Source organism: Levilactobacillus andaensis (assembly GCF_016861695.1).
Classification (GTDB): Bacteria; Bacillota; Bacilli; order Lactobacillales; family Lactobacillaceae; genus Levilactobacillus; species Levilactobacillus andaensis.
Genome location: NZ_BOLP01000005.1, coordinates 230,687 through 288,357 on the forward strand (window position 1 = coordinate 230,687; position 57,671 = coordinate 288,357).

Consider the following 57,671-nt stretch of genomic DNA (forward strand, 5'->3'; position numbering starts at 1 on the left):
TGACGAGAAAACTATCGTCGGCTTCATCGACCTCGCCACGACCAGCACCACCACCGCCGAAATTCAGTGTATGGGCATCAAGCGTGCCTACCACCATCAAGGTATCGGCCGCCGACTCATGGCTGAACTCATTACTAATGCCCGCCAAACCGCGACCTATCTGCAAGTCAAGACGGTCGCTCCCGGCCACTATACCACCTACGACCAAACAAACGCCTTCTGCCGTGCCATGGGCTTCGACCCATTAGAAGTCTTTCCGACACTCTGGGATGTTTGGAATCCTTGTTTGATTCTGATTCAAAAACTCTAAGTCACACCAAATTAGCGTTGCAAAACCCCAGTCGGATTTTACAACGTTAATTTTTATTGATCACTCGTTTTTACTGTAAGCCCTGAATATAAGTCTTAGTTTTATCTGTTTTTTAATTATACGTTTTTTTCCGCGACGCCTAAATTATATGCCGAGGCCTATCTTCGCTTGCCAAAAATCAGTCGCCAAGCTAAGTACAGGACTCCCCCAACCAGCGCCAACATGAGTCCAAAAACTAGCAAGTAGAAGATCGAATCAAAAAAATTTAAACCGCTGCTTAAGATGGTTACCATATCCAGTTCACCTCTACTTTCCGCAAAACAAAAAGCGGCACAAGCGCCATTCCCTAGGAACAGTGCCTATGCCGCCAAATAAGTTACTTTTTATCCAATGCCTTAACGTCGATCAAGCCCTTAAACAGGCCGTAAACGAATTCGTTCGGGTCAAATGGTCGCAGGTCTGAGATCTGTTCCCCAAGGCCGATGAACTTCACAGGGACGTGGAGTTCGTTGCGAATTGCCAAGACGATCCCCCCACGGGCCGTCCCGTCTAGCTTGGTTAAGACGATTCCGGTCACGTCCGTTGATTCCTTGAACAACTTCGCCTGTGTCAGCGCGTTTTGTCCGGTCGTGGCGTCCAACACCAATAGAACTTCGTGCGGGGCCGTTGGAATCTCACGGGTAATGATTCGCTTCATCTTTTCCAGCTCATTCATCAGGTTGACCTTATTTTGTAGCCGACCAGCGGTATCGACGAACAGGATGTCGTAATCCTCATCCTTCGCCTTTTTCACGGCGTCAAATACCACGGCCGCGGGGTCCGATTGCGGTTTCCCCGTGACAATGTCAACGTCCGCGCGCTTAGCCCAGACATCGAGTTGTTCGGTCGCCCCGGCCCGGAAGGTATCGGCCGCCGCCAACAGGACTTTTTTGCCTGCTTGATGGAACCGGTTAGCCATTTTCCCAATGGTCGTCGTCTTACCGACCCCGTTGACCCCGACAAACAGGATCACCGTGGGACCTTCAGACGCCATGTTCAAGGCCGTGCTCTCATCGTTACCAGCCGCGTCATAGATTTCGACCAGCTTCTCAACGACCACGTTCTGAACATCTTGGGACTTCTTGGCGTTTTGCAGCTTCACTTCATCACGCAACTCATCGCTGAGCTTCACGGCCATGTCGAAGCCAACGTCGGCACCAATCAAAGTTTCTTCGAGGTCATCGAAGAAGCTCTCATCGACGTGCCGGAAATTGGCCAGTAAAGCGTTCAGTCGTTGTCCAAATGTCGTCCGCGTCTTCTCTAACCCTTTGTCGTAAAGTTGTTCGTCACTGACGGGCTTTTCGGCGGGTTCAGTTGGTGCGGCCTCTGCTGGTGCAGGTTCCGTCTCGCTAGTCGTCGCAACTGGTTGTTCAGTTGGCGTTTCAGTTGCCGGCTCTGCTTCCTCACTGCTTTCAACCCCGGAGTCACTCGCTGGCGTTTCAACCGCCGCAGTTGACTCCGAAATGGGTGCTGTCTCAGACACCATCTCTGGTTCCGATTCGGACACTGTTTCAGCAACGGATTCTGACGCAACAGTCTGTTCTGGGGTAACGTCTTCTTCCGCTTCACTAGCCGGCACTTCAGTTGCTTCACTGACTACTTCTGCAGCTTCACTGGCGGGTTGCTCATCGGCAACTATTTGTGACGATTCGCTGGTAACCGCCTCGCTAGTTTCAGACTCACTAGCGACAACGGCCGCTTCACTCGTTTCGGCTTCGCTAGTCGCACTGGCTTCGCTCGCCACACTCTCGCTCGTGGCGGCCGTACTTTCTACTGGTTGCGCTTCTGATTCCGGTTTTGGTGCTTCACTCGCCGGCTTGGCGCGCCGACGGAAAATATCAAATAATCCCATTAGGATTGCTTCCTTTCCGTAGTGGTCTCGTGGTCAAGGTCAACCGCCACCATCTTCGACACCCCAGACTCCTGCATAGTCACGCCGTACAAAATGTCGGCCTGGACCATGGTTTCCTTCCGGTGGGTGATGACGATAAATTGCGTTTGGTCTTGGAATTGATGAATGTAGCGGGCGAATCGGGTCACGTTGGCCGGATCTAACGCCGCTTCCACTTCATCGAGGATACAGAATGGCACGGGTTGCACCTGTAAAATTGCAAATAATAGCGTAATCGCTGTCAGTGCCCGTTCACCACCGGAAAAGAGCCCCATGTTCTGGAACTTCTTGCCAGGTGGCTGGGCCATAATGTCAATTCCTGTCGTTAAGAGGTCATCGGGATCAGTCAAAACCAGTTCGGCCGTCCCGCCGCCAAACATCTGGCGGAACGTGGCGGTAAATTTCGCCGCAATTTGGTCAAAACTGGTCTTGAACCGGCGCTTGACCTGACCATCCAATTCGGTCATGGTCGTCGTCAACTGGTCCTTGGCCGTCAAGAGGTCATCGCGTTGTTGGGTCAAGAAATCATAGCGTTCGCGCACTTCTTTGTATTCATCGATAGCGTTCACGTTGACCGGACCAATTTCGTCCAGCCCCCGCTTTAATAATTTCAATTGGACCGCGAGTTCATCAGCTGGTAAATCACTGACGTCCTGCTCAGCGGCGGCTAAACTCAAATGATACTTTTCGGACAATTGATTCTGTTGTTGGTCGATCAAGGCTGATAGCCGCGTTTGCTTAACCTGGGCCTCTTGCAGATCGTCGTTAGCCAACTGCAAGAGCCCACTGGTCCGTTGGTTCGCCGTCTCGGCCGCCGCCAGCTCATCGTTGGCCGTGGTCAACAGGTCATTTTCAGTGGCCACTTGTTGCTCGACATCTTGGCGGGTCGCTTTGGCGTCTTTCAACTGCTGTTGCGCCTGTTCTGGCGTCAGGGACTCCTGGTTCGCCAATTGTTGCAGCTCGGCGGTCACCGCGGTCACCTGTTGCTGGTCGGCTTGAATCTGCTTTTCCAGTTGGTGCACCGTGGCGACCTGCTGTTGCCGGCGTTCCTTGGCTCCCGCCAGCCAGGTTTGTTTGGCGGTCAAAGCCGTCTGGTTCTGCGCTTGTTCGGCGGTCACCGTGGTGATCTTGGCCTGTAAATCCTTGACCTGTTGCTCGGTCGTCGCCACGTCCTGCTCGCCAGCGGTGATTTGAGCCGCAATCGATTCACCTTGCTGGTCGTCCGTGGCAACCTGGGCCTGCTTGATCTCTAGTTCGGCGGCCTTCACTTGCCGGTTGGCTTGTTCGGCTGTCGTTTGGGCATTGGCCAATTGGTCCTCTAACTGCCGACACTGTGGCTGCAAGCGATTGATGGTCGCCTGCAGGTCCTGGCTACGCGCCTCACTGTCCTGTAACCCGGCTCGTTGCTGCTTGATCTTCGTTTCCTGTGCCGTGAGTTTGGCCTTCATGGCCGCGATGGACGTTTGGAGTTGTTGCAGGTCCTGCTGTTGTCGCAAGACACTACTATGGCTTTGCCGCGACTGCCCTCCGGAAATGGCCCCACTGGCACTGACCACATCACCCGTCAGACTGACCACGCGATACCGGTGGTGAATCCGCTGACTGATGTCGACGGCTGTGTCCAGGTTAGCCGCAAAAATGGTGGTCCCCAGCAGATAATCTAGGATTGGCTGTGCCTGTTCCGTAATTTGGACCAGGTCGCTCCCCACACCCAGGAACCCAGAGAGTCCGCGCACTTGTTGCCGGGTGCTCCGATCAACTTGACGACCGCGAATCGTACTCAACGGTAAGAAGGTCGCTCGACCAGCCTTGTGTTCACGTAGATAGCTGACCGCGGCCTTCGCCGTTGTCTCGTCATCGACCACGACCTGTTGGAGTTGACCACCTAAGGCGTACTCCACCGCAGTCGTGTAGCGTTCCGGGACCTGAAGCAGTTCGGAAACCGCCCCCAGTAGTCCCCGGAAATGATCGCGTTGTTTCAAAATCGCCCGGACACCCTGGTAGAAGCCACCGTATTCGGCCGAGGCAGACTGCAGGCTCGCTGCTTGCGTTTGTGCCCGTTGATAGACCTCGAGGGCCGCCTGCCAGTTGTGTTGGGCCTGTTGGTAGGCCTTTTGTAACTGCTGATACTGACCAGCCTCGGTGTCGAGGCTCTGTTCGGCTTGATTCAGCTGGTCTTTGACCGTGGTGGTCTGGTCCGTTAGCGTGGTGACCGTTACTTGGGCCGCTTGGGCCTTGGCCTGCAAGTCAGCTAACTGTTGGGCCACCCGTTGGCCTTGTTGCTGTAAACGTTCCTGATTTTGTTGCAAATACTGGCGCTGATTCCGCAGCGTGGCGACCTGTTGTTTCTGGTCAAAATACGTCGTGCGTAAATCTTCCAGTTGTTGGCGCAGCGCCGTGACGGTCTTGGGATCCGTCGCCACCGTTAAGGTCTTGACCTCGCCCTGGGCCGTCTTCATCGCTGCCGCCAACTCGCTGGCCTGTTGTTTGGCCGTCGTTAACGCGGTTTGGTTAGCCGCAATCCGCTCATTTAGTTCGGCCAGTTGATCCTTGGCCTGGCGTTGTTGCTCGTCCAAATGGCGTTGTTGTTCGCCGGACAGGTTGACCTGCCCCTGCGCCTGTTCAACGCGTTGGGTCGCCGTCACCAATTTGGCTTGTAAAGCGTCCTTAGCGGCTAAATGATTGGCCTGCTCCTGCTTCAACCGCTGAACCGTTGCCAACTGGTCTTTTTCGGCAGCCTGATGCGTCGTGACCTGGTCGCGTTTGGCGTGCACGAGGTCATCGGCGGTCTGCTTTTCGGCCAATTCTGCCCGTAGTTGGCGCACCAGTTGGGTCCGGTCCAACAGGGCAAATTTTTCCTCCTGATCCAGGTAATCCTGGGCCAGACTGCTCTGCTTTTCCAAGGGCTCAATGCGGCCCTCGAGTTCGGCAATGATGTCTTCAACGCGATTCAAATAAGCCATCGTGTCGTCCATTTCCCGTTGCGCTTTTTCCTTGTGCTTACGGTACTTGTAGACGCCGGCGACCTCTTCGATGATATTGCGCCGGTCCTCAGGCTTGCTGTTGAAGATGGACTCCACTCGACCTTGAGAAATGATGGAAAAGGAGTCCTGACCCATCCCGGAATCCATTAAGAGTTCCGTGATGTCCTTTAACCGACAGTCCTGCCCGTTGAGCTGATAACTGCTTTCACCGCTCCGATACAGGGCGCGACTGATGGTCAGTTCGGTATAGTCACTCTTTAAATAGTGGTCACTGTTGTCCAGCGTGATGGCGACTGCCGCTCTATTCAGCGGATGTCGATCATCCGAACCCGCAAAGATCACATCGGGCATTTTACTGCCCCGCAAACTTTTGGCAGATTGTTCCCCCAGAACCCAACGGACGGCCTCAGAAATGTTACTCTTCCCGCTACCGTTAGGGCCGACGATGCCGGTCATTCCCGGCAAAAAGTCAATTCGGGTCTTATCCGCAAAGGATTTGAACCCGCTAATTTCTAATGTCTTTAACCGCATCGTTAGTCATCCTTACTCTTCTTTCAGATTCTCCAGCGCATGCCGCGCCGCGTTTTGTTCCGCGTGCTTCTTGGAATGGCCGTTGCCTTCCCCCAGTAGCTTGTCGTTCACGTAAACGGCGACCTTGAAGGCCCGGTCGTTATCTGGTCCTTCTTCATCCAATAGGCGGTAGTCGATGGTGACCGACCCGTTCTTTTGGACCAATTCTTGCAACTCGGTCTTGTGGTCAAAGAACTCATCGAAGCGGCCCTCGTCAAGCTTAGGAAAGACGACGGTCGTCACAAATGGCACCACTTTGTCCAGGCCCTGATCCATGTACAACGCCCCAATAAAGGATTCGAAGATATCACATAACAGGGAGTCACGTTGCCGCGCCTGGGCTTTTTCTTCACCCCGACCTAACCGAATGTACTGGTCGAAATGGCATTCGCGCGCAAAGCTCGCAAAACTCTGTTCGTTGACCATGGCTGCCCGGAGCCGCGTTAAGCGTCCCTGCGGCATCTTGGGGTAGCGCCGGAAGATATAGTTGGAAACGACCAACTGCATCACGGCATCCCCTAAGAATTCGATTCGTTCGTAAAACTTCAGCCCCTGATTCGGGTGTTCGTTGACGTACGAGGCTTGCGTAAACGCTTCGTCGAGTAACGACTGGTCTTTAAAGTGAATATCAAAATTTTCTGCTAACTCTTCATTTAATCCAGCAATCACGCGTAAATTCCCTCATTTCTTCATAGTCAGATTGAAAAAGCCCGGGACGAAAAGTTGCGGCCCGGACTCGCTTGGTACTTTATTTTGCTTGATTTTGGTGGGCGTCAATGTAGTCCACAACTTCACCAATGGTATTCAAATTTTCGGCATCTTCATCCGAAATTTCTGCGCCAAAGGTATCTTCCAGTTCCAAGACGAATTCCACAAAATCAATGGAATCCGCGTCCAAGTCCTGTTTAAAATTCAATTGTTCGTTGATCGCGTCTCGATCCGTTTCAAACCGGTCGGCGATAATATCGGCAATCTTGTCGAAAATTTCTGCTTTTGTCATTTATAATCCCTCGCTCACAGTATTCAATAAGTAGTCTAACCGTTTTCCGCGGCCTTGTCTAGCCAATTTATCGGTCCACGCGGTGTTACGCAAGTTGTCCGCCTGCGGCTGCCAGGGATTCCGCCTGCCATGGGGAACGCCTCCAGCCTAGGTGCGGGCTTCCGGCTCGCCTCAAAGCCACGAAGAACACGTGTCTATGAGGTCGTCCCACGATATAACCCGGGAAAGAACCCCGGCTAACATCGTCGACACGGCTGGCTCCACCCCTGGCCTCCTCCGGCTATTGACTGATGTTGACCAGGATAATTTGCTAAAACGTGAAGTTAGTTTGTCTGCTAGTCGCTATCAAGCTGGATAAATTTATTCGTATGGCTTGACGCTGACTGAGCCAAGCGCACTGAAGTTAACGTACTATTTAGGCTAAATCCCCACCATAACCCGTCAGGCAACCCTACCCAGATAACTAACAAACACATTCAATATCGAAGAAACCTGACCACAATCCATTAACCACTCGCTACAGGTAACAATCCTACGAAACTTCATCCAAGGAATGGTCACGAAAGCAGCCGGTTCTACGATTTAAACGACCATGATGGCAAAAAACAATCAGAGCCGGAGGCGGCCAGAGATGTAGCCGGCCGTGCAAATGGTGTTAACTGGCGGTTCATCAGCCAGTTTACAGCATGGGCGACTTTGAAGACACACGGTCTTAGTGTGGCTTCAAATCGAGCGAGAAGACTGGTGTTCTTCCAGTCTGAAGTGTCCCCACAGCAGGCGGAATCTCTGGCAGCCGCAGTGCGGCCATTTCAACACTATCTATCGCTTGACCCTACTTCAAAGACTCCTTCAAAGCAGCCATTTCGTCGGTGTGTTGGTCGAAGTAGCTGATCAGTTGTTCGGCACTGTGCGTTTCCAGGAGCTCGTGGATCTGAGCAATCGTGTTTTTAATGGTGCCAGCCTTAGAGGAACCGTGCGTCTTAACGACTGGAGCCTTCAAACCGAGCAAGACCGCCCCACCATACTGGGAGTAATCCATGGCACTTTGAACGTTCTTGAAGACGGGCTTTAACATGGCCGCCCCCAGCTTACCGCCGAGGCCACCGCTCATGATTTCACCCTTGATCAATTTAAGCATGGACAAGGCCGTACCTTCAATCGCCTTGAGCGTGGCGTTCCCGGTAAAGCCATCGGTCACAACGACATCAGCAACTCCACTTAACAGGTCCCGTGATTCCACGTTGCCGACGAAGTTAATGCTGTCCATTCCGGCTAGGGCATCGTGAATCGCCCGGTGATTTTGATCACCCTTATCGGCTTCGGTCCCGTTGTTAAGCAGACCCACCCGCGGATTCTTCACGTTCATGATGGATTGAGCGTAATACTGGCCCATGATGGCATACTGCACCACGTTAAATGGCTTGGTGTCGGCGTTAGCGCCCACATCCAGCATCACAAAGCTCGATTGGTCTGGCTTTTGTAATACGGGGAGCGTCGTCGTCAATCCTGGGCGGTCAATACCCTTGATGCGGCCAACAATCAATAGGCCGGCTGCCAAAACAGCCCCGGAGTTACCGGCCGACAGAAAGGCGTCTGCCTCGCCTTCGCGCACCGCCGTGGCGGCCAGCACAATGCTGGACTCCTTCTTACGGCGAATGGCGCGAACGGGTTCGTCCTCCATCGTGATGACCTCTGGTGCGGGCATCACCGTGATTCGGGTGGTGTCAGCGAGTAATGGTGTCACCTTTTCTTCTTGTCCGTACAGTAAAAATTCTAAGTCGGGGTAGGCATCCCGTGCTAATTCGACACCTTTTACGACTTCGGTGGGGGCGTAATCGCCACCCATTGCGTCAACGGCAATTTTCATCAGTCTATCTCCTCACTTAATCCATCGTAGTTGTTTGATGGGCGGTCGTCGTCAAGAAGGCGGCCAGCGCCAAGTTATCATCTTTATCTGCCCAGTTCGGTGCGGCAACCGTCTCCTTGGCCGCTTGTTGAGCGGCACTCAGGACGTTTAGGTCGGCCACCGGATCGCCGACTTTGAAATCGGGCACACCGGACTGCTTTCTTCCCAGAATATCACCTGGGCCCCGTAATTCCAAATCCTTTTGGGATAAAACGAAACCATCATTGGTACTGGTCATCGTCGTCATCCGTTCAACCGCCAGCTGGTTCTTCGGGTCTGCCACTAAAATACAAGCGGAGGCCTTCTTCCCCCGACCGACTCGACCCCGCAATTGGTGAAGCTGAGCCAGCCCAAAGTGGTCGGCGTCATAGATCATCATCAGTGTTGCATTGGGTACATCGACCCCAACTTCGATCACCGTTGTGGCCACCAGAACTTGAAATTCGTTGGCCTTAAAGGCGGCCATGATGGCGTTTTTTTCGTCATTTTTCATTCGTCCATGCAACAAACCAACCTTATACGTGGGTTCAAATTCTTCCTTGAACCGCGCATAAATGGCCTCGGCGTTCTTCATGTCGACGGCTTCGGACTCTTCGATCAGCGGGGTGACCACGTAGGCCTGCGACCCGCTGCTGAGCTCGGCCTTGACCTGCCGCAGCGTGGCGTCGACTTGGTTGCTACGAATCCAGGTTGTCCGAATCGGTTGCCGACCAGCCGGTAGTTCGTTGATGACCGACACATCCATTTCACCGTACGCGGTAATCGCTAGCGTCCGAGGAATCGGGGTCGCCGTCATCGCTAAGACATCGGGCTGCTGCCCCTTTTCACGCAGGGCTTGACGCTGGTTGACCCCGAAGCGGTGTTGTTCATCGATCACGGCAAGGCCGAGATGGTGATAGGCCACTTCCGGTTGGATCAGCGCGTGCGTTCCAATCAACAGGTTTACTTCACCGTTGGCAATCTGCGGTAAGAGTGTCTTTCGTGCCGCCGGTTTGGTCGCTCCCGTCAGTAACGCCACGTTGACCGGAAACCCATCGAACAGTTTCGCTAAATTATTGGCGTGCTGCTCGGCCAAAATTTCCGTGGGCGCCATCAATGCGGCCTGAGCCCCCGCCGTAATGGCCGCGTACATCGCGATGGCCGCGACTACCGTCTTCCCACTCCCCACATCCCCTTGCAGGAGGCGGTTCATGTGAATCGGCCGTTTCAAATCATAACAAATCTCATTGACCACCCGTTTCTGGGCAGCCGTCAACTCGTATGGTAGGGAGTCGATAAAGGCCTTCAGCTGAGGCAAATCATAGGCAAACGCCTGACCGTGTAGCGTGTGGTCCTGTTGCTTCACAATTTGTAGGCGCAGTTCAAAGACGTAAAATTCCTCAAATTTAGCCGTTCGGCGCGCTGCTTGGGCCGCCGCATCGTTAGCTGGAAAATGCATATCGTGGATCATCTGGTGGCGGTGCAATAACCGATACTGCTCACGCAAGGGTTCCGGAATCAGGTCCACAATGACCGGTGCGTAGAGGTCATAGGCCGCCTGCACCAGCTTTTTAATGGTTGCTTGCCGAATTTCCTTATTGGCTGGATAGATCGATCCCATCGCATTATCCGCGCTCGCCAGAATCTTCATCCCCGCTAAACTTTGGCGTTTGGCGTCGTAACGCCCATAAACGACGATCTCGGCACCCACCTCCAGTTGATCGCGCAACCAGGGTTGGTTAAAGAAGGTCACCGGGATAATAGTATGTTCATCGAGTAACAGCCGAAAGTTCAGCCGGTTCTTCTTGCGCCCAAAACGCGTCAAAACGGGAGCCGCCGCGACGGTCCCCTTCAGTGTGACCTTCGCCTGGTCCGTGAGCTCTTCCGGGTCCTTGGCCTGCAAGTCCTCATAGCGGAAGGGAAAGTATGTCAACAGGTCATTTACGTTGTGAATATCCAACTCACTTAAGGCCTGCACCCGCTTGGGACCGACCCCGGCCAGCATCCCCACCGAATCACTCAAACTAGCCATCACGATCACCTCCTTCTCAAAAATTTTTTAAATTAGTTTAGTTCTAAACCTGCACTGTGGATTCATCGCCTTACCGGCCGCCAGATATGGGCTGGAACGGTGCGGACACAACTTGAAGCCTCGAAAATGCCGAGTCTACAAGGTTGGTCTTCTGCTAAGCCGACGGAAAAACACCGTCACCTAAGCAGAACGACGCGCCTGAGCCCATATCTGGCGACCTCTCGGCTTACGTTAGCGTTCTGCAGCAACGTGAGTCCAATGCTTGTAGGACCAGTATGATCCTAGTTCAAGGTACACAACAACTTTATGACCACAGCCTTATATCATGGGGTAGTATGGTAGTCATACAATCTGAGCCGGAGGCAGCTAGGGATGTAGCCAGCCGTGATAATGGTGTAAACTGGCGGTTCATCAGCCAGTTTACACCATGGGCGACTTTGAAGACACACGGTCTTAGTGTGGCTTCAAAGCGAGCGAGAAGACTGGCGACTTTCCAGACTGAAGCGTCCCCACAGCAGGCGGAATCCCTAGCTGCCGCAGTGCAGGCCAGCTCACCACCAATTTACACGGATTTAACAAGTGAAGGGGCATGAGACAAAATGTCCCACACCCCTCCATGTTGTCGTTACCATTAGCTTACGCTTTAGGCAGATCGACTATTCAACCGAAATCAGGAATGGGTAAACCGGTTGGTCCCCTTCGTGAACTTCCGTTTCTAATTCATCATCTAGTGCTAAGATGGCTTGTTGCAATTGATCAGCAACTTCAGCCGTCGTGTCGGCACCATAAATAATCGTGACAATTTCACTTTCATCGTCGAGCATGGTCTTCACCATGTCAACGGCCGTCTTCAACAGGTCGGCATCGGTCACTTTGATCGTCCCATCGACGATTCCCATGAAGTTGCCTTCCTTAATGTCAAAGCCGTCTAGTTGCGTATCACGAATGGCATGCGTGACCTGACCACTCTTAACAGCAGCCAAGTTGTCTTCCATGGCAGCTTGATTGTCAGCGAGTTCGGCATCTGGGTTATACCCCAGCATGGCCGTCATCCCTTGGGAAACCGTCGTGGAATGCACGATCACAGCTGGCACGTCAGCAACCTTAGCGGCTTGTTCAGCGGCTAAGAAGATATTCTTGTTGTTTGGCAAGACGATAGCGCGCTTGGCTTGGCTCTGGTTGATAGCATCCACGATGTCTTGCGTACTTGGGTTCATGGTTTGACCACCATTGACCACGTGCGTCACACCGAGGCTCTTAAAGAGCGTAGCTAATCCATCACCAGCAGCAATCGCAATGATCGCCGTATCGGCTGGTTCTTCAGCGGTCGCAACGGCACTCGCATCTGCAACAGCCTCTTCATCATGTTCCATGATGGTTTCTTGTTGCATCCGCATGTTGTCGACCTTAACCTTCGCTAGGTCACCAAATTCTTGACCCCAGGCAATCACTTTCCCAGGATGTTCCGTGTGGACGTGGACCTTGACGATTTCTTCATCATTGACCACGAGCAAAGAATCTCCGAGGCCGGCTAAGTACTTATAGAAAGTATCGTAGTCAAAATCATGTTGAATCTGCTTCCCACGGCCAATACGGACCATGATTTCAGTACAGTAACCATACTTGATACTGTCTGGATCAAGCTTCCCTTGCACACTTTGGTGGTGGGCAGCATCGATCATTTCGTCCATTTCAGCATCGTCTGGCTTGTAGTCGCCTTCTTCGGCAACGCGGCCGTTCAGGGAGTCGTTGAAGGATTCCAGCACAAAGGTCAACCCTTGACCACCGGAGTCAACAACGCCGACCTGCTTCAAGACGGGTAAGAGATCCGGCGTCGTTGCCAAAGCGGCCTTGGCTGCTTCGTAAACGGCATCCATGACGACTAAAACATCATCGGACTTCTTAGCCGCATTTAAGCCGGCCTGAGCACCCTCGCGAACAACGGTGAGGATAGTTCCTTCAGTGGGTTTCATAACGGCCTTGTAGGCGGTCTCAGCACCAGCAGCGAAGCCATCGGCCAAATCTTGGGCAGTTAACGTGTCTTTATCCGCTAACTTTTTGGAGAAGCCCCGGAAAATTTGAGATAAAATAACTCCGGAATTTCCCCGAGCACCCATCAATAAGCCCTTAGCCAAAGCGGTTGCCAAAGTCCCAACAGCGGTACTATCGGCATCTCGTTCGTACTTGGCCCCACTTTGGAGTGACAGGCTCATGTTGGTCCCGGTATCCCCGTCTGGAACTGGGAACACGTTCAGTGAGTTAATAAAATCAGCATTTTGGTTTAGCTTTTGCGAGGCGGCTTGGACCATCTTACCAAACTCAAGATTAGTAATTTCTGTTACTTTCAACTAAGTATCCTCCTTGATTTCAGTACGTCTGGCTAATCAGCCAACACCCGCACCCCTTGAACAATGACGTTAACAGAGTTAGCAGTAACTCCCAACATTGTTTCTAGGTTATATTTGACTTTAGATTGAACGTTACGTGAAACTTCGGAAATTTTGGTTCCGTAACTAACGATCACGTAGACGTCGATAGCAACCCCATTTTCCTCTTGGCGGACAACCACGCCGCGCGCATAGTTCTCGCGACGCAAAATATCATTAACGTTGTCCCGAATCTGATTCTTGCTTGCCATGCCCACGACACCATAATTATCAGTCGCGGCGCCCCCAACAACGGTCGCAATCACTTCATTGGTAATATCAATTGTTCCGTACTGAGTCTTAATCTTTACGGCCATGGAAATAGCCTCCTTATCTGGAAATAGAATCTTAACAGAAATTAATCTTACCACAACCTACGCCAAAATAGAAATAGGAACTCCCAAATGCACGTCATGACAGTAAATGACTGTCAAGTAAATTTCCTTGAAAGAAAACATTGCGTTCCGCAAAAGAGTATGGTAAATTAGTCAGGTGAGTAAAAAGCACTGCTTTTTAAAAGTAATGAATCCATAAAGGAGGGTTTACGCCATGGCAAAGGATTTTCTCAACGGTAAGCGGACTCGCTTCGGTAACAAGCGTTCCCACGCCTTGAACTCAAGTCGTCGCGCTTGGAAGCCGAACTTACAAAAAGTTCGCATCTTGGTGGACGGTAAGCCGAAAAAAGTCTGGATTTCAGCTCGGACTTTGAAATCAGGTAAAGTAACCCGCGTCTAGTTAACGACACGGTTATAAAAGGAAAGCACAGCCAGTTTATTGGTTTGTGCCTTTTTTTTTACCCTTTTTTCGTTAACTCATCAAAACTAAAAGCAAAGTTTGGTACCCTGCGGCTTTGACCGGTCCTTTCCCCGGACAGATATCGACATCGTCTATTTTCTTATCAGATAAAAAGAGCGATTAAAAAGAGTTACAAAATTGCCCGTTTTTTTACTGCTTATTATTTTCAGAACGTACAATAGCTCTTACCCTACGTTATTTTTTACCAAAAAACTTAGCAATCCTGTTTTTTACATAGATCAACATTCAGTAGAAAAGTTTCTTCAAATTGACAATCTAATGTGAGCTTTAATACCACCAGCGGTCAGTAGCCATACAAAAACAATACAAATCAAGTCAAACCACATTGATTAGCTGACCAAAAATGACATCCAAAGTAGCCGCCAAAACTTAAGCAGCAACTGACTTTCATTCTAACGACCAAAAATTCAGTTCTAATACTATAATTTTTCTCATCTCGGAAAAACAAACGTATTAATTTTGAAAAACACAGCTGACCCTGCATAAATAGTAAGGTCAGTCATAAAAAATTTCGATTGCCTATGCTTACCTCTAAATGGAAATATAGCACTGACTAAAAATCGAGACTACACTAAATCTCTAACTATTTACATAAACAAAGTGCAATCAGAGCCGGAGGCGGCCAGGGATGCAGCCGGCCGTGCAAATGGTGTTAACTGGCGGTCCATCAGCCAGTTTACAGCATGGGCGACTTTGGAGACATGTGGTCTTCATGGCTTCAAACCGAGCGAGAAGACTGGTGATCTTCCAGGCTGAAGCGTCCCCACAGCAGGCGGAATCCCTGGCAGCCGCAGTGCGGCCATCTTTTACCAATATAATTATATTAAAAAGGAACCGCGGCCAGTGCAGCCACAGTTCCTTTTACATCTCTAAGCTTATATTGCCAAAACGTGCGACAAAAGGCAGTCAACTCCGCTTAATCCCGATAGACAAACAATCCAAAACCGGGATTAGTCGTCTATCGACGTTAATGCTCATTGACTAACCGCCTTTTGTCCCACTCTCACCTTATTCGTGCCTAGCCTCATACGTGTCTCTACTCTGAATAACACAGAGCAGACCCGTATCGAAGCGAAATTCACCAGATTCGCCGACAAATTCATTGCTAGCAAAGGAGATGGGGTACGGAATTGGTTCGTCATGTAACGTATATTTTTCGTTGGTCAGGGTCAAATGATCGATGGGCGTCAGCGGCACAAAGGCCAGATAGTTCTTATCTGGTTCCTTTTGAACCGTGTAATGCCCGGGCAGATAAAATGTAATCGTGTTTTGCTTGTCGATCAGTCGAATCCGACCCGCGTAACGTTTGTATTGGGGATCCAACACCAAGAATAAGTTGGCGAGAAAGTGATCTAGCCGACCACCCGTTGCCCCGTAAATGTCCACGTGTTCAGCGCCGTAGTCGGTCAGTGCAACCTTAACAGCCACCTGTGTGTCGGTAAAATCTTGATCGGACTTCGAGCGAATATCTTTCACGTTACGTCTTACCCGCTGCAATTCCGTTGCCTGCAAGGAATCAAAATCCCCCACTGCAGCCACCGGTTGAATATTGTGATCGATCAGTCGTAACGTCCCCCGATCAACGCCAATCCAGGGGCCAACGATTTCCTTGCCGACGAGTTCTTCCGGCCAATTGGCCTTTGGACCGCCCACTAATAGATTAAACGTTCCGCCCCGTGGCATTATTTCGTAGCTTCCTTTAACGCGTTGATGCGGGCTACTGGGTCGTCTGAGTTAAAGACGTATGATCCAGCAACGGCGACGGTAGCACCGGCGTTAGCACATTCGACAACAGTTTCATTGTTGACCCCACCATCGACTTCGATGTCAAAGGTGTAGCCCTTTTCCTTCTTGATGGCGTCCAGTTCAGCAATCTTAGCAACCGTACTGTGCAGGAACTTTTGACCACCGAAACCAGGGTTAACGGTCATCACTAAGACTTGGCCAACCATGTCCAAGACGGGCAGGATAGCTGAGACTGGTGTCCCTGGGTTGATCACAACTTCTGGCGTGGCACCGGCGTTTTGAATCATTTGTAAGGCCCGGTGAATGTGTGGCGTTGCTTCGACGTGGACACCAATGATGTCAGCGCCGGCCTTGGCAAAGTCTTCAACGTAACGTTCTGGGTTTTGGACCATCATGTGAACGTCTAAGACCATCTTCGTCACTGGACGTAAGGCCTTAACGACACCAGGGCCAAATGACAATGCAGGGACGAACGCGCCGTCCATGATGTCGATGTGTAAGACTTCGGCACCGGCCTGGTCGACCTTTTCAACGTCTGGTTGTAAATTGATGTAATCCGCACTTAAAATTGAAGGCGCTACTTTAATCATAAAATCTATTCCTCATTTCTTTTTATTATAAATTGGTTTTTGGTTCTTTAACAACGTGACTAACTGCAGGTAGTTGTCATAACGACTCTGCATGATCTCCCCGTCGGCTAAACTGGTTTTAACGGCGCATCCCGGCTCGTTGATATGCACACAGCCCCGGAAACGGCACTCAGGCGCCAACCGAGCAAACTCGGGAAAGTACTGCGCGAGCTCCCGATAGTCGATGGTCAACGTGTCGTACGACGAGAATCCTGGCGTATCTGCCACCAGGCCACCCGCAATCGGCATCAGGCTCACCTTACGGGTCGTGTGCCGCCCACGGTTCAGCGCAGTCGAGATTTCACCGGTCGCTAACTCAAGGTCGGGCGCGATATGGTTTAACAGGGTCGATTTCCCGGCCCCGGTCTGCCCCATAATCACCGTTTCCTTATCGGCCAACGTCTCACGCAACTGATCTAGCCCTGGCTTGGCAAAGGGTTCCCGCGTCAGCACGACCGGATAGCCGACCTGACGGTATCCCGCTGCTAACGTCTCGAACTCTTGATACCGCTCGTCAGAAATTAAATCGGTCTTGGTAAAGTAAATGACCGGCGCAATGTGACTGATCTCAAGCGCAATCAACTGGCGATCCAGCAGATTGGTCGAGAATTCTGGCGCCGCCACCGCCGTGACCACGATTCCCTGATCAATGTTGGCGACCGGTGGCCGGGTCAATGCGTTGTCTCGTGGTTGAATCTCTAAGATATAGCCCTCTTTGGGTGACGAACTCTCAAAGGTTACCCGGTCCCCGACAAGTGGCGTAATTCGCCGCTTACGGAAATTTCCCCGGGCACGGGTTCGGTACATTTCACCGTCGCTAAAAACGTCATAGAAGCCGCTTAACGACTGACGAATCTGTCCCTCTGACATGCAGCACCTCCTTTATCATTTTAGCAAAAAAGCTCAGTCCTCTTATATTATAAAAGAACTGAGCTCTAAATGCAGGCTTTTTCATTAATTTTTCGTCACGTGATTATCTGAGGCGATCACATGACCGTCACGAACGACTTTATAGGCCCCGGATTTTCCGGACGCGACCGTGAACGGCAACGTCACGGTCGTATCCGCCGTAATCGTCATTTGTTTGTAAATCGTACTTAAAGAGTGATCCTGATCGCGCAGATAGATTTGAACCAGATTGGACACCGAGCTACTACTGCTACTACTGTCGCTATCGTCATCGGCCGCATCGGTCGACGAATTATCCGCACTGCTGTCCTCAAATGGAATCTTGACGCTCACACTGAACTGATCGACGCTCGAGCTGCTTTCACTCTCCGCGCCACGAGACAACGTTAACGTCACCTCATCGCCCTCATGAACGACGGCGCCTTCACCCGGTGACTGCCGGATCACGCGCCCCTTTTCCACATCGCTCGAATAAGCGTACTGGAAGGCCAGGTTCAAGTTGTGATTCGACGCATAGCTCTGAGCTTGGGCCTTGGTCTTGTTCGTCAAGTCCGCTAAGGTCACGGTCTCCGATCCGGTCGACACGGTAAAGGTCACATCCGTGTCCGTTGGCACGACGCTTTGCCCCGCCTCAATGCTCTGCTGCATGATCTTGCCAGCAGGAACACTGGTCGAATGGACCGACTCGCGGTGCACGGTAAACCCGATCGCCTGAAGCTTGGCTGCCGTGCTGGCATAGGAATCACCCTGGTAATCCGCTAACTTGTAGCGTTTTGGCCCAGTACTGATCCACAAGTCGACTTCGCTCTCCTGCTTGAGTTGGGTGCCCGAGCGGGGTTCGGTCCGCACGACACGCCCCACCTTGACTTTAGAACTCGCCGTTTTATGGACAGTTCCCGCCGTTAAATGAGCCGCAACTAGCTCGGTCTTAGCCGCCGTCTCCTTCTTGCCAATGACGTCAGGCACACTGGTCATGTGCGGCCGGAAAAGCGCCATCCCAATGATGATGCCGGCAATCAACAAGACGATGACTAGCCCCGCCATCAAAAACTTTCGGCGGCGCGGATGCCGCGTCTTCTTGCGGCCCTTCTTAGCAGTCGCCGACGCCTTGTCCGCCTTTTCTTGCGGTTCAGTCTCGGCTTTAACCGGTGTCGTCTCACTGAGCGGTAGCGCCGAAGACAATGCACCACTCAGGGGTAGGACCTTTGTCTCGCCATCATCGCCACTCGTGGGAGTGAATTTCAATTCACCCGCGCGTTTTGGTGACAAGGACGTCTTCAGATCCTCCGCCATACTCGCGGCATCGGTATACCGATCCTCAGGGCGCTTGGAAGTCGCCTTTAAGACCACGTTTTCCAGTGCCTGCGGAATCCGCGGGTCAATCTCTCTGACCGATGGAATCTCCGACTGGAAGTGTTTCAACGCAATGGAGACCGCCGTTTCACCTTCAAAGGGCACGGTACCGGTCAACATTTCGTACAAAATAATTCCGAGTGAGTAGATGTCCGACTGCTTGGTCGCCATTCCCCCACGGGCTTGTTCTGGCGACAGATAATGCACGGACCCCAAAACCGTGTTGGTCTGCGTCAGGCTGTGTTCGGATAGAGCGACCGCAATCCCAAAGTCGGTGATCTTCGCCACCCGATTTTGGTCGATCAAAATATTTTGGGGCTTTAAGTCCCGGTGAATAATGTTGTGTTCATGGGCCGTCTGAACGGCGCCCAAGATCTGTTCCATAATTTGGATGACTTCCTGATACGCAATCGGAAAGTGATCCTTGATGTACGCCTTCAGGTCGGTCCCCTCGACGTATTCCATGACAAGGTACTGCATCCCATTTTCTTCACCGACATCGTAGACTTGCACGATGTTTTGGTGAACCAATTCGGTCGCCGCCAACGCCTCACGCTGAAAACGGCGAATCGTACTGGGATCATCTCGTAGGTCGAGCCGCAACAATTTTACGGAAACGTCACGGTCCAAGATTAAATCATGAGCTAAATAAACGTTGGCCATACCCCCCTCGCCCAGCGCGCGGATGATGCGATAACGGCCATTTAAAGTATAACCCGATCGCATTAGTCCGCCACCTCCCGCGAGAAGTTGGTGATGATCAAGACCGTAATATTATCTAACCCACCGGCAGCATTGGCCAAATTGATCAACAGGTCACACTTGGCCTGCGCCGTTTGGTCGCTCGCCAGCACCTCTTGAATCTGCTGGTCATCGACCATGTTGGTCAACCCATCCGTGCAGAGCAACAATTGGTCATTCGTTACTAAGGGATAGGTATTGAGATCGAATCGCGCGTCATTGGAAATACCTAACGAGCGAATGATCACGTTCTTTTGGGGATGGTGCCGGGCCGCCTGGCGACTAATCTCACCACGTTTGACCAATTCGTTGACCAGCGAATGATCCTCGGTCAACTGTCGCAACTGTTGATCACGGTACAGGTACGCCCGCGAATCCCCAATGTTGGCAATCACGACCTCTTCGGTGAAGTACAGGGCCGCCACTAAGGTCGTCCCCATCCCGTTCAAGTCCGCAAACTGATTGGATTTATCAATGATCGATTGGTTTTCCGCGGTGATCTGGGTCGTAATCCATTTGCGTGCAGCACTAGGCGTCTTCAGGTCGGTCTCTTCAAACTCATGGCCGAGATGGGATACCGCCATGGCACTGGCCACGTCGCCGCCCTGATGCCCGCCGATACCGTCCGCAATGATGGCTAAATGCTGGCCCGCTTGGTTGGTAAACACGTCCACGTAGTCCTCATTATCATTGCGTTGCTTGCCAATCGATGTTCGGTATGCGACTTTCATAGCCTATCACCTCTATTTTTTACGGCGGAAGGCACTCACGAAGAATCCGTCTGAATCGAAATCATCCGGATAGATGTTCAACGTGTCCGTGTCCCGGTCACCCTTCACATTTTGACTGGTTTCGACCCGCATGGATTCGAAATCAGGATGGCTCGCTAAGAACTTGGCAACGACCTCACCGTTTTCGGTGTCGAGAATCGTGCAGGTACTGTAGACCAAGATTCCGTTGGCCTTTAATTTTTCGCTAACGGCGTCCAAAATGCCTAACTGAACGCGCTGTAACTGTTGAATGTCTTCCGGCGTCTTTTCGTAACGAATCTCAGGCTTCCGACGAATCAGACCCAGTCCAGAACAAGGCGCATCGACTAAGATCCGGTCGAATTCCTTCTTTGGGAACTGGTCATTGATCTTTCGGGCGTCCAACGCCACGGCATCGACCCGGTCGGCCACGTGCATGCGTTCAGCATTCTTTTCGATCAACGTGACCTTCTTCGGGTGTAAGTCGAGGGCCGTGACCTTCCCACCGGAATGGGCGTCAAGGAGCGCAGCAATCTGCGTGGTCTTCCCACCAGGTGCGGCACAGGCGTCTAAGACTTGGTCCCCAGGGCGCACCTGCAAGGCCTCAACTGGTAACATGGCGCTTTCATCTTGGATGGTCAGCTCACCAGTTTCAAACACATTGCTTTGGTTCGCAGCCTTATCGTCCAAACGAAAGGCATTGCCGGCAACCACACTAGGCGTCACCGTGTACCCTTGGTCTTCCAACGATTGCCGAACTTCTTCGGCCGTTGCCATCGCCACGTTGACCCGTACGGATTGGGCGGCTGGCTGGTTGATGGTCTCCAAGATGCTGAGGGCCTTGTCGGCACCCACTTGGTCTTGGATGGCGGTTACCAGCCATTCGGGAACGGAATATTCCAGGCTCAACCGTTTGATAGGATCCTTGATCTGACTGATGTCGGGTAACCCCTGACGGTCAATGGCATGTAAAACACCCGTGACGAAGCGCCGAATGCCTTCGTGGCCCCGGTCCTTGGCCAACTGAATGGCTTCATTAAAGATGGCCCGCTTAGGCACCCGGTCCAAGTAGATTTCTTGATACAGGGCCACTAGCAGGGTCATTTTGACCCAAGGCAGGACCTTTTGGTTAGGCTTGATGAAGCCTTCCAAGTAATAGTCGAGCGTTAATTGATGTTGGATCGTCCCGTAGACCAGGTTGGTCACAAAACGGCGGTCAACGTCGCTCAAGTTGTGGCTCTCTAAAGTTGTTTCCAATTGTAAGTTCGAGTAAGCCCCGTTAGCCACGCGTGTCAATGCTTCGACCGCTAAAGCCCGGGGAGTCGTATTTTTCGTCATTATTCAGCCACCTGTTCGCCAATTGTCAGTGCGTCGCTCGTCCCGTTCAAAAAGTCCGTGATACTTAGCTTGGGCTTCCCGGCCGGTTGAATCTCATCTAGACTGAGAACGCCATGTTCCCCAGTCGCAATCGCCAAATGATGCTTGTCATGGCTGACCAAGGCTCCCGGCTTCAAGTCGGTCGTCTCGTCTAAGACGGTCACCTGCCACAGCTTCGTCCGCACACCGTTCAAGTAAATGTGGGCGATGGGTGCTGGCCGTAATGCCCGCACCTTGCAGTCGATCAGATGGGCGCTCAGGCTCAAGTCGATGCGTTCTTCGTCAGACTTGATGGTTGGGGAGAAGGTCACTTGGTCCTCGTCTTGCGGAACTGGTGTGATCTCACCGGCCAACAACTTCGGCAACGTCTCCAATAAGAGGTCGCGTCCGAGCACGCTGAGCTTCTTGAACATACTACCAACATCGTCTTGGTCCGTGATCGGTAGTGCCTGTTGGGCCAAGACATCCCCGGCATCCATCTTCTTTTCCATAAACATGATGGACACACCGGTCTCCTTGTCCCCGTTCATGATGGCGTAGTGTACGGGCGCTCCACCACGGTACTTAGGAAGTAAGGACGCGTGAACGTTGACCGCCGCCACCTTGGCTGCCTTTAACAGCTTGGTTGGCAAGAATTGACCAAACGCCGCCGTAACGATCAAGTCGGGGGCGAGTTCGATGGCCCGGGCCATTTCGTCACTCCCAGAGATTTTCTGTGGTTGGAGCACTTCGATACCATGTTCCACGGCCACTTGTTTCACAGGGGATGCCGTCAACACGTGCTTCCGACCAACTCGACGGTCGGGTTGCGTCACGACGGCCAACACATCGTAGCCCTTTTCAATCAGGCTACTCAGGATGGGCGCTGAAAATTCGGGCGTTCCCATAAAGATTACTGAAGTCATTACTTACACCATACTTTCTTGACAACTACTTTTATTTTTGATAAAAAACTTACGGTCCATTCGCCTTACCGGCCGGCAGATATGGGCTGGAACGGTGCGGGCACAACTTGAAGCCTCGAAAATACCGAGTCTTCAAGCTTGGCCTTCTGCTAAGCCGGCGGGAGAACACCGCCAACTAAGCAGAACGACGCGCCTGAGCCCATATCTGCCGACCTCTCGGCTTACATTGGTCATGACAGCACCTTTGTAGCTACTCCTAACTAGTTATGGACCCGGCTAATTCACATTGACTAACAGACAAAATTCCTACTAATGTAAGCGTAACAGATACAACCTACATTTCAATCTCAACTTAACTTATTGTAAACATAAATTATAATGTCACTAATATTTACTGTTGGTGCCTGCCCACGTTTATTACAGAAGATACACGATCAGTCAGGGATAGAGCCAGATGTGTCGACGATTTTAGGCGGGGTTCTTTCCCGACTTACATCGTTGGACGACCTCAGAGACACGTGTTTTTCGTGGCTTTGAGGCGAGCCGTAAGCCCGTTCTTTGGCTGAAGGCGGTCCCCATGGCAGGTGGAATCCCTGACCGCCACAGTGCGCGGTGATTACATAAAGTTCATTGGTTCCGAGTCAATCGTGACCGTCAGCCCGTGTCGCGCTGGAATCTGGGCAGCCTGGCGAATCTGTTCCAAGACCGGTTTTAGCTTTGCTTCTTGTTTATATTTAATCACAACTTGATAATAATACTTCCGCTTGACCCGCGCAATCGCCTTGGGCGTCGGCCCTAAGATAATGGCCTTGTCGCTGAGGCCCTGTTTGAGCGCCGCGACGATCTGATACATGGCCTTAGCCGCTGTAGCTTCGTCCTCATGGCTGGCCGTGAGCTGGACCGCAAAGTAATACGGTGGGTAGCTCCCTTGATGGCGCATATGCATTTCGGTCACGAAAAAGCGCTCGTAATCCTGTTGCTGGGCGAGTTGAATGGCATAGTGATCCGGGTTGAAGGTCTGAATGTACACTTCACCCGGTTTGGACGCCCGACCGGCCCGGCCACTGACCTGCGTCAATAGTTGGAAGGTTCGCTCGCTCGCCCGAAAGTCCGGCAAGCCCAGCGCAGTATCCGCGTTAAGCACGCCAACCAACGTGACATTGGGAAAGTCCAGGCCCTTCGCAATCATCTGTGTTCCCAATAGGATATCGGCTTGGTGCTGACCAAACTGCTTCAGAATGCGTTCATGGGCGCCCTTCTTGCGCGTGGAATCGACATCCATTCGAAGAATCCGGGCGGTTGGAAATTCCTTTTGCAAGGCCTCTTCGACCTTCTGTGTGCCCGTCCCATAGTAACGAATCTTGCGACTATGACAGTTCGGGCAGACGTGGGGAATGGCCTCTTCGTGCCCGCAATAGTGGCATTTCATGGTGTGCGTGTCCATGTGCAAGGTCAGCGAAATATCACAGTTCGGACATTTCAAAACAAACCCGCAGTCCCGACACATGACAAACGACGAATATCCCCGCCGGTTCAGCATCAGCACCATCTGTTCCTTGCGGTCGAGTCGCGTCTGAATCGCCTTCAACAGAGGTTCGGAAAAGTCGCCTTCGCTGTGTTGCTTGAGTTCCTCACGCATGTCGACAATGTGGACCGCCGGTAACGGATGGTCATTGACCCGCTTGGCCAAGACCAGCCGGGTATACAGCCCCTTAGCAGCTCGTGCTCGCGTCTCCAAGGACGGCGTCGCACTCCCTAACACAACGGGACAGTCATTGTACCGGCCCCGCCACAGTGCGACGTCTCTGGCATGGTAGCGCGGATTCTCATCCTGCTTATAACTCGTTTCGTGTTCCTCATCCATGATGATAATGCCGAGATTCTTGACGGGCGCAAATACCGCCGAACGGGCACCCACGACCACGGTTGCTTCCCCGCGGTCGATGCGCCGCCATTCATCGTACTGTTCACCCTTGGACAACCCACTGTGTAGCACCGCCACCCGTTGGCCAAACCGAGCCTTGACCCGGTTGACCATCTGCGGTGTCAACGCAATTTCTGGGACTAACATGAGCGCCGTTCGTCCCTGTTGCAGGGCGACCGCAATGCTTTGAAGATAGACTTCGGTCTTCCCACTACCGGTGACGCCCTCGACTAAGAAATTCTCGGTTTGATGACCGTCAACGGCCGCACTGATGGCAGTAACCGCCGTTTGCTGTTCCGCGTTCAACTGCAATGGCAGAGTCGGCTTGACGGGTTGCTGGAAAGGATCGCGGTAAACCTCTAATGGCGACTTGGTCAACCAACCCTTGTCGGCCGCCGTCGTAATGACCGCCGGACTGACGTGGGCCGCCTTGACCACTGTGCTTTGGGCAATCAAAGTGTCCGGGGCCATTGTTTGCAGGTAAGCCAATAAATCAGCTTGCTTGGGTGCGCGCTTCGCCACTTCGCCCTGAATCTCTTGGAGCTTAGCAGCAGTCAGCGCTGGTTTGATCCCCGTCGTCGTCTTGACGGCGGACCGATCCTTCACCTGGTAGATCATCTCGACCTTGCCGGCCCGTTGCAGTTTAAGGAGGCCGGCCACCGTGGCATCATCAAGTTTGTCGGTGAATTCACGGGGCGCGCCATCCGGAAAATAAGTCGCCATCTCGTTGGGCGTCAACGTCTGGGTGGGCTGAACCCGCCGTTCTGTTTGCGTCTTTAGCTGATTAGGCAGCATGGTCTGGATACAGGTGATGCGAAAGGCGTACGTGGTATCTGCCAACCAATCCGCCAGGGCCCGCAACTCGTCATTTAACACGGGGGCAAGGTCCAAAACGGCTTGAATCGGTTTCAGTTCGCCATCAAAACTGGTGACGTCGGTCAAGCCAACGACCACGCCGGAAACGACCCGGTGTCCGCGACCAAACGGAACAATGACCCGCATCCCCACCTGAACCTGATGTTCCAGCTCGCTTGGAATGGCGTAAGAATAGGGATCGTTCGTTTGCATCGTCGGCACGTCCACTAAAATTTGACCAATCTGGGCCATTGTACTCACCTCACTTTACTTGAACAATTGGGCGACCCGGTCAACTAATGCCCGGGCAATCACCTTTTTACTGGTTTTTGGCGTCTGATCCGTGACCCCAGCTGGCAGGATAAAGGTCACTTGATTCTCATCGCTATTGAAACCAATGTCGGCACGCGACACGTCATTGGCGACCAACATATCGAGGTGCTTGGACTGGAGCTTCTTTTCCCCATTGGCTAACACGTTCTGTGTCTCAGCCGCGAACCCGACCGTCACTTGGTCGGCCCGCTTGATCTTAGCGACTTCTTTAAGAATATCTGGTGTCTTTTTTAATTTTAAAATGAATTCATCGTTGGCTGGCGTCTTCTTGATCTTCTGGTCAGCCACTGCCACCGGCTGGAAGTCCGCAACGGCCGCGGCCATCACCAAGGCATCGTTGGCCGGAAAACGGTCTAAAACCGCCTGAGCGAGGTCCGTGGTGCTCTGAATCGGCACGACGGTGACACCCGCTGGTGCAGTCAGCTTGGTCGGTGCCGTGATCAAGGTGACCGTCGCACCGGCTTGTTGTGCGGCCGCGGCAACGGCGTACCCCATTTTACCGGAGGAGTCGTTGGTCAGAAAACGGACGGGATCGAGACGTTCGCGTGTCCCACCGGCCGTGACCAGCACGTGTTTACCGGCTAAGGTCTGCGCATCAAATAAGGGCAATTCTGCCAACTGGCGGACAATTTCGGTCGGTTCGAGGAAACGGCCCTGCCCCGAATAGCCTTCCGCCAAGGGACCGGTCGCTGGGCGCAACACGTGCACACCATCGGCCGTCAATTGACGGCAATTACGCTGGGTCGCCGGTGCTTGCCACATGTGGGTGTTCATGGCCGGCACCACGACCTTAGGCGCAGCGGTCGCCAACCAAGTGGCACTGGCAACGTCATCGGCCAGACCATTGGCGAACTGCGCCATTAAATTAGCCGATGCCGGCGCTGCTAGGGCGAGATCCGTCCAGTCAGCCAGTTCAATGTGGCTGATCTGACCATCTGCCCGCCACCAACCATCATCGGTTAAAACGGGCTGTTTCGTTAAGGCTGCAAACGTGGCCGCCGTCACAAATTTTGCGGCACTCGCCGTCAATACCACGCGAACTGTGGCCCCCGCGCGCTGCAAGTCACGGGCCAGGGTCGCCGCCTTGTAACTCGCAACGCTACCGCTGACCGTTAACGTAATGTGTTTTTCTTCGAACATAGCTGACCTCCATTTGCCATGATAAAAAAAGCCAGATTACCCAACGGCAACCTGGTCTTAAAACTAACGCTTGAACTTAAGCGTTGAGATCCTTTTCGTCCGGATCGATCATTAATGCACCGGCCGCAATTTCTTCAAGAGCCCGGCCAATGGTCTTCGGGGACTTGTAGTCGGTCAAAAGTGGCTTAGCACCGGCATCCAACTCGTGGGCCCGCTTGCTAGCTAACATGATCAATGAGTACCGAGAATCAACTTGTGCTAATAAATCATCAACTGAGGGATAAAGTAGCATTTTTATTCGTCTCCAATCATTTGTTCGTAATCCGGCATGACCCGGGTCACGCGTAACCGTTCACTGCGAATAATCATTTGAATCCGGTCGACTGCCTTGCTAACTTCATCGTTAACAACGGCATAGTCGTAATTCCGCATCATCCGAATTTCACCAACGGCCTTCTTGATGCGCTTGTTAATGACGTCCATGGCGTCCGTTCCCCGACCAATCAAGCGGTGCTTTAACTCCATCAGATCTGGTGGCGTCAGGAAAACGAAGACGGCGTCGGGACAATTTGCCCGCACTTGCATCGCACCGTTCACTTCGATTTCCAAGAAAACATCCTTGCCTTGATCAAGGGTCTCATTAACATATTTTAACGGGGTTCCATAGTAGTTGTCAACATACTTGGCGTACTCCAGCATTTCTCCGTTACGAATATTCTCCTCAAACTCTTCCTTGGACACGAAGTAATAGTCGACGCCATTCACTTCACCTTCCCGCGGTTGGCGGGTCGTCATGGAAATGGAATAGGAAAAGTCGGTCGCACCGGTCTCGAACAGCGCCTTACGCACCGTTCCCTTACCAACGCCGGAAGGACCTGAAAGTACAATGAGCATTCCACGTTTAGCCATCGTTTAAAAATCCCTTCATCAAAAAAATTTAATTATGATACCATAGTCATCGCGTCAGCGACTTGTGACTACCGTACCGTTTAAAGTCAAGATTGCTTGGCCTGAACTATAATCTATAGGATACTATATTACCACTATTTAAGGATAAATACTGCATCTGCGGCCCAATTCTCAAAAAAAGTCGTCGCCAATAAAAAAATTCAGGATCAGAACAAAAAGGCTTGCAATCTCAAACACGTGTTCGTATAATGAAAATACAAACAAATGTTCGAGGTGATCAGCATGCAAAATGTAAATGTAAATCGGTCTGCCCTGTCTGATCGGGTGGCTACCGCTTACCGGGATCTGTTCAGTGACCTACCCGTCATTAACGGTCAAGTTGTCTATCCACAAATGCCTAAATTTCAATTGGACTACTTTATCCGGCAAACATTGGACCGGCACTATTTAGTCCGGCTTCAATTCAAAGCCGCTGTCGATGCTGCCCCGATGACCGTTATCGGCCATCTCAAACAAGATACCGCTGGTCGCCTCATTTTAAAGCAAAGCCGTTCGTTGTTTACTATCGTGACCCCCGAACTCCTGCGTTCCATTCAGCGCGCTAAATAACTAATTGTCAAAAGGACACCGCGTCAGCGCCACCATTTCTAGTGACTGCTAACGCGGTGTCCTTTGTTGTCTCATTAACCTATTTTGTCTCGCCGGACAGAACTGCCGCGGCGTTCTTGATGTGATGGAAGTATAGCGGATACCCGTTAACGTCCTTGCCATTTCGATATTGCTTAACCGTTAAAATGCCGCTTTTGGCCTTGATCAGAAACTTACCGTTCTTGACCTTGACCGTATAATAGCCGTTGGCATTGGCCTGCTTGCTCCAGGTACACGTCCCCTGCTTGACCTTGCGGCTGACCTGATAGGACTGCTGGTCGATTGGATGCCACTTCTTGCTAGCATAGTAGCCGCCACCAAAAACAAACGTTGACTTCGTAATCTTGACCCGATATTTCAAATCCTGTTCCTGAAACCAACTTCCCCGTACAGCGGTTGGCGTTGGTCGAGCGGTGGTGCCCGCCTGACCAATAACCGGTTGCGTTGTCATGAACCCAACGGCAACGCCAAATGAGATCACGGCCAACCCCAAACCTAGTCCGCGTTTCATAGTAAAGCCCCCAAGTTTTTATTTTCACAAGTTAATTATACAATGATTTGTTAACGGTCGCTAACAAAAAGGCTACCTCTGCCGGAAGAATTCCCAGCTAGAAGTAGCCCTTATTTCAACTTTAGCTAATCACGATGTTGCCGTAACCGCCAGAGGCTCGTGCCAAATCCAAGTAAGAGCACCCCAGCTAATAAGACGCCAGCACTCTTTTCTTCATTGGTCTGTGGTAAGTAGCGGTTAGACTTATCCTTCGCCGCTGTTGATGATGTAGTGGCTGAATCGTTATGGGCAAAGGCCCCGGTACCGCCACCCATCGTGTTGGACGATGAGGATTGATCTACCCCGGTTACCGCACCACCACCGGTAACGACATCAGCAGAAGACGATCCCGTTCCCGTAGAACTACTGCTTACTGTTTGTGAGCTAGAAGTACTGCTAGTTGGTCGACTACTAGTCGAAGACGACGTCACCGTTGAACTTGAACTCGATGGAACTGACGTTGACGAGCTAGAAGATATTGATGGTACCGAACTCGATGACGATGATATCGTTGAGCTGGAACTTGATACACTAGAACTTGATGAATTGGAACTTGAAGAACTAGAACCTGAAGAACTTGAACCTGATGAACTTGAACCTGATGAACTAGAACTCGAAGAACTAGAACTCGAAGAACTAGACTCTGAAGAACTAGACTCTGAAGAACTGGAACTAATAGAGCTAGAAGAGCTTGAGCTAGTAATTACACTCGAACTCGATGAGCTTGACGATTCGGTTGGTTCCGATGAAGTCGTTGTCGTATCGTCGGAACTTGATCCTGTGGCTGTCGACTGGTCAACTTGAGACGCCACCGCAGACTGATCACTATTAGCATCAACGACAACCGGTACTAATTCCTGATTAAGGGCATAGCCATCTGGTGCACTGATTTCCTTAAAGTAGTAAGTCCCCGATTCCAAATTACCAACCGTTAGCTGACCACTAATGTCCGTAGTCTGAGGTGTACCGATGACTGTCGTCTGATCTGCAGCTAAGAGTTCGTAAACAGCACCCTGCAAGCCATAGCCCGTATCCGATGCTGTCTTATTTAACGTAGCTGACCCGGTTGCCACTTTAACCGGTGAATCGCTCTGGCTAACCTGCTTAACCGTGGTCATCGTTGAAGTCATGGTAAATGGTACCTTCTCATCATTTACTTCATACCCCATTGGTGCGGCCGTTTCCTTGAAGTAATAATCACCAGCAGCTAGTCCTGTAACTTGAATTTGTCCAGCCGTATTGGTCTTCAGTCCACTCTTGACGACGCTTCCCGTACTATCATAAACATCATAAACTGCATTCGCCAAAGTATCGCCTGAATCGGCCGCCGTCTTCGTCAAAATGACATTATTTTGACTATCTGTTTGACTGACATCAACCGGCGTTGACGTATTGTTCGCCGCGATTGTGACTGGGACAAGTGCTGAATTTAGCAGATAACCATCCGGCGCGGCTGTTTCTTTAAAGTAATATTTACCAGCGGACAGACCTTTCATCGTTAACTGTCCCTGATCATCCGTAGTTCCTGAACCAAGTAGCTCATTCTCATCATTATAAAACTCATAATGAGCACCGGCCAGAAGTTTGCCGTCAATGCCAGTTTTTGTCAACACCGCAGATCCCGAATAATCTCCGCTAGCATTACCGGAACCGCCCCATTCAACATCCTTATGACTTAAAGCCGGGCTTTCAATCGTCCCGTCACCACTACCACCGGGATTTCCCGTAATCCCATTAGCACTAGCAACCGCCACATCGTTAGTCAACGTACCACTAGTTCCCGACTGATTTTTAACCGTTGTTGTGTAAACAATTTCAACCCCCGTCGTAACGTGGTCAAAGTGATAGGTCAACTTTTGTCCGTCAACGGTCGGCTCAACGCTTGCCCCTGTCACCTTATCCAGCACATTTCCACTAGCATCGGTATAGGTGACCGTTGTTGAATTTGGATCGTAGTCTTGATTGATTCCAAGCGTATCGGTGACCGTCGTTGCCCCCATGTCATCGGCGTTAACATTGAAGAAAACGTCCCAGACCATTTGGGCGGGCCACGTCTTATTGGTACTATCAAATGCACTGACCCAGCCATTTTTATTGACAACATAACCAGGACCATCACTGCCATCACTGCCACCACTACCATTATCAACCATCTTAGTTCCAGTGATAGCAAAATTTAATGACCCAGAACGGCCAATATTTGTATTCGCCAACTGGTTATTAAACACAATGGTTCCAGTGTCGTCGTCCTTATTGAGGGTAAAAGTTCCAACGTCCGTTCCGGTCTTTTCATCCTCAATCTCAAATGAAATGTTCCCGTAGCTTGCTGTCTCGGGTAAAGTAACCGTCGCGGTATCGCCATCTTCAATTGCGATACCATCTTTTAATGTCCAATTATAGGTAATGCTGTAGTTTTGACCTGCCTCCAAATCAGCACCAGGGTCAATTGTCACGACCCCACTATTAGTTTTCTCTGTAATTGTTGCTTCAGCAGCGGTTAGTCCCTTCGTCGCCATTGTAATATCCTTGGCACTCGCCCTAAGACTCCCCCCGCAAATAATCAACAGGGTTACTAGTAATCCTAGACAAAAAGCACCAATTTTCTTCCACATCTGACTCACACCCCTCATGCTAACTGTTACGCTTCGAAACTAATTATATCCCAAACAGACAACAATTTTAAGCTAAAGTTCATAAATAGTTTCAACTAGTTTTACCTCAAAATAAAAACAGGTCTATTCCCCCTAGGGACGACCTGCATTTCAAGTTTATTATTTTTTTTGATTAACTTTAGCTTTTGCCTTATCCGCGAGGCCAAGCAGTTCGCTCGCATGTTCTAACGCGAGCTTCGTCACCTGTGTTCCGGCAGACATTCTGGCAATTTCGCCAACACGGTCTTGCTCACTTAATCGAGTTAGGTGCGTTTCCGTCCGATTACCCACGATTTCCTTAGCAATAAAGTAATGGTGATCGGCCATAGCCGCCACTTGGGGTAAATGAGTGATACATAAAACCTGTGACTCCCTAGCGATACCACTGATCTTTTCAGCAATGGCTTGGGCCACCCGGCCACTGACCCCAGTATCCACTTCATCAAAGATAATCGACGTCACTCCCTGTGATTCGGAGAAAATCGTCTTCAATGCCAGCATGATTCGGGACAATTCCCCACCAGAGGCAATCTTGGCTAACGGCCGCATGGCTTCGCCGGGGTTCGTCCGCAGATAGAATTCCACGTGGTCCAGTCCGGTACTTAACAGCGGCTGAGTCTTCGAACGCGTGAAGTGCACGGCAAAGACCGTCTTATCCATGTAGAGGTCGGCCAGTTCGCCATGAATCGCCTGCTCCAACTCTTGAGCAGCCTGTTTACGTGCCTTACTCAACTTTTCTCCCAGTTTCAGTAGGGTCGACTGTTGGTTGGCGACTTGGGTCTCCAAATCATCTGCCGTCTCGTCGGTCGACTGCATCTGTTTGAGTTCCACCGAGATTTGGTCAAAATACTTCAAGACCTGGCCTTCGGAGTCACCGTATTTGCGCTTCAACTGATTGATGACTTCCAGTCGCCGCTCGATTTCATCTAAGCGCCCTTCGTCCCACTCTAGCATGTCCAGTTGCGATGAGACATCGCCCACGGCATCGCTCAGCGCATAATAGGCCGATTCCAGTCCGCCCGCAATCTGCTTGAAGGCCGGGTCAAAGTCCGCGATTGCCTGCATTGCCTGCATCGCGCTACTGATCTGGTCATTCACCCCCGGTGCGGCGTCCTCACCCGTCAAGATCAACGCCGTCTGTTGTAACGCGTCATTGATCTTTTGAAAGTTGTCTAACCGGTCTCGTTCCGCAATCAGGTCGTCTTCCTCGCCCGGCTGTAACTGGGCCGACTCGATCTCGTTGACCTGAAATTTCAGCATATCCAAGCGTTGGGCCCACTCTTTTTCGTTGGCCCGCTTATTCTCTAACGTATCGCGCAACTGCGTGTACTGCTGATAGGTCGTCTGGTACTGAGCCTTTAGGTCGTGCACCTGGTCTGCCGCAAACTCATCCAACATCCCCAAATGTTTTTCTGGTTGCATCAGCTCTTGGTGCTCGTTTTGTCCGTGAATATCGACCGCCGTTTCACCGATATGCTTCAACGTGTTGGTGTTGACCAGCATGCCGTTGACCCGACAGGTATTGCGTCCGTTGCGGTGAATTTCCCGCTGCAAAATGACGTTGCCATCGTCGTGGTCGATACCCAGCTCATCGAGGACCTTGTAGGTCGTTCCACCCGCGGGAAAGATAAAACTCCCCTGAATGACCGCCTTATCCATGCCCGTCCGGACAAAGTTGGCAGATCCACGACCACCCGCTAGCAGGCCGACTGCATCAATAATGATGGACTTCCCGGCACCGGTTTCCCCGGTCAAGACCGTCATCCCATTTTTAAACACCACATCGAGGCGTTCGATGATGGCGAAATTTTTAATTGATAGTTCCTGTAACACTTTTTTGCCCCCTAAACAAAAGACCACTGCTGATGCTCAGCTCTGTGCTGGTCGGTCAGTCGTGGTCACTGCTCTTAATCCGCAAGCATGCGGTCAATCGTCTTTTCTAATTGTAAAGCACCCTGATGGGAAACACAAACGGTCAGAACGGAACTATCGTCGCCCACCGTGCCAAAAACATACTCGTAGCGCATCTGATCCAATAACGAGGCAATCACCGGTCCATTACCGGGAAGTACCTTCAAAACCGTAAATTGGTCCTGTACCGCAAAGGATATGTAGGCATTTTGCAAGGTTCGCTGCAATTTCTTCTGGGTATCAATCTTCTTTTGGACGGGTAAACTGTAACGGTAACCGCCAGATTCAGCTGGTAATTTAACCAACTGCATCTCCTTGATGTCCCGTGAAATCGTTGCCTGTGTGACGTGAATGCCATCTTCGGCGAGCAAACGGACAAAGTCCTCTTGCCGTTCGATTTCCCGTGATGTGAGCAACCGTTTCAATAATTGCTGGCGTTCCTGCTTTTTCATACCTGGCCCCCCTTTATGTGATAAAAATGCATAATCTTATCATATACCAGACCTAAGTATTTGGAAAGTAAATTCTAATAATTTTCTCATAATCTATTGATTGAGGCCTTCGTAAGCAGCATTAATCGTTTCTTCAACGGAAACTGAACTTACACAGACTGCATGTTTATCGACAGATTGTAAGTGAACCAGGAATTCGATGTTGCCTTCGCCACCCCGAATCGGTGAGAAATCGAGGCCAAGCACGCTATAACCGGTCGCCACCGCAAAATCAATGATATTTTGGACCACGGCGGTGTGGACCCGACGCTCACGCACGATGCCGTGAGCCCCGACATCTCCCCGTTGCGCTTCAAACTGCGGCTTGATCAGCGCCACAACATCCCCACCGGTCGCCAAGATGCCCTTTAACGGCGGCAAAATCATGTCGAGGGAGATAAAGGACACATCGATCGACGCAAAGGTCGGTTGACCCTTGGTGAAGTCGGCTAACTTGCTGTAACGGAAATTGGTATGCTCCATCACGATGACCCGCGGGTCCTGCCGTAATTTCCACACCAACTGGTTACTGCCGACATCCAACGCGTAGCTGAGTTGCGCGCCGTTCTGGAGCATGACGTCGGTAAAACCACCGGTCGAGGATCCGATATCCAAAACGATACGGTCGGTCACGTCGATGTCAAAGACCTCGAGCGCCTTGGCCAACTTAAACCCGCCCCGTGATACGTAAGGCAGAGGATGACCCTTCAAATGAAGCTCGGTATCCGCCGGAATCATCGACCCTGGCTTGTCCAACCGTTCTTCATTGGTGCCCAAAATCTCACCGGCCATTACGGCGCGTTTCGCCTCGTCCAACGACGTGTAGAGTCCCTGTTCAACTAAAAGGTCCGCCACCCGTTTTTTCTTCATGCTTTCACCCGTTTCGTATCAAAGTAACTAAAGAAGGCGGTCAGCAGACTCCGTCCTTCGCTAGCTGGTAATTGTGCCAAAGCCGTCTTACCAGCCTGAATCGTGTCGATCAACGCTTGATTTGCGCCCTGCAAGCCCAGTTTACCCGGATAGGTATTCTTGGCCTCGCCGGCGTCTTTTTGCGTCGCCTTACCCAGTTCGGCTGGAGTGCTGACCACGTCCAAGATGTCATCGTAGATCTGAAATGCCAGTCCAAAGGCATCGGCAAACTGGAGGTACGGTGCCCACTGGTCTCGTGGCGTCTCACCTAAGATCAATCCGGCCTGGACCGCGTAATGCAGTAAGGCCCCGGTTTTTTCCCGGTGAAGCACCCGGAGCTTAGTCAGCGGCAGGTCCACGTGTTCAGACTGAATATCCTTGGCCTGACCAGCGACCATGCCGCCAGGGCCGGCCGCTTGAGCCAACGCTTGGGTCAATGCCACCTGCGTTTCGGCAGATAGGTCGGTCGCCGTCAGCCATTGAAAGGCCAACGTCAACAGGCCATCGCCGGCCAGCGTCGCCATGCCCGCACCAAATTTCATGTGATTGGTTGGCTCACCACGGCGCAGCGCATCGTTGTCCATGGCCGGTAGATCGTCATGGATCAGCGAGTACGTGTGCAACAGCTCTAGCGCCATAATCGGCTGCCAGTCGCGTTTCTGGTCCACCGTGTGACCGAGGGCCTGCAACGTGGCGACCGTCAACAATGGCCGCAACCGTTTGCCACCGGCCAGTACCGAATAGCTCATGGCTTCGGCCAACCGGTCATCGCCACTGTCCGCAACAATGGCGGCCTTTAGCGGCGCGTTGAGCCACGGCACCCAAGTCTGTTCGAACTGCGTTAAGCGTGCATCACTTGGCATCACCAGCGCCCCCTTGTGGCGTCTCAAAAGCAACTTCTTGGTCGTCGTCAGACATCATCGTCGTCAACGTCTTCTCGGCGTCTTGCAGGGTCGTTTGTAAGTCCTTGCTTAAGGCCACACCCTTCTGAAATTGGGCTAGGGCTTGTTCCAACGGAATATCGCCCTGTTCAAGTTGCGCGACGATCTGTTCCAATGTCGTTAAATTCTCTTCAAAAGTCGGTTTCGTTTCTTCACTCATGTTGATCCTCCGTTGCTGGTTTAATAGATTTAATTTCTGCTTCAGCGGTACCGTCGCTCAAATGAATCGTTGCGGTGCCCGGCTTTAAATCAGCCGTGGCTCTGGCAACGTGGTCATTTTGCGTGACGTAGCTGTACCCTCTGCCCATAATTTTCAGCGGACTCAGGTAATCCAAGCCACTTGCCAATTGGCCAACGTGTTCTTGTTGCTTGGCCATATAGCGCTTCATTTCGGTCGTCAAGCGTACCGTCGTCTGACTAACGGTCTGCTGGTCACGCTGCACCCGTGCTAACGGGGACTGAGCGACCAGACCTTGGCGGGCAAATTGAACCCGTTGTGTTGCCTGTTGAACCCGCGTCTGGGCGTTACGGTTCAATGCCTGTTGTGCTCGGTCCAGCCGTTGGACGTACGTTTCGTACAGCCGTTGCGGTTGCCGGAACACGTAAGCCGTCATCAGCTTATTCAAACGCTCCTGCTGGAAATTGATGCGGTTAGACATGGCGTTCAGGAGCCGTGTGCGTTGCTGCTGTAATTTCAACAACTCATCGCTCAACACGGGCACCGCCAATTCGGCCGCAGCCGTGGGCGTTGCCGCCCGGACGTCGGCGACCAGGTCGGCGATTGTAGTATCCGTTTCGTGCCCTACCGATGAGATCACCGGAATCTGGCTGGCCGCAATGGCCCGGGCCACACTTTCTTCGTTAAAGGGCCACAGATCTTCGATGGACCCACCACCCCGACCAATGATCAGGGTGTCATAGGTGCCCGCCGCGTTGACCCGCTGAATCTGGCGCACCAAGTCAGGCGCGGCCCCGTCACCTTGAACGACCGCCGGATACAAGACGATCTGTGCGATGGGGTAACGCCGCCGCGTGGTCGTGATGATATCTCTGATAACGGCCCCACTAGGACTCGTAATCACTGCGATTCGCTTAGGAAAGCGCGGTAATGGTCGTTTAGGCGCCGAGAAAAGGCCCTCGGTCTCCAATTTCTGCTTTAACTGTTCATAGGCCTGATAGAGCTGACCAATGCCATCTGGCTCCATCCGTTCTACGTAAATTTGATAGCTCCCACTGGGTTCATACAGGGAGATTCGTCCGGTCACCAGGACCTTCATCCCGGTCTCTGGCGTAAATTTTAATTTTTCAAATGCCGATTTGAACATGATGGCACTGATTTTCGCGTGGTCGTCCTTCAGACTAAAGTACTGGTGGGCGTGTGGCCGCAAGCGAAAGTTAGAAATTTCACCGGTCAGATACACCTTGCCTAAATAAGGGTCGACATCGAATTTTCGTTTTAAATATTGGGTTAATGCTGTGACTGTTAGGTAATCAGTCGTTGCCAAGTTGCTCACTCCACTCACATAGGTCTACTGTCTGTTGCATCAACGTCGCAATGGTCATGGGACCCACACCACCCGGCACGGGCGTAATGGCCCCCGCCCGGTCAACGACGCCGTCAAAGTCCACGTCACCGGTCAGCTTACCATTCTCATCGCGGTCCATCCCCACGTCAATGACGACGGCACCGTGCTTCACATCGTTGCGCTTGATCAGGTGCGTCACACCGGTCGCCACGATTAACACGTCGGCCTCCCGGGTAATCTCACTCAGATCTTTCGTGTAAACGTGGGCAACACTGACCGTCATGTCAGCATTGATCAGCATGGCTGCCATGGGCCGACCGACGATACGGCTGCGACCGACGATGACTGCCCGTTTACCGCGTAAATGAAGATGTAGGGAGTCCAGCATGGTCATAATGCCCCGTGGCGTGCAGGAGACGGGATATTTGCCAGGTAAGTTCGCAAATAGCCGACCGACATTCAACGGGTGAAAGCCATCGACATCCTTCGCAGGATCAATGGTCGCCACGATGGCCTGTTCGTCCAAGCCAACGGGTAACGGCGATTGGACCAAAATCCCGTGGACTGTCGGGTCAGCGTTGTACGCCTGAACAATGGCAATTAATTCTGCTTGGCTGACCGTGGCGGGTAATTGCCGCACGATTGAGTTAATGCCAAGTTGCGTCGCCTTTTTATGCTTGTTGCGGACATAAATCGTGCTAGCCGGGTCATCCCCCACGATAATCACGGCTAATCCGGGCGTAATTCCACGTTGCGTTAGGGCAGCCACCCGGTCCTTGGTCTGCGCATTGACCTCTTTTGCCAGTTGCTTCCCATCAATGATCGTCGTCATGAAGCTCGTCCTCCCCAAAATTCAAAGTTACGTTCTATTTTAGCATAGTCAGCCCCAAAACGGGACCTTCCAGTATGGCTCAGGTGCTTCATTTAACATTAAAAGATTAATAATAAATGGATATGAATTATCCGCACTGCGGCTGCCAGGGATTCCGCCTGCTGTGGGGACGCTCCGGACTACGGAACGGTCCTCCGGCTCTGATTGACCTTCTGCAGGAAATAAACATTAATTCCATTACTCCCAATCAGAGTCATCGCCTGTTCTGCACAAATACTTGATGCCATACTATCACTGTCATCGAGTCTCCATTCAAGCTAAGCAGTAACTACTCTCCATCATGGTTCGTCAACCACAGAATTAGGTCACAGCCACTACGCCATCTGGAATCAACTGGGACGCTTTGTACTAACTGACTTTATGAATACACAGGATAATTCTTGGCGTCTAAGGAACGAACTTTAAAAATTACGTCCTTTAACGCCGACTCTGAATAATCATAGTCAATAATCAGCTTAGGACCATCCCAACCGGCTTGATGATCTGAACACCCTTAATAACCAGCCAATCAAATCTGCACTTTACTCCCCAAACGGCCATCACAAATGAACATCAACATAAAGCCGAAGGAGGCCAGAGATGGAGCCGGCCGCGATAATGGCCTTGGCTGGCGTCCCTGCTAGCCTAGACCATGGGCGTCTTTTAAGACGCATGGGTCACGCGGCTTAAAAGCGAGCGAGAAGCCCGCCCTTCGGCTGAAGCGTCCCCGCAGCAGGTGGAATCCCTGGCAACCGCAGTGCGACCCGCTATCACAATTCGGTTTTAAGGTTTTAAGGTTTTAAGGTTTTAAGGTTTTAAGCCTAAGTCTAAAAAAAGACCAACCACTAGTAATTTAGCGGTTGGTCTAATTAATGACTAAGATTGTGAATCCAAAGGTTCGTCTAAGGTATGTGCTAACACACCGTTAATGAACCGCCGTGAACGGTCGTCACTGAAGTTCTTGGCTAATTCCAAGGCTTCGTTGACAGCTACACGGTCAGGCACTTCTTCCACGTAGTCAATTTCATAAAATGCTAATCGGAGAATCACAAGGTCAGTCTTCGCGATCCGCTTCAACTGCCAACCGGTACTTAGGTACTGGTCGATTTGTGCGTCCAATTCGCTTTGATGTGCCAAGACACCCGTCACTAACGTTTGTAGGTAGTCTGGCACGGGAACGGTTTGGTTCGGGTCGTCCGTCAGAACACGTTGGTACAACGCATCATGATCGGCATCGGGATTGGCGTTCAACGCAAATAACATTTGAAACGCCCGTTCCCGAATTTGATGTCGTGTAAGTGTCACTATTGGTCACTGTCTCCTTCATCGCTCTGGTTAAACAGGTTATCAGGATCGACCTGTTGCGCCGTCTTTTCGGGAATGACGCCTTCCACGTGAACGTTAACTTCACGTAAATCGAGGTCCGTCATGAACAACAATTGTTGCTTGACGCTATCTTGAATGGCTAAGGCGACCTTTGGCACGGCAACCCCATAATTCAAGTAAACGTAAACATCAACCGCTAATTCGTCGCCGTCAAAGACTAATTTAACGCCCTTGCCATGTTGTTCCTTGCGACCGAATAATTCCGTGACGCTGTTTGCCAGAGACCCCCGCATCCGAGCAACACCTTCAGTTTGGCTAGCTGCAATGCCCACAATAATTTCAAGGACTTGCGGTGCCACTTCGATTTTGCCTAAAGCGGGTTCCTTTGATTCTAAAATGATATTAGTATCTTCTGCCATTCGTTGACCCTCCCTTACTGATTAAACGTGTGTGAAACTATGCGCGAGAAATGTAAGTCCCGTCGGTAGAGTTGATAGAGAGCTTGTCGCCTTCGTTAACGAAGAAAGGAACTTGAACGACTAAGCCAGTGTTCATGGTAGCAGGCTTGGACCCACCAGAAGCGGTGTTCCCCTTGATACCAGGTTCCGTAGCAACAACTTCCAAGACAACCGTGTTTGGTACTTCGATACCGAGAACTTCGGAACCGTATTGAACCAAGTCAACGTTCATGTTTTCTTGTAAGTATGGAAGTTGGTCCTTGATGTTTTCACCAGGAACTTCGATTTGTTCGAAGTTGTCGGTGTCCATGAAGACCCGGTTACCGCCATCTTCGTACAGGTATTGCATAGAACGCGTCTGAATATCAGCTTGTTCCATCTTAGCACCGGCACGGAAAGTCTTTTCTTGAACGGCACCCGTCCGTAAGTTCTTAAGCTTTGAACGAACGAAAGCGCCACCCTTACCTGGCTTAACGTGTTGGAATTCAATGATGCGCCAAATTGCGTGATCCACTTCAATAGTTAAACCGTTTTTAAAATCAGCAGTCGAAATTGCCATAATGTGTTCAGCCTCCTAAAATATGTCCTCTTTATAATATCAATTCTTACCCCTAAAAAGCAAGATACGTGGGTCACTTACAGAATAATTAAATTCCGTGGCGTGGTCGTGAGGACTTCATGACCCGTCTCAGTGACCAACACGTCGTCTTCAATGCGGATACCACCCTTGCCGGCAAAGTACACGCCTGGTTCTGCGGTGACGACTTCATTTGCCGCCATCACATCTGGCCAGCCGCGACCAATGTTCGGGCCTTCGTGGATGTCTAACCCAATACCGTGACCGGTACCATGGATAAAGGCATCTCCGTAGCCCTGTTCCGTCAAGAAATCTCGTCCCGCGTGATCGATCTCATCACCCGTTGCGCCGGGATTAGTCGCCGCAATGATCTTTTCTTGAGCCGTCTGCACCGCCTGGTAAGCCGCCTTAAGGTCCGCACCGGGATCACCTAAAGCCACCGTTCGGGTTAGGTCAGACGTATAGCCGTCCACGTAAAAACCGCAGTCAATGGTCACCAACTCACCGGTTGCCATCACTTTATCACTGGCCTGACCATGAGGCCAAGCGGAACGCACACCACTGGCAACGATGGTCCCAAAACTAGGACCCGTTGCGCCGTGATCTTGCATCCAACGTTCGAGCCACTGAGCAGCCTTGCGTTCGGTCATCCCGGGCGCTAAGACATCAAATAAGGCCGCGACCCCTTGACTGGTCAGCGCCGTTGCTCGGCGAATTGCAGCCAATTCGGCCGGTTCCTTGACCTGCCGCAACTGATCGACAACATTAGCCAGCGGCACGATGTCGCTCATCAAATGCTCGTCTAACCAGTCGAACTCGGCCAAAGTCAAACTATCTTCAAGGCCTAACACGGTTGCGTCATCGGCCTCTAAGACCTCTTCAACCGCCTGTAGATAGTCACGGGTGATGATTTTCGGCATATCTGGCATGGTCGTTGCCAATTCCGACTGATAACGGGCGTCCGTAATAAAGACTGCGCGTTTCGCCGTCACTAACAAGTACCCATCGCCACCCTCAACGCTGGCCCCAGCTAAATACTGCTGGTTACTGGCTGAGGAGACCAGAAAACTATCGATGCTCAGAGACGCAAACTGTGCTTGCAACCGTTCAATTCGTGATGTCATTGACCCATCCTCCTTTTTAATAGAGAAAAAAGAAGAACTCAAAGCGAATTGGTCTCGCCTCAAGCTCTTCAGTCGTTACGAGGAAAACCTCGTGTTATTTAGCTACTTCTTCAGCAACTGGGTATACGGATACTTGACGCTTGTCGCGGCCAAGACGTTCGAATTTAACGACGCCAGCAGCCTTAGCAAACAAAGTATCGTCACCACCACGGCCTACGTTCAAGCCAGGGTAGATGTGCGTCCCACGTTGACGGTAAAGGATAGAACCACTGGTAACAGTTGAACCATCAGCAGCCTTCGTCCCAAGACGACGACCAGCAGAGTCACGACCGTTAGCAGTAGACCCACCACCTTTATGGTGAGAGAAGAATTGTAAGTTCATGTTCATCAGCATAAGTTTCACCTCCGCAATTTAGTCTTTTATTTCAGCGAATTTAACATAATCCGCGTAATTTGTGGCGACATCTCTTAACCCATCCGCAAAACTCTGGAGGAGTGTTTGTCCCTTTAATTCGGCCGTTGCTTCCAGCTTTGGTGGAAGGTGGACTTCCAGATAACCACCCTCCTGATCACGATTCTCAACATCTATCGGAATCTTAGCGATTCGTTGTAGACCGTTGACCGTCGTAATCGCAAGCACCGAGACCGCAGCGCAAACAATGTCGTGACCATACTCACCTGAGTCAGCGTGGCCAGTGATTTGGAATGAATCGATTCGGTTAGCTCCATGATGGAACGTCGCATGAATCATCGAGATCGCCTCTCTTAATCTTTAGGCTTTAAGCGTTGATAGCATCAACGACAACCTTGGTGTATGGTTGACGGTGACCCTTCTTCGTATGAGTACCCTTCTTGGCCTTATACTTGAAAGTAACAACCTTCTTTTCCAGACCCTGCTTTTCAACAGTTCCAGTAACGGTTGCACCTGCAACAGTTGGCGTCCCGATCTTAGGCTTGTCACCACCGACAAAGACAACTTGGTCAAAAGTAACCTTTTCACCAGCTTCAACGTTCAACTTTTCGACGTAAACAGCTTGGCCTGCTTCGACCTTGTACTGCTTGCCGCCAGTTACGATAATTGCGTACATGTGTGTGCACCTCCTTATATATTTAGACTTAGACTCGCCGAAAACAAGTGCTCCGCAAGGCGGAAAACTTAATGACTCGTCCCGAGCGGTTGCAGCTGTGGAAGTCCACAAATACAACATGAAAATTATACTTGATGGGGTCAGCTACGTCAAGCTTTTTTCTGAACGGCGCGCGATATCAGTTCCTACTAAAGCGAACCAAGCCGCCAGTGGCGTGACATTCGGCGTCGCCAATTGTCGAAAAGATTGTGCTAGAAATTCAGAACGGTAGCGACGATTGTCATCCAGCCAATGTTCGACTAACCCCAGAAAAGCACTCGTCAAAAAGGCGATTTGAATGTCGACTGGTAACTCTTCAGTTGCCATAGCTGGCAGTTGTTGACTAAATGCCAATAGTTCTCGTTCAAAGCGTTGCTGCAAGCGTGGCCGAAATTGCGTAAATTGGGGATGTAGCAGCACCGTTAAGACCTGATGGTGTTGATCAACATAGCGTAATGCCGGACCGAGAGCGAAGCCACTTACGGACTTTCCGTTGGGCGCAATCACCGTTCTGGCCGCTGCAAACCACTCATCAATGACCTGCTGTTCTGTTTGTTCATAGAAATCCGTTTTATCCTTATAGTGCAGATAGAAGGTCCCCCGCGTCAGTTGGGCCGTGTTGGTCAACTTCTGAACCGAAATCTGTTGTAATGATTGCTGCTGTAATAACTCGCTAAGTGCTTGGCGCAACTGCTCGTTGGTCCGCACCACCCGTGGATCTAATTGACTGATAGTTCCCCGCTCCCTTCCGTCCTGACCGATTTTACTGCTTACTTAAAACCATACCGATTTTTAGCGCCGCTGACAAGTTTTTCGTCCCCTGTTTCACCGGCTTATTGAATTATCCGATAATTAGGTTAGCTTATTATGGCCGCACTCCGGCTGCCAGGGATTCCACCTGCTATGGGGAACGCCTCCAGCCTAGGGTTAGGGTACAGGCTTCCGTCTCGTCTCAAAGCCACGAAAAGCCACGTGTCTCTGAGGTCGTCCCACTCTGTAAGCCGGGAAAGAACCCCGACTAACAGAGTCGACACAACTGGCTACATCCCTGACCTCCTCCGGCTCTGATTGTTTTTTTCAATATCAACCGGTATGTCCAGTAACGCTAAATTTTAATCAGATCCACAAAACGTCTTTATATAATTTCACATACACTGACTATCCTTGTATGCCACAACAACAAATGAATTATCAAAGTACTTATTAGCGTAGGCAAGCATTTTCTAAAACTAGCCCTCCGACAATCTGGGAACACATTAGGCTAATATCCCCTCTACATTAATCTGATAACGTTTTGAACAAAAAAAAGGAGCCCCGAATGATTACATTCAGAACCCCCTAAGATTTAATAATTATTTGCTTGCCGGTCCAAGTTGACCTGCCGTTTGGCTTCGTAAGCCGCTTGAATCTCGTCTTGACTAAAGCCAAAATCGACAACCCCCCACTTCAAGAATAGCCGCCATGCGTGACGGAAATCCTCTTGTCGGTGGGAAAAGTGACTGTTGAACACCATCCGTTTTAGAATTAAGTATTGTTGGTCCAGATCCTTGGCGGGCCGACTCTTTTCCAGTCCTGTCAAGTCTTCTTCCGTGATCATAATCAGGTGCGTCCACGTTTTCTTGGCCGCCACCAAAAAGAAGAAGTCCATGGCATCCGTGTATTCCGTCAGCAATGTTTCCCGGGGCGTCTGACCTTCATCGGCCTTGCCACGGTGCGTTTTCCACACCTTGAACCATTCCGACGTATTGGCAACTTCTGCTAGCTCGACGTCTAAGGCCACGTAGGCATTCTCAATCTGTTGCTTACGGGGCATCTCGATCTGGCGGTCGGCCGTAATCTGTTCATCCAATGCAATTGATTGCTGGACTAATTTTGCTAGTTCTAACACGTTATCTAATTCCTCCTAGCCAAAAATCAGTGGGTCCGACTGAATCTCCAAATCGTTCAGATTTTCTAAGTACCAATCACGCATGAACGGATATTGCAGGAGAACATCAAACCAAGAGACCTGTTGGGCATCGTCATGAACGGTGATGACCCATTCCGGCTGTCCTTCAAGCTGGTTGTTGAAGATGTCGACCACAACGTTCTTATCCAAGGCAATCTCAGCACCGTTGCCGTTGACCCCATTCGTCAGCATGTAGTCGTTTTGCGCTGCCGTCACGAATAAACGGTCCACGACACCAGCTGGCAAGTCCACGGAACGCACCGCGTAATTTTGCCGGTTGGCCATGTCTAAGATGTTAAAGTCCACGGAATAACCGTAATCTTCTTTTAAGTACCGGGCAAAGTCAAAGAGAATCTGCACGGACGTCTTAACCGTTTCGGCCGGCACCGTATCATGCAAGTCGATGATAAACAATTGAGTCAGCGCGTGGCTGTTGAACCGGAACATTTTCCGTTCCAAATTCAAATAGAATAAGGATTGGCCCGTGGCCCGCTCCCGGTAGAAAACGCCACCATTTTCTGACGTTTCGATCCGGAAGTTGAAGGTGCCACGATCACCCAGCGGCGTTAACTCTTGGGTCAACTCTTCGTGGTGGTCACGCGACTGTAAGATAACGTTCTTGCCCTGATCGTGTAATTCCAGCATCCGGGACATGAATAAAAGATAATAGTCCGAATTGCTGTATTGATGAGGGAACGTCACGTAGTCCGAATCCAATTCAAAATCGGCCAGTTGGGTTGCTGCACTGACCAATTCATCGGGATCTGTCGTCTTGATGAGTTGGTCCATTAACCGGGTAAACTTCAGTCCGGTTTCCAGGCCCGACTTGATGGCCTCGTTATAGTTAAGTAACCGACCGCTGGTGGTCAACGTTGACGGATCATTTTCGTTAATCATCGGCCTTCACCTCGCCCTCACTCTTACCCAGCAGACTGTTTAAGTAATCAGCGTACAAGCTCGCATTGTGGGCTTCAAAGTGTTCGAAGTCATCAAACGAATCGCGAATACTCTGCTTTTCATAGCTAAGAATCGTGTCTTCCTTGGATAATACCAAGATCTTATCGTCGTTTTCCTTGATCAACTTGTGGGCGTTCAAGGCCTTTTCGTCCTCGTCAGCCAGTTTGGTCAACTGGTCGATAATGCCTTGGCGTTCGTCCTTAACCTTGCTGGAATCCCAAGGTAGGCTGCTCCGTTGGCTGTTTTCCTTCAATTGGTCACGCAGCTTAGCCTTATCATTGTCCCGCGCTGCTTGAGCATCGACTAACTGTTGAAGTTTTTCACTCTCAGCGGAAACTGATTCGATCTTTGCCGTGTTCAGCCGTTGATTCTGGCTCTCCAATGCAAAGGAATCCTTTAACTTTTGGTATTCCTTCTCGTCAAACTGGAATTGCACGTTGATCACATCGAGATCACCGAACAATCGCCGGTCCCACCAGTTCCCAAAGTAAATGTGGAACAGTCCGGTGGTATATTCTTCGTAGTAGAAGAATGGGTAAATGTGGCCTAAATAATCAATTAAGTTGTCGCTCAAATAATGACTGACTTGGGGATGAATGTTATCGACCAATTCAGACAAATGGTTGACTGATCGCGCTGCTCGGGTCTTCTTAACTTCCTGATAGTAGCGCGCTTGGTCCAGAAGTTCATAAACTTTTCGGTCATCGCCGTGCTGAACCGCCGCCTGCAACGTACTTAAGTAATCGAGTTTGTTGGCGATTGCCTGCGTTAAGACATCGGCTGCACTAGCTTGTTGTTCTTGATTTTCCATGGATTATCCCTCATTCTGATGTTCCCTAGCGCTTGCCGTGAACATTTGGTTATACGTTCATGTTACCAAAAATTCATATAGAATAAAGCAGTTTGAACGAAATTTGCCAGAAAACAAGAATTTTTTTAAATAGTTACGGTCCCAGTGGTTCCGAAAGCGGAAAACGCCACGCCTACCGTCCCAGTTTCCTGGTGACCGTACGCGTGACGTTTGCCCACACATTTTTAATGATTAATTTTTAAATCGGTTTAGTACAATTCCAGATACTGATCGCGTTCCCATTGAGAAACTTGCGTCCGGTAAGAATTGTATTCCAGATTCTTCGCTTCGATAAAGCTCTGGAAGAGGTGTTCGCCCATGGCACCACGCATGACATCGTCGGCCGCCAAGTCCTTCAACGCGTTGTGCAGCGTGTCAGGCAGGTTGGTGATGTGGTTTTCTTGACGTTCTTCGGCATCCATGCGGTAAATGTTCCGGTCAACGGCTTCTTGTGGGGCTAACTTGTTACGTAAGCCATCCAAGCCAGCTTCCAGAACCGCCGCAATGGCCAGGTATGGGTTGGCTGCGGGGTCAACACTCCGGAGCTCCAACCGTGTTGACAAGCCACGGGAGTTTGGTACCCGAATCAATGGTGACCGGTTAGACCCAGACCAAGCCACGTAAACTGGGGCTTCGTAACCGGGAACTAAGCGCTTGTAACTGTTCACGATTGGGTTGCAGATGGCCGTGAAGCTCCGGGCATGCTTGAGTAACCCACCCAAGAAGTGGTAAGCATCCTCAGATAACTGCATGTCGCCGCCGTCCTTGTCGAAGAAGGCATTGCCTTGGCCGTGGAACAGAGACATGTTCAAATGCATCCCGGAACCGTTGATCCCAGCCAGTGGCTTGGGCATAAACGTTGCGTACAAGCCATACTTCCGGGCAATCGTCTTCACGACCAACTTAAAGGTCTGGATGTTGTCGGCAGCCGTCAAGGCGTCGGCATACTTGAAGTCGATTTCATGTTGACCAGGAGCCACTTCATGGTGAGCCGCTTCAACGTCAAAGCCCATTTCTTCCATGGTCAGAACGATTTCACGCCGACAATTTTCACCTAAGTCCATTGGGGCCATATCGAAGTAGCTCCCCTTGTCGTTAAGTTCGGTCGTTGGCTTACCATTTTCGTCCATTTTGAACAGGAAGAATTCGGGTTCTGGTCCGATGTTAAAGTCCGTGAAGCCGGCCTTACGCATGTCGTTTAAGACCCGAATCAAGTTATTCCGGGGATCACCAGCAAATGGCTTACCATCCGTCGTGTAGACTTCACAGATCACTCGAGCAATCTTGCCCCGTTCCGTACTCCAAGGGAAAATCATCCAGGTCGAAAGGTCTGGGTACAGGTACATGTCACTTTCTTCGATTCGAACAAAACCATCGATGGAAGACCCATCAAACATCAACTTGTTTTCGAGTAACTTATCAAGTTGGCTGATAGGCACCTCAACGTTTTTGATTGTTCCGAATAAGTCGGTAAACATTAACCGTAAGAATTTAACATTTTCGTCCTTTGCCATCTGACGAATGTCATCCTTGGAATATTCTGGTTTTGCCATTAAAATCGCTCCCTGTCAGTTTTTTCTCGTCTAATACCACGGTTTAAAGAGGTCGTTGCTGGTGTAACCCTGACGCTGGTTGGCTGAAGCCACTCTGACGAATGAATTCATCCTGCAAAATTCGGCGGACATCTTCATCGGTCAACGGTTGCTTTTCAGCCGCTTCTTTCGCTTGCGCGGCTCGTTGCTGTTGGTCATAAATGGCCTTGATACCCGCAACGTTGACCCCGTCGGCCAAGTAGTCCTTGATTTCTAGCAACCGGTCAACGTCGTTCAGCGAATACAACCGCCGATTGCCGTCACTCCGTTCGGGAGAAACCAAGTTCTGAGCCTCATAGTAACGAATTTGACGCGCCGTTAAGCTCGTTAATTTCATGACGGTACCCATTGGTAAAACGGCCAATGAACGCCGCAACTCCTTTTCCTTCATCACTACCGGCCCCCTTTAACTATGATGCCATCATACCACGCTGAAAACGGGAGTCAAGGTTTCATGTTATGTTTTGTGACATGAACACCCAAAATGTTTAATTCTTTAATTAATTGTAAGAACTAAGTACACAGGTCAAGGGCAGATTGATTAAATATAGCCGCACTCCGGCTTACATTGAGCTTTTCCATGACACGCGTTTAGTTCTACCTAAACCTACAGCTATTCGACCACACCACACAGGGGGAATACTTGTCATCAAGTATTCCCCACATCAGAGTCGATACCATTTAGAAGTGTTCGACCGAATAAAAAAGCCTTGAAGCCCCGATTTATTCAGGACTTCAAAGCATGTTAACCCATTTCAATTTGCATTCATTATTAATTAACTTTCCAACCACGCCGTGACGTGTTGCTCAATCTGCGTACGTTGCTCCGGGTGCTGGACCAAGTCATACCAGGTCGCTGTCGTTTGGTTGCGGAACCAAGTCAGTTGGCGTTTGGCGTAGTGCCGGGAGTCCTGCTTAATCAAATCAACAGCCGCCGGGAGTCGATTCGGTTGGCCTATGACCGGCAATAATTCGCGATAACCGATGCCAGTGGCGGGTGGGAGTGCCGATCCGCCCTGTTCAGCTAGCCACTTGACCTCATCCACCAAGCCGGCCTTAATCATCAGGTCGACTCGCTGATTGATTCGTTGATAAAGCAAAGCGCGATCAGTATTTAGTGCTACGTAACAGTCGGCATACTGGGGACCGCCGTTATCCTGATGTGAGAATAGCTGCCCCGTCACTTGAATGACCTCTAACGCGCGTACCGTCCGTCGCACGTTGGTTTGTGGAATTTTGGCCGCCGCCTGGGGGTCGCGCTCGTTTAGCCGTTGCCACAGGTACTGGGGACCTTTTTCCCGAGCCACCGCGCGGAGTTGTGCCCGGACGTCGGCGTCACCAGGCGCTTCTGCTCCTAATTTCAGACCGTCAAAGAGGGCCTGCAAATAGAAACCCGTTCCTCCAGCAATAATCGGCAAATGCCCCCGCTGGCGAATTTCCGGAATCAACTTCTGTGCTGCGGCCACGAATTCGGCCACGGTAAATTGTTGGGTCACATCGCACACGTCGATCAAGTGGTGTGTGGCTTGGGCCTGTTCGGCGGGGGTCGCCTTGGCCGTTCCAATGTCTAAATGTCGATAGACCTGCATAGAATCCCCCGAGATGATCTCCCCATTAAATTTCTGTGCAAGATCAATCGCGAGGGCCGTTTTACCCACCGCCGTCGGGCCCACAATCGCTAAGACTTTTTCCAAGATGACGCTCCTCCCTGAATCTTCGTTCGTAGTGCCACGGCCCGGGCCGGATAGTCCGTGATCAATCCGGCAAAATGGTGGCGTAAACAGTACGTCATGTCAGCTTCGCTATTGACCGTCCACGGCCGCAATTGTGCGTGGGGCAGCCAGAAGCGATGGGCCTTGACCCAGTGAATGTCCGGATGTAAGCCCCCAACCTGATGACGCCGCTGCATCAATTTTGCCTGACGCCCCGCCGTTTTAAACAGCTTGGCATACTCTGCCTGCGGATACAGGGTGCGCAATGTCAAAATGGACTTCGCCCGAAAGCTGGAGAAAACCAGCCGAAAGGGCACCGGTTGCCGCTCAAAATACGCGGCCAAGCGCTGTTCAATTCCCGGATAGTGAATCTTATTCGTTTTGAGTTCTAGGTTGAAAACACCCGTGAAATTATCCGCAATCAGCAGTTGAATCACCTCATCCAGCGTTGGAATCTGTGTCCCTGCATAATCCGGACTGAAGCGACTACCCGCATCCAATCGTTTTAGCTGGGCCAGCGTTAGGTCTTGAATAAAGCCCTCACCATTGGTCGTCCGGTCGACCCGCTCATCGTGCATGATCACCAGTTGCTGGTCCGCTGACAACTGAACGTCGGTCTCAATACCGTCGGCCCCAGCATCCAATGCGGCCTGAAACGCCAGCAACGTATTTTCAGGGCGGGTCCCCTTACTGCCCCGGTGCGCAATAATCTGCGTTGGTTGTTTGGTAAACATGACGTCAACTCCTCCTTGGTAACCTTTATGTAGATGCGTCATCCTTGAATCCTTCATGAATAAGATTACCACAAAACGCGGGCAACTATAAAATGAATTGGAAGTTGCTACGAGACCTCCAATTTTAGCTAATAAACTCCCGCTTAAATCAGCATCTTTAGCCCCAGCATAGGTAGACGACAAGCAGGCCGTTTAAACCCGACCACGCTTCACGCAATCACCCCACGAATCTCCGTAAATCACTGGCAATTTGACAGCAAAACCAGCATAATGGAAGCGGATAACTAAATTCTTAAATGATGGGAGTCGAATGCTATGAAACATTTCACAAAAGGATTTTTGTTTGGTGTCGTCGCAACCGCTAGTGCTGTTGCTGGGGCCGTATTTTCATTTAAAAAGAAGGTCGTTCAACCAATTGAAGACCAGGAATCACGCTTTGAAGAAAACCGGAAACGGGCGAACCGGAAGAGTCATTCCGCTCACAACGGGTAATCTTCACTGACAAACAAAAAGAGCGTCGCGGATTTTTCCGTGGCGCTCTTTTTTTGCAGAGGACTTGTCCTCTGATTTTATATTGCCGAAACGTGTGACCAAGGACAGCTGGTTCCGCTTAATCCTGATAACCAAATAATCCAAGCCCAGGATTATCTGGTTATCAGCCTTAATGCTCGCCAGCTAACCGTCCTTTGTCGCACTCTTTTAATATTTCGTCTTTTTCGTCTTACCTTGCCAACGTGAATACCCCGTCTTTAAGATAAAGATTTGGTCGTAGCCTTCTTTACCTAACATCAAGGCAGCCCGGGTGCTCAGTGTTTTCCCCTGATCATACAGGTAGACTGGCAGATCCGCACGAATTTCTTGGTGATAGGCTTTAAACGTTGAGAAAGGAATATTCCGGGAACCTAAAATATGGCCCGCGTCAAAGTCCTTCTTTTCCCGCAAATCGACAACTTGTGCCTTACGGAGACCCGCTTGAAACGTGTCCTCGTCGATTAGGGTGGCCACGCGATTACGCCGAATGACCGTGGCTAATTCCCAACCGCCCCATGCGACTAACAATATGATCAGGATGATGGTATAGATCGTCATCCCAGAGATTGCACCAATTACCAAAACTAAATCGTCCTTCCTGGCTTTTACTAGTTACTCTTTTGGAACCGCAATGCCAATGAAGCGGCCCCAATCACACCTGCATCGTTACCTAATTGTGCCAACCGCAGCTTCGTTGAATCACGAACGGCTGGGAACGCGTTTTCTTGGAAGTAACGCGTCGTTGGTTGTAACAACGTGTTGCCGGCATTAGAAACCCCACCACCGATGATGATGTTAGCTGGGTTCAAGATGTTGGCAACGTTAGCTAAAGCCAACCCTAAGTAGAACGTCACCCGGTCAACGACTTGGTTAGCCAAAATGTCACCATTGTCGGCCAAGTAGAAGATCATTTTAGAGGTAACACTCTCTTGATTGTCTTCCATTTCCTTTAAGCGAGACGTGCCCATGAAGTCCTTTGCCATGTCAGCGGCCACATGAACGACACCAGTAGCGGAGGCGTACTGTTCGAGACAGCCACGCTTGCCACAAGTACATAAGTAGCCGTTGGGTTGAACCGTGACGTGACCCAACTCACCGGCACCACCATTGATACCGTGTAAGAGACGGCCGCCAGCGATGACCCCACCGCCGACACCAGTACCTAACGTGACGAAGACCACGTCGGCATCTTTTTCACCGGCGCCCTTCCAGTATTCACCCAGAGAAGCCACGTTAGCGTCGTTGTCCAAAATAAATTGTAACCCAACACCGGCTTGAATCTGGTCACGAACTTGTTGGCGCTTCTTCCAGTTTAAGTTGAACGCACCAATGACCGTTCCATTTTCAATGTCTACGGAACCCGGGGTCCCCATCCCGATACCGATAAAGTCATCTTTACTAAATTCTGAGTTTGTAATGTGTTGGTTAATCGACTCAATAATGTTTGGGACAATATGACTGCCCTCATCAGAGATATCAGTGGGAATGTTCCACTTCGTCAGGATTTCCCCAGAAACAGAGAGGAAAGCCATTTTCGTTGTGGTACCACCTAAATCGATTCCAATTAAATTCCGTGCCATAACTCTAAATCCCTCCAATGGATTGGTGTTTATCTCTTGCTCGTTGTTCTTCTAATCGGTGTTCATGCGTCAGAACCACCTTGGCCTGCACAAAAGTATGATCATCCACCACCCGCGCTTTTCGCAAGTGGTCTAGTTCTAGTGCCATGACCTCAATGTCCCAAAGCCGTTTGCCCACGTACACATAAATACCGAACTTTTTAAGTAGCTGCTGAACATCATATAACGTTTTCATTGTGCCACAACCTCCGTGAAATTGCACGAGTCATTTTCGTTGACTACTGGGCCATGCCGTGTAAATACAGCCAGACCAATCCAAAGATTAGAACAACAGTCGCTACAATTCTCTTGATTACACTAACCTTACCAATTTGAGGGACGCCAACTGTATACGCTACCAAAAAGCCCACGACCAGGCCGCCCAGGTGACCGGCCATATCAATGCCCGGCGTGAAGATATCGAACGCTAAGTTCATAACGATAAAGGCCATGAACGTTCGCGCGATTTGACGAATAACTGGATTTTGCCAGAAGGATTCGCCAAGCATCAGGAAGGCCCCAAATAGCCCAAAAATCGCGGTACTAGCGCCTGCCGACAAACTATCCGAGAAGCAGAAACTGGCCACGTTTCCCCCAATACCAGCAATCAGAAACATCGCTAGAAAACGGGTATGACCAAACGCCGCTTCAATCTGGATCCCCACAAAGTACAGGGTGATCATGTTCATCAAGATGTGCGTAAATCCAATGTGCAAGAACATCGGGGTGAACAGCCGCCACCATTCGCCTTGCTGAATCAAGGCATTGACCTTGGCGCCAAACGTGATCAAAACGTTAACGTCGGTGCTGCCACCGGCCAAAGTCATGGCGCCGTAGACCAGCACCATGATAACAATCAGGCCGACTGTCATAAACGGATACTGGTTAAGCCGGTTGAGTCGATACTTAAGTTGCGTCACCGCGAGGCTTCCTTTCTATTCTATAACTGTGCGGCTAAAACCGCATCTAATCTGACATCAAATGATTCAACGGTCCAACTAGGTTGGCTTGCCTGTTGTGCGGGCAATGCCAGAGACACCTTAAACCCAGTCGTTTTGGGTAAATAGCGATCGTAGTAACCGCCGCCGAAGCCCAATCGTTCCCCGGTAGCCGCAAAAATAAGGCCAGGAACCACAATTAAGTCAAATTGGTCTGGGGCAATAACTTCACCGTCAACGGGTTCTAATAACCCAAACTTACTGCGTTCAAAATTTGTGTGGTCGTCCACCACGTGAAAGGCCATCTGCCGATGTGGCAACGTTTGGGGAACGGCAACAACTTTGCCTTCCGCATGTGCCCGATCAATGATCGGTTGCGTTGCTAATTCAAACCCACTGCTAATGGTAGTGGCAATTTTGCTAGCTGCCTGCCATTCTGGCAATGCCCACAACTGCTGATACAATTGCTCGCTGGCGGCCAGTCGTTGTTCTGCAGACATCGTTTTAAGCGCCTGAATCGTCTGCTGCCGTAATTCTTTCTTGGTTGCCAAGGTGACGCCTCCCTAATCAATTCTCATTCTCTTAATTTTACGTTGTATCAAAGAAAGTATTGCGTAAATTTGTCGCACTACGGCTGCCAGGGATTCCGCCTGCTGTGGGGCAAAGTACGGGCTTCCGTCTCACCTCAAAGCCACGAAAAACACGTGTCTTCGAGGTCGTCCCAGACGCGGATTCAAGAACCCTGGTCCGCTTAACCGGCGATGTGTTTCCGTCGACTCAGAAGACCTCTAACTGGCAGTCGGCAAGACGCAAAGCCCACAACTCAATTTCAACATTAATCATGTTGTCGAGCTAACCATAACCAGCACCAGAACTACTGTTGGCCCTTCAACTTTTAACTACAAAAAAAGGTGCGGACTCTCGCCCGTACCTTACTTAGTTTCACGATGCAAAGTTACTTTCCGGTCACGTGGGCAGTATTTCTTAAATTCAACCCGGTCCGGGTTATTACGCCGGTTCTTGCTGGATAAGTAATTGCGTTCGTGGCATTCTGTACATTCTAAAGTGATGTGTACACGCATTGTGGGTAACCTCCCAACTTGTTCAAAATTACAGGCTAGAGCCCTTAACTCGTAATATATTACCATTAATTCAGCGCAATTACCAGTCATAATCCCAAATATGTTAAGGAAAAATACTTAACAGCTGTCAGAAAGCTTTTACCACTAGGCTTTAAGCCCTACTCAATCGTTGTTTTAGACTGAACCGTCTTCCAGTACGCTGCGTAGATCTTTTTAGCCAACTGCATGTTGTTGTCCTCGGCATTGACTCCCAGGTTTGGCATGGCTAAGGCCACGACCACCTGTGGATTCTTCTCTGGGGCGTAAGATGCCAAACTCAGGGTAACGGTCTCATGACCTTTATAGTAAGTTTGCGCCGTCCCAGTCTTAGCCGAGATTCCTGGTGAAATAGAGGATAAACTCCCACCAGTCTTGTACGTGTTGGACCCGTGAACCACATCGTACAACCCTTCAGTAACCAATTGCTTTTCAGCAGTGGTCATACCAATTCGGTTCAGGACCTTTGGCGTCACCGTTGACTTAACGGCACCCAATTCACCAGTGGACGTGGTCCCACGAATAGAATCAACCACGTGTGGTGCGATCCGCGTCCCGCCATTAGCAATGGTCGACATGTATTGACCGACCTGCAAAACGGTGTAGGCATCGTAGTTCCCGAAGGACAAGTCCAAAGCATTCCCAATGTGGGCGAAGCTGCTAGACCCTTTCAACCCAGTACTTTCGCCTGGTAAGTCAATCCCAGTGGAGACCCCTAACCCGAATTGGTTAAAGTAGCCCCGTTCCTTGGCAAAAATACTGGTATTCATGGTCAGAGCTGACCCTGGAACGTAGCCAAATTTGGCTTCCTTCATGGCTAACTGCATCATGTAGGAGTTAGAAGAAACTTCTAGCGCCGTCGATGCGTTGACCGCAATATTCGCGCTCCCACTATGGTTGAACCAAGAAGACTTCTTAACCCCACCAACGTTGATGACTTTATCAGTCAAGGTGTTGTTCGATGGCGTAATCACACCATCCATCAAGGCACCGGAAACCATGGCTCCTTTGACAACGGACCCCATAACGATATCGCTGTTCATGGCGCCCAAAGCGTTCGTGGTGATCTTTCCCGTGGATGGGTCACGATCGACCCCGGCCATCCCGATGACACCACCGGTATTCGGGTTCATCACGATGGCGTACGTCCCGGTCGAATAACCACCTGCGCCGGATTCCGCAGAGTGAACCAGTGATTGCAGCTGACTTTGGAACTTCGAGTTGATGGTCAGTTGGAGATTATCCCCCTTCTGGCCTCCATACTTCTTAACTTCCTTCGTCACCGTGTTGTTCCCGGCAACCTCGACCTGCTTTTCGGCCTTAGTTCCCCGCAGAACGGACTCGTATTCCTGTTCCAAGTAGGATTGCCCCACGCTGTCATTACGAGAGTATCCTTGAGCGAGCAATTCGTTGACCCGGTCACTTGGAAGCCCCGTCTTTTCGGACGAAACGGTCCCAATAATCGATCTGATCGACGACCCGTTTGGATAATCCCGTGACCAACTCGTCCCCACTTGGATCCCGGGCATTTCTGACAGATGCTCACCAATTTGCGCGATTTCTGTACTAGAAACGCCAGAATCCTTGATGTACGTGGTCGACAACGCGTAAGCCCCACTCATTTTCGCAAAAATAGCGGCCGCGTTCTGCTGCGTTTTCGTTAATTTAAATGATGAATCATTCTGTAAATAACTCAACGCCTTGTTGTACAACTGGGTGGTCGACATCCCCTTGGTCCCGGACAGCTTTCCCTCAACCGCTTTTAACCGTTTTTGATCAGTTAAATAGTAGTCAATGGCCTGTCGCGGCGTCAGGGAGCTGGTCGAAACCGTTAAGTAATGGCCCAACTTGTTCGCAATATCGTACATACTCGTCGATAATACGTTGACCCCCTTGGTGTAGGAGATGGCTTGATGGGCTTTATTCCCAACCAAGACCTTACCAGTGGAATCGTAAACCATCCCCCGTTGAACGTTGGTGGTTTCAATCGTGGTATCGGTCGAATTGACCTCCGCCTTAAATTGCGTCCCGTACATCACCTGCAAGTACGCTAACTGACCAATCAGCGCCGCAAATAACAGGGCAACAATAATGAAAAGAAAATTTAACCGAAACGGGATCTCTGACTTCGTGGGACCGCCACTAGACCGTTGATTTCGGTTACTAACGCGATTATAAAAATTCTTCACAACAGCTCTGCTCCTTATTGTACTGCACCTATTTTACCAAACTTCGTCGCTAGTCACTATCCCGCTACCGAAATTTAATGATTTTATGCTATTCTAGAAGCCTAGACAAAATAACACTAGTCATTCTAGCATAACCCAGGCGACCGTTTAGTTACTGGTCGGGCTCTTTACAAAATCTAAACTTTTCAAGCTAATTAAGTGACGTTTCCTTTTAGTATATTACACTATCAAGGTGAACAAACATATTGGAAAGATTAGGTTTGTGTAATTTGGTTGCACTGCGGCGGTCAGAAATTCCGCCTACTATGGGGAACGCCTCCGGCCAAAGAACAGGCTTCCAGCTCGCCTGAAAGCCACGAAGAACACGTGTCTCTCAGGTCGTCCCACGATGTAAGCCGAGAGGTCGCCAGATATGGGCTCAGGCGCGTCGTTCTACTTAGTTGGCGTTTTTTGCCAGCTTAGTAGAAGATCAAGCTTGAAGACTCGTGTTTTTCGAGGCTTCAAGTTGTATCCGCACCGTTCCAGCCCATATCTGGCGGCCGGGTAAGGCGAATGGGCCTCGCCGTGTTACTGGGCTATCAGAACGACTATTTGAAACACAACTATTTTTAAGATTGAGGTGGCTTATTTGCAAGCACGAAAACGGCGCTGGTCTTTGACCCAACGTCAATTTACCCTACTCGGGGCTTTCCTGACGCCCTTTATTCTGATGACCGTCTACTTTATCTACCGTCAGATGGCTCCATTTGGCTCTAGTAGCCTGTTGACCGTGGATTTGGGTCAGCAGTACATCGACTTCTTTGCCTACCTCAGACGGGCGCTCCTGCACGATCCCAGCAGCATCTTTTAC

Annotated in this window: 55 protein-coding genes and 1 other annotated feature (2 of these 56 running past the window's edge); of the genes, 5 read left to right on the top strand and 50 right to left on the bottom strand. The window is 50.8% G+C overall.

The genetic code is table 11. The features are described 5' to 3' along the window. Positions 1–310 carry the 3' portion of a GNAT family N-acetyltransferase gene (locus JUF10_RS05790; protein ID WP_203641295.1) on the top strand. Its footprint begins 152 nt before the window's first position, so the window shows 310 of its 462 coding nt (coding positions 153–462); the start codon falls outside the window, past its left edge; its stop codon occupies positions 308–310. 376 nt (positions 311–686) lie between these two features. Here JUF10_RS05790 and ftsY read toward each other — a convergent pair whose 3' ends face one another. The 8 genes from ftsY to JUF10_RS05830 form a co-directional block, all read right to left on the bottom strand. Beyond that, a complete protein-coding gene (ftsY, locus tag JUF10_RS05795) occupies positions 687–2,201 on the bottom strand; it encodes a signal recognition particle-docking protein FtsY (RefSeq protein WP_203641296.1) in 1,515 nt (504 codons plus the stop codon). Next, positions 2,201–5,755, bottom strand: a complete 3,555-nt coding sequence (smc, locus tag JUF10_RS05800; RefSeq protein ID WP_203641297.1) for a chromosome segregation protein SMC — start codon at positions 5,753–5,755, stop codon at positions 2,201–2,203. The genes ftsY and smc overlap by 1 nt, the downstream gene beginning before the upstream one ends. A gap of 12 nt (positions 5,756–5,767) precedes the next feature. Next, a complete protein-coding gene (gene rnc / locus JUF10_RS05805; protein ID WP_048736169.1) occupies positions 5,768–6,463 on the bottom strand; it encodes a ribonuclease III in 696 nt (231 codons plus the stop codon). 79 nt (positions 6,464–6,542) lie between these two features. After that, on the bottom strand, positions 6,543–6,794 hold the full coding sequence (acpP, locus tag JUF10_RS05810) for an acyl carrier protein (RefSeq protein ID WP_203641298.1): 252 nt from the start codon (positions 6,792–6,794) through the stop codon (positions 6,543–6,545). Positions 6,795–7,626: 832 nt separating this feature from the next. Beyond that, positions 7,627–8,661 (bottom strand): phosphate acyltransferase PlsX, encoded by a 1,035-nt coding sequence (gene plsX, locus JUF10_RS05815; protein WP_203641299.1) that lies wholly within the window; start codon positions 8,659–8,661, stop codon positions 7,627–7,629. A 16-nt stretch (positions 8,662–8,677) separates the two neighbouring features. Next, complete coding sequence (recG, locus tag JUF10_RS05820) at positions 8,678–10,711, bottom strand: ATP-dependent DNA helicase RecG (RefSeq protein ID WP_203641300.1); 2,034 nt, start codon at positions 10,709–10,711, stop codon at positions 8,678–8,680. A 656-nt stretch (positions 10,712–11,367) separates the two neighbouring features. Next, positions 11,368–13,059: a DAK2 domain-containing protein gene (fakA, locus tag JUF10_RS05825; RefSeq protein WP_203641301.1), complete on the bottom strand. Its 1,692-nt coding sequence runs from the start codon at positions 13,057–13,059 to the stop codon at positions 11,368–11,370. A 32-nt stretch (positions 13,060–13,091) separates the two neighbouring features. Then, positions 13,092–13,454 (bottom strand): Asp23/Gls24 family envelope stress response protein, encoded by a 363-nt coding sequence (locus JUF10_RS05830; RefSeq protein ID WP_020088996.1) that lies wholly within the window; start codon positions 13,452–13,454, stop codon positions 13,092–13,094. 232 nt (positions 13,455–13,686) lie between these two features. Between JUF10_RS05830 and rpmB the strand changes: the two genes are divergently transcribed. After that, positions 13,687–13,872 carry a 50S ribosomal protein L28 gene (gene rpmB, locus JUF10_RS05835; RefSeq protein WP_048736175.1) on the top strand — a complete coding sequence of 62 codons (186 nt, stop codon included), beginning with the start codon at positions 13,687–13,689 and terminating at the stop codon, positions 13,870–13,872. 1,089 nt (positions 13,873–14,961) lie between these two features. On the opposite strand, the gene JUF10_RS05840 is transcribed toward rpmB, so the two are convergent. The 11 genes from JUF10_RS05840 to gmk all read right to left on the bottom strand — a co-directional run bounded on the left by JUF10_RS05840 (position 14,962) and on the right by gmk (position 27,523). After that, positions 14,962–15,636: a thiamine diphosphokinase gene (locus JUF10_RS05840; protein ID WP_203641302.1), complete on the bottom strand. Its 675-nt coding sequence runs from the start codon at positions 15,634–15,636 to the stop codon at positions 14,962–14,964. Further along, on the bottom strand, positions 15,636–16,289 hold the full coding sequence (gene rpe, locus JUF10_RS05845) for a ribulose-phosphate 3-epimerase (protein WP_203641303.1): 654 nt from the start codon (positions 16,287–16,289) through the stop codon (positions 15,636–15,638). The genes JUF10_RS05840 and rpe overlap by 1 nt, the downstream gene beginning before the upstream one ends. A gap of 12 nt (positions 16,290–16,301) precedes the next feature. Continuing rightward, on the bottom strand, positions 16,302–17,198 hold the full coding sequence (rsgA, locus tag JUF10_RS05850) for a ribosome small subunit-dependent GTPase A (RefSeq protein WP_203641304.1): 897 nt from the start codon (positions 17,196–17,198) through the stop codon (positions 16,302–16,304). Between the two features lie 84 nt (positions 17,199–17,282). Next, a complete protein-coding gene (gene pknB / locus JUF10_RS05855; protein WP_203641305.1) occupies positions 17,283–19,316 on the bottom strand; it encodes a Stk1 family PASTA domain-containing Ser/Thr kinase in 2,034 nt (677 codons plus the stop codon). Then, complete coding sequence (locus JUF10_RS05860) at positions 19,316–20,062, bottom strand: Stp1/IreP family PP2C-type Ser/Thr phosphatase (protein ID WP_203641306.1); 747 nt, start codon at positions 20,060–20,062, stop codon at positions 19,316–19,318. Before JUF10_RS05860 ends, pknB begins: the two co-directional genes overlap by 1 nt. 12 nt (positions 20,063–20,074) lie before the next feature. Beyond that, complete coding sequence (rsmB, locus tag JUF10_RS05865) at positions 20,075–21,418, bottom strand: 16S rRNA (cytosine(967)-C(5))-methyltransferase RsmB (protein WP_203641307.1); 1,344 nt, start codon at positions 21,416–21,418, stop codon at positions 20,075–20,077. Beyond that, positions 21,418–22,362, bottom strand: coding sequence for a methionyl-tRNA formyltransferase (fmt, locus tag JUF10_RS05870; protein WP_203641308.1), 945 nt, complete (start codon positions 22,360–22,362; stop codon positions 21,418–21,420). The genes rsmB and fmt overlap by 1 nt, the downstream gene beginning before the upstream one ends. Positions 22,363–22,978: 616 nt before the next feature. Continuing rightward, a complete protein-coding gene (gene priA, locus JUF10_RS05875; RefSeq protein ID WP_203641309.1) occupies positions 22,979–25,393 on the bottom strand; it encodes a primosomal protein N' in 2,415 nt (804 codons plus the stop codon). A gap of 15 nt (positions 25,394–25,408) precedes the next feature. After that, complete coding sequence (gene coaBC, locus JUF10_RS05880) at positions 25,409–26,614, bottom strand: bifunctional phosphopantothenoylcysteine decarboxylase/phosphopantothenate--cysteine ligase CoaBC (RefSeq protein ID WP_203641310.1); 1,206 nt, start codon at positions 26,612–26,614, stop codon at positions 25,409–25,411. Positions 26,615–26,690: 76 nt separating this feature from the next. Continuing rightward, the gene (gene rpoZ / locus JUF10_RS05885) at positions 26,691–26,906 is read right to left on the bottom strand and encodes a DNA-directed RNA polymerase subunit omega (protein WP_020089007.1); all 216 of its coding nucleotides are present in this window, start codon (positions 26,904–26,906) and stop codon (positions 26,691–26,693) included. A 2-nt stretch (positions 26,907–26,908) separates the two neighbouring features. Further along, positions 26,909–27,523, bottom strand: coding sequence for a guanylate kinase (gene gmk, locus JUF10_RS05890; RefSeq protein ID WP_143462035.1), 615 nt, complete (start codon positions 27,521–27,523; stop codon positions 26,909–26,911). Between the two features lie 282 nt (positions 27,524–27,805). Between gmk and JUF10_RS05895 the strand changes: the two genes are divergently transcribed. After that, on the top strand, positions 27,806–28,132 hold the full coding sequence (locus tag JUF10_RS05895) for a hypothetical protein (RefSeq protein WP_203641311.1): 327 nt from the start codon (positions 27,806–27,808) through the stop codon (positions 28,130–28,132). A 79-nt stretch (positions 28,133–28,211) separates the two neighbouring features. On the opposite strand, the gene JUF10_RS05900 is transcribed toward JUF10_RS05895, so the two are convergent. The 24 genes from JUF10_RS05900 to JUF10_RS06015 form a co-directional block, all read right to left on the bottom strand. Beyond that, positions 28,212–28,682 carry a hypothetical protein gene (locus JUF10_RS05900; protein WP_203641312.1) on the bottom strand — a complete coding sequence of 157 codons (471 nt, stop codon included), beginning with the start codon at positions 28,680–28,682 and terminating at the stop codon, positions 28,212–28,214. A gap of 125 nt (positions 28,683–28,807) precedes the next feature. After that, positions 28,808–31,333 (bottom strand): SpaA isopeptide-forming pilin-related protein, encoded by a 2,526-nt coding sequence (locus JUF10_RS05905; RefSeq protein ID WP_203641313.1) that lies wholly within the window; start codon positions 31,331–31,333, stop codon positions 28,808–28,810. A 159-nt stretch (positions 31,334–31,492) separates the two neighbouring features. Next, positions 31,493–33,205: a DNA repair protein RecN gene (gene recN / locus JUF10_RS05910; protein WP_203641314.1), complete on the bottom strand. Its 1,713-nt coding sequence runs from the start codon at positions 33,203–33,205 to the stop codon at positions 31,493–31,495. Between the two features lie 74 nt (positions 33,206–33,279). Then, positions 33,280–33,735: an arginine repressor gene (locus JUF10_RS05915; protein WP_048736191.1), complete on the bottom strand. Its 456-nt coding sequence runs from the start codon at positions 33,733–33,735 to the stop codon at positions 33,280–33,282. Positions 33,736–33,828: 93 nt separating this feature from the next. Continuing rightward, the gene (locus JUF10_RS05920; RefSeq protein ID WP_203641315.1) at positions 33,829–34,644 is read right to left on the bottom strand and encodes a TlyA family RNA methyltransferase; all 816 of its coding nucleotides are present in this window, start codon (positions 34,642–34,644) and stop codon (positions 33,829–33,831) included. Beyond that, positions 34,641–35,546: a polyprenyl synthetase family protein gene (locus JUF10_RS05925; RefSeq protein ID WP_203641316.1), complete on the bottom strand. Its 906-nt coding sequence runs from the start codon at positions 35,544–35,546 to the stop codon at positions 34,641–34,643. The genes JUF10_RS05920 and JUF10_RS05925 overlap by 4 nt, the downstream gene beginning before the upstream one ends. After that, positions 35,536–35,784: an exodeoxyribonuclease VII small subunit gene (locus tag JUF10_RS05930; protein WP_048736194.1), complete on the bottom strand. Its 249-nt coding sequence runs from the start codon at positions 35,782–35,784 to the stop codon at positions 35,536–35,538. The genes JUF10_RS05925 and JUF10_RS05930 overlap by 11 nt, the downstream gene beginning before the upstream one ends. Then, the gene (xseA, locus tag JUF10_RS05935) at positions 35,777–37,129 is read right to left on the bottom strand and encodes an exodeoxyribonuclease VII large subunit (protein WP_203641317.1); all 1,353 of its coding nucleotides are present in this window, start codon (positions 37,127–37,129) and stop codon (positions 35,777–35,779) included. The genes JUF10_RS05930 and xseA overlap by 8 nt, the downstream gene beginning before the upstream one ends. After that, positions 37,116–37,982 (bottom strand): bifunctional 5,10-methylenetetrahydrofolate dehydrogenase/5,10-methenyltetrahydrofolate cyclohydrolase, encoded by an 867-nt coding sequence (locus tag JUF10_RS05940; protein ID WP_203641318.1) that lies wholly within the window; start codon positions 37,980–37,982, stop codon positions 37,116–37,118. Before JUF10_RS05940 ends, xseA begins: the two co-directional genes overlap by 14 nt. Before the next feature lie 915 nt (positions 37,983–38,897). Further along, positions 38,898–39,326 (bottom strand): transcription antitermination factor NusB, encoded by a 429-nt coding sequence (nusB, locus tag JUF10_RS05945; RefSeq protein ID WP_125688528.1) that lies wholly within the window; start codon positions 39,324–39,326, stop codon positions 38,898–38,900. Then, positions 39,326–39,766, bottom strand: a complete 441-nt coding sequence (locus JUF10_RS05950; RefSeq protein ID WP_048736198.1) for an Asp23/Gls24 family envelope stress response protein — start codon at positions 39,764–39,766, stop codon at positions 39,326–39,328. The genes nusB and JUF10_RS05950 overlap by 1 nt, the downstream gene beginning before the upstream one ends. A gap of 37 nt (positions 39,767–39,803) precedes the next feature. Then, on the bottom strand, positions 39,804–40,364 hold the full coding sequence (gene efp / locus JUF10_RS05955; RefSeq protein ID WP_125688527.1) for an elongation factor P: 561 nt from the start codon (positions 40,362–40,364) through the stop codon (positions 39,804–39,806). 77 nt (positions 40,365–40,441) lie between these two features. After that, entirely contained in the window at positions 40,442–41,506 is a 1,065-nt protein-coding gene (locus tag JUF10_RS05960) for a M24 family metallopeptidase (RefSeq protein ID WP_203641319.1), read from the bottom strand. Positions 41,507–41,600: 94 nt separating this feature from the next. After that, positions 41,601–41,894, bottom strand: coding sequence for a 50S ribosomal protein L27 (gene rpmA, locus JUF10_RS05965; RefSeq protein ID WP_203641357.1), 294 nt, complete (start codon positions 41,892–41,894; stop codon positions 41,601–41,603). A gap of 24 nt (positions 41,895–41,918) precedes the next feature. Further along, on the bottom strand, positions 41,919–42,257 hold the full coding sequence (locus JUF10_RS05970; RefSeq protein WP_203641320.1) for a ribosomal-processing cysteine protease Prp: 339 nt from the start codon (positions 42,255–42,257) through the stop codon (positions 41,919–41,921). Between the two features lie 28 nt (positions 42,258–42,285). Then, positions 42,286–42,594 carry a 50S ribosomal protein L21 gene (rplU, locus tag JUF10_RS05975; protein WP_203641321.1) on the bottom strand — a complete coding sequence of 103 codons (309 nt, stop codon included), beginning with the start codon at positions 42,592–42,594 and terminating at the stop codon, positions 42,286–42,288. A gap of 20 nt (positions 42,595–42,614) precedes the next feature. After that, positions 42,615–42,695: a sequence feature (ribosomal protein L21 leader region), on the bottom strand. A gap of 43 nt (positions 42,696–42,738) precedes the next feature. After that, complete coding sequence (locus JUF10_RS05980) at positions 42,739–43,341, bottom strand: TetR-like C-terminal domain-containing protein (RefSeq protein ID WP_236008165.1); 603 nt, start codon at positions 43,339–43,341, stop codon at positions 42,739–42,741. A 637-nt stretch (positions 43,342–43,978) separates the two neighbouring features. After that, positions 43,979–44,521 (bottom strand): dUTPase, encoded by a 543-nt coding sequence (locus tag JUF10_RS05985; RefSeq protein ID WP_203641322.1) that lies wholly within the window; start codon positions 44,519–44,521, stop codon positions 43,979–43,981. A gap of 15 nt (positions 44,522–44,536) precedes the next feature. Then, positions 44,537–45,478 (bottom strand): hypothetical protein, encoded by a 942-nt coding sequence (locus JUF10_RS05990; RefSeq protein ID WP_203641323.1) that lies wholly within the window; start codon positions 45,476–45,478, stop codon positions 44,537–44,539. Then, a complete protein-coding gene (locus JUF10_RS05995) occupies positions 45,471–46,349 on the bottom strand; it encodes an exonuclease SbcC (RefSeq protein WP_203641324.1) in 879 nt (292 codons plus the stop codon). Before JUF10_RS05995 ends, JUF10_RS05990 begins: the two co-directional genes overlap by 8 nt. A gap of 248 nt (positions 46,350–46,597) precedes the next feature. Continuing rightward, positions 46,598–47,941, bottom strand: coding sequence for a type I glutamate--ammonia ligase (gene glnA / locus JUF10_RS06000; protein ID WP_203641325.1), 1,344 nt, complete (start codon positions 47,939–47,941; stop codon positions 46,598–46,600). A 43-nt stretch (positions 47,942–47,984) separates the two neighbouring features. Continuing rightward, on the bottom strand, positions 47,985–48,371 hold the full coding sequence (locus JUF10_RS06005) for a MerR family transcriptional regulator (protein WP_203641326.1): 387 nt from the start codon (positions 48,369–48,371) through the stop codon (positions 47,985–47,987). Positions 48,372–48,756: 385 nt separating this feature from the next. Continuing rightward, entirely contained in the window at positions 48,757–49,674 is a 918-nt protein-coding gene (miaA, locus tag JUF10_RS06010; protein WP_203641327.1) for a tRNA (adenosine(37)-N6)-dimethylallyltransferase MiaA, read from the bottom strand. Continuing rightward, positions 49,659–50,426, bottom strand: a complete 768-nt coding sequence (locus JUF10_RS06015) for a glycerophosphodiester phosphodiesterase (RefSeq protein ID WP_203641328.1) — start codon at positions 50,424–50,426, stop codon at positions 49,659–49,661. The genes miaA and JUF10_RS06015 overlap by 16 nt, the downstream gene beginning before the upstream one ends. Before the next feature lie 315 nt (positions 50,427–50,741). Here JUF10_RS06015 and JUF10_RS06020 point away from each other — a divergent pair, with 315 nt between their 5' ends. Then, positions 50,742–50,918 (top strand): DUF3042 family protein, encoded by a 177-nt coding sequence (locus JUF10_RS06020; protein WP_048736212.1) that lies wholly within the window; start codon positions 50,742–50,744, stop codon positions 50,916–50,918. A 207-nt stretch (positions 50,919–51,125) separates the two neighbouring features. On the opposite strand, the gene JUF10_RS06025 is transcribed toward JUF10_RS06020, so the two are convergent. The 7 genes from JUF10_RS06025 to JUF10_RS06055 form a co-directional block, all read right to left on the bottom strand. Next, positions 51,126–51,539 (bottom strand): rhodanese-like domain-containing protein, encoded by a 414-nt coding sequence (locus JUF10_RS06025; RefSeq protein ID WP_203641329.1) that lies wholly within the window; start codon positions 51,537–51,539, stop codon positions 51,126–51,128. Positions 51,540–51,565: 26 nt separating this feature from the next. Next, positions 51,566–52,537 carry an ROK family glucokinase gene (locus JUF10_RS06030; protein WP_203641330.1) on the bottom strand — a complete coding sequence of 324 codons (972 nt, stop codon included), beginning with the start codon at positions 52,535–52,537 and terminating at the stop codon, positions 51,566–51,568. A 4-nt stretch (positions 52,538–52,541) separates the two neighbouring features. After that, positions 52,542–52,772: a YqgQ family protein gene (locus JUF10_RS06035; RefSeq protein ID WP_125688501.1), complete on the bottom strand. Its 231-nt coding sequence runs from the start codon at positions 52,770–52,772 to the stop codon at positions 52,542–52,544. Between the two features lie 43 nt (positions 52,773–52,815). Further along, positions 52,816–53,496 (bottom strand): rhomboid family intramembrane serine protease, encoded by a 681-nt coding sequence (locus tag JUF10_RS06040; RefSeq protein ID WP_236008166.1) that lies wholly within the window; start codon positions 53,494–53,496, stop codon positions 52,816–52,818. A 20-nt stretch (positions 53,497–53,516) separates the two neighbouring features. Next, entirely contained in the window at positions 53,517–54,065 is a 549-nt protein-coding gene (locus JUF10_RS06045) for a 5-formyltetrahydrofolate cyclo-ligase (protein WP_203641331.1), read from the bottom strand. Between the two features lie 381 nt (positions 54,066–54,446). Then, the gene (rpmG, locus tag JUF10_RS06050) at positions 54,447–54,596 is read right to left on the bottom strand and encodes a 50S ribosomal protein L33 (RefSeq protein ID WP_011667723.1); all 150 of its coding nucleotides are present in this window, start codon (positions 54,594–54,596) and stop codon (positions 54,447–54,449) included. Between the two features lie 158 nt (positions 54,597–54,754). Further along, positions 54,755–56,821, bottom strand: a complete 2,067-nt coding sequence (locus JUF10_RS06055) for a peptidoglycan D,D-transpeptidase FtsI family protein (RefSeq protein ID WP_203641332.1) — start codon at positions 56,819–56,821, stop codon at positions 54,755–54,757. A gap of 619 nt (positions 56,822–57,440) precedes the next feature. Here JUF10_RS06055 and JUF10_RS06060 point away from each other — a divergent pair. After that, a protein-coding gene (locus tag JUF10_RS06060; protein WP_236008167.1) for a YfhO family protein crosses the window boundary here: on the top strand, positions 57,441–57,671 show its 5' portion. The gene runs 2,409 nt beyond the window's last position; only the first 231 of its 2,640 coding nucleotides appear in the window; its start codon is at positions 57,441–57,443; the stop codon falls past the right edge of the window.

Bases quoted from the DNA above. Each gene is read 5' to 3' on its own strand.
- coaBC (WP_203641310.1), bottom strand. From the start codon at position 26,614: ATGTTCGAAGAAAAACACATTACGTTAACGGTCAGCGGTAGCGTTGCG.
- JUF10_RS05860 (WP_203641306.1), bottom strand. From the start codon at position 20,062: ATGAAAGTCGCATACCGAACATCGATTGGCAAGCAACGCAATGATAAT.
- JUF10_RS05930 (WP_048736194.1), bottom strand. From the start codon at position 35,784: ATGAGTGAAGAAACGAAACCGACTTTTGAAGAGAATTTAACGACATTG.
- JUF10_RS06020 (WP_048736212.1), top strand. From the start codon at position 50,742: ATGAAACATTTCACAAAAGGATTTTTGTTTGGTGTCGTCGCAACCGCT.
- JUF10_RS05840 (WP_203641302.1), bottom strand. From the start codon at position 15,636: ATGCCACGGGGCGGAACGTTTAATCTATTAGTGGGCGGTCCAAAGGCC.
- JUF10_RS06035 (WP_125688501.1), bottom strand. From the start codon at position 52,772: ATGAAAACGTTATATGATGTTCAGCAGCTACTTAAAAAGTTCGGTATT.
- smc (WP_203641297.1), bottom strand. From the start codon at position 5,755: ATGCGGTTAAAGACATTAGAAATTAGCGGGTTCAAATCCTTTGCGGAT.
- JUF10_RS05990 (WP_203641323.1), bottom strand. From the start codon at position 45,478: ATGATTAACGAAAATGATCCGTCAACGTTGACCACCAGCGGTCGGTTA.
- JUF10_RS05920 (WP_203641315.1), bottom strand. From the start codon at position 34,644: ATGAAGAAAAAACGGGTGGCGGACCTTTTAGTTGAACAGGGACTCTAC.
- rpmG (WP_011667723.1), bottom strand. From the start codon at position 54,596: ATGCGTGTACACATCACTTTAGAATGTACAGAATGCCACGAACGCAAT.
- efp (WP_125688527.1), bottom strand. From the start codon at position 40,364: ATGGCAATTTCGACTGCTGATTTTAAAAACGGTTTAACTATTGAAGTG.
- acpP (WP_203641298.1), bottom strand. From the start codon at position 6,794: ATGACAAAAGCAGAAATTTTCGACAAGATTGCCGATATTATCGCCGAC.
- rsmB (WP_203641307.1), bottom strand. From the start codon at position 21,418: ATGACGAAAAATACGACTCCCCGGGCTTTAGCGGTCGAAGCATTGACA.
- rpmB (WP_048736175.1), top strand. From the start codon at position 13,687: ATGGCAAAGGATTTTCTCAACGGTAAGCGGACTCGCTTCGGTAACAAG.
- JUF10_RS05960 (WP_203641319.1), bottom strand. From the start codon at position 41,506: ATGACATCACGAATTGAACGGTTGCAAGCACAGTTTGCGTCTCTGAGC.
- pknB (WP_203641305.1), bottom strand. From the start codon at position 19,316: ATGCGATCGGGTTATACTTTAAATGGCCGTTATCGCATCATCCGCGCG.
- JUF10_RS05970 (WP_203641320.1), bottom strand. From the start codon at position 42,257: ATGATTCATGCGACGTTCCATCATGGAGCTAACCGAATCGATTCATTC.
- rsgA (WP_203641304.1), bottom strand. From the start codon at position 17,198: ATGTCAGAGGGACAGATTCGTCAGTCGTTAAGCGGCTTCTATGACGTT.
- JUF10_RS05895 (WP_203641311.1), top strand. From the start codon at position 27,806: ATGCAAAATGTAAATGTAAATCGGTCTGCCCTGTCTGATCGGGTGGCT.
- rpoZ (WP_020089007.1), bottom strand. From the start codon at position 26,906: ATGCTACTTTATCCCTCAGTTGATGATTTATTAGCACAAGTTGATTCT.
- recG (WP_203641300.1), bottom strand. From the start codon at position 10,711: ATGGCTAGTTTGAGTGATTCGGTGGGGATGCTGGCCGGGGTCGGTCCC.
- gmk (WP_143462035.1), bottom strand. From the start codon at position 27,523: ATGGCTAAACGTGGAATGCTCATTGTACTTTCAGGTCCTTCCGGCGTT.
- JUF10_RS05915 (WP_048736191.1), bottom strand. From the start codon at position 33,735: ATGAAAAAGCAGGAACGCCAGCAATTATTGAAACGGTTGCTCACATCA.
- fmt (WP_203641308.1), bottom strand. From the start codon at position 22,362: ATGACTTCAGTAATCTTTATGGGAACGCCCGAATTTTCAGCGCCCATC.
- priA (WP_203641309.1), bottom strand. From the start codon at position 25,393: ATGGCCCAGATTGGTCAAATTTTAGTGGACGTGCCGACGATGCAAACG.
- rplU (WP_203641321.1), bottom strand. From the start codon at position 42,594: ATGTACGCAATTATCGTAACTGGCGGCAAGCAGTACAAGGTCGAAGCA.
- JUF10_RS05995 (WP_203641324.1), bottom strand. From the start codon at position 46,349: ATGGAAAATCAAGAACAACAAGCTAGTGCAGCCGATGTCTTAACGCAG.
- ftsY (WP_203641296.1), bottom strand. From the start codon at position 2,201: ATGGGATTATTTGATATTTTCCGTCGGCGCGCCAAGCCGGCGAGTGAA.
- JUF10_RS06030 (WP_203641330.1), bottom strand. From the start codon at position 52,537: ATGGCACGGAATTTAATTGGAATCGATTTAGGTGGTACCACAACGAAA.
- glnA (WP_203641325.1), bottom strand. From the start codon at position 47,941: ATGGCAAAACCAGAATATTCCAAGGATGACATTCGTCAGATGGCAAAG.
- plsX (WP_203641299.1), bottom strand. From the start codon at position 8,661: ATGAAAATTGCCGTTGACGCAATGGGTGGCGATTACGCCCCCACCGAA.
- JUF10_RS06005 (WP_203641326.1), bottom strand. From the start codon at position 48,371: ATGAAGGAAAAGGAGTTGCGGCGTTCATTGGCCGTTTTACCAATGGGT.
- JUF10_RS05950 (WP_048736198.1), bottom strand. From the start codon at position 39,766: ATGGCAGAAGATACTAATATCATTTTAGAATCAAAGGAACCCGCTTTA.
- rpe (WP_203641303.1), bottom strand. From the start codon at position 16,289: ATGATTAAAGTAGCGCCTTCAATTTTAAGTGCGGATTACATCAATTTA.
- JUF10_RS05905 (WP_203641313.1), bottom strand. From the start codon at position 31,333: ATGTGGAAGAAAATTGGTGCTTTTTGTCTAGGATTACTAGTAACCCTG.
- JUF10_RS05830 (WP_020088996.1), bottom strand. From the start codon at position 13,454: ATGGCCGTAAAGATTAAGACTCAGTACGGAACAATTGATATTACCAAT.
- JUF10_RS06015 (WP_203641328.1), bottom strand. From the start codon at position 50,426: ATGTTTACCAAACAACCAACGCAGATTATTGCGCACCGGGGCAGTAAG.
- rpmA (WP_203641357.1), bottom strand. From the start codon at position 41,894: ATGAACATGAACTTACAATTCTTCTCTCACCATAAAGGTGGTGGGTCT.
- JUF10_RS05940 (WP_203641318.1), bottom strand. From the start codon at position 37,982: ATGACGACGATCATTGATGGGAAGCAACTGGCAAAAGAGGTCAATGCG.
- JUF10_RS05900 (WP_203641312.1), bottom strand. From the start codon at position 28,682: ATGAAACGCGGACTAGGTTTGGGGTTGGCCGTGATCTCATTTGGCGTT.
- JUF10_RS05925 (WP_203641316.1), bottom strand. From the start codon at position 35,546: ATGCCAAGTGATGCACGCTTAACGCAGTTCGAACAGACTTGGGTGCCG.